We start from the raw sequence: 57,671 nt of genomic DNA on the forward strand, positions 1-57,671 counted from the left end.
CCCTATGGAATATAGAGCTAAAGCCGCTTAAGTGACTTTTTATTATTTCCGCTGTCTACTAGACAGGGGGCAGTTCATTCAGTGTCATCCTTTTTTCCGTCTAACTAATAATATGTTCAAAACATCAGATTATAATTGCTTAAGGAAATATTCTCTTAAAGGTATTTTTCTACCTTCAAAATCCCAATTGTGATATATGGTGAAAATATGTTGTATATCTCCATGCGCTCTCTCTTCCACTAAATTTTTTACTAGCATATTGCTTCTCCAATAATCAAACATTATACTTGCCAAACTGCCTTCATATGAATTATATCCAAAATCTTCGATAGAATGTCCGCCGTACTTCTCACTAAATGCGTTGACTAAATCACTTTCAACTTGATATATTTCTTGAAAGTCTTCTTCGCTTAATAAGTGCTTTCTTGGTATGTAGAAACACATTCCCTCTTCAAACCAAAAATCGTCTTCACGACCATCATCAAAATCTCCAAGAAATAAATCAGAGTGATGTGTAAGTTCGTGTGCTAAAATCACCAATATATGTTCTAGTGAAAGATTGTTATAGAACCTACGAATGTCTGGTAGATCTTTTTCATCTAACTGCCGTATAAATAATTTCTTCCATTCGTCTACATCTGGAGTCATATATATTACATCTTGCTTGGTGAATGCTGGTATCGGTATATTTGAGAAAAAACTAGTAACAAGGTCTTCAGACGTCCATACTACACCTTTTGGCAGCTGAGATAACGAGTATTTATCTTCTAATATTTTGCTATAACTCTTTAGAGTGTTAAATAAATAATGAGCATTATCTTTAATATCTTTAACTTTTTCCTCTTTTTCAAATGCAAAAACTTGTTTCATATGTAAATTTCCCCTTTAATAGATCACTACTTGTTATTTGATAAATATGTTTTATTTATATTTTAACACAATATTCCATTAATATTTTTAATGCTCGCATCTACAATTAGCTAGAAAACAGACAATAACAAAGAAATGTATTATATTATAAATTAGTGAGGATGATATATGACAAGCAGATTTAATCTTTACATTTTTTTAACTACAGCTTAATATAGGTAAGTCTATAATATGTTTATATAGATTTTTTTTAGTAAGGTTCTTGTCTTCAAATTTGTTGTTATTATGAACAAATTGGTACCTAAAGAAGTTGCTTTATATGTTGGTCATCATTTTTATAGAAGAAAAGATACCGTAAACTCTAGTTGTTTACGTGTTTATTACATAATAAGAATAATTTTGTTGCTAATGCTACGAAATTTGGTCTGTAACATATGTTTTATACGTTTGTTATCGTTTCAGAAAAGATAAGATGCTATGAACTCTAGTTGTGTATATGTTTAAATCTTAGTACGAAAAATAACAACCAATGCGAAAACAATTTTTAAATTACTCTAAAAAAGTATAAAGGAGTACTCTAGTCATATCGAGCTGTACGATAAACAACAATTTAAGTATTAAAAGCATGAGGACCTTATTCTAACTGGCATTGAAACATTATTTGATACATATATCTTTTTGGAGGTTGCACATTTATGAATAGTCTTAACAATGAACCATCTAAAGGGAAGAGGTTACGAGAAATTTTCAAAATCTCCTCTTTATTAGGATTCACCTCGTTTGGAGGACCTGTAGCCCATTTAGGGTTTTTCCAAAATGAATATGTCAAAAAAAGAAAATGGCTAGATGATCATAGCTATGCTAATTTGGTTGCTCTTTGTCAGTTTCTTCCTGGTCCAGCGAGTAGTCAGGTGGGGATTGCGATAGGGATGATTCGTGGTGGGTTGCTAGGTGGAGTGATTTCATGGTTAGGGTTTACACTCCCATCTGTCATTGCCCTCGTCCTGTTCGCTTATTTATATCAAAGCTTTGACTTAGGTGGTGCAGGCTGGATACACGGGCTAAAGATTGTGGCGGTGGCAGTTGTTGCCCAGGCTATCATGAACATGGGGAAAAAGCTAGCTCCAGACCGACCTAGAATATCTATAGCTATATTGAGCGCTATATTTATACTTATTATGCCAACAGCCATAAGTCAACTAGCATTAATTTTAATTGCTGGTTTGGTGGGATTAATCCTCTATAAAAACAAACAAAACACTCCGATGAAAGAATTAAAGGTTGGGATTAATCGCAAAATTGGTGTTTTTGCTTGGGTCTTATTCTTTGGTTTATTAATAGGACTTCCTATCCTTAGACAACTATCAGCAAGTCAATCGCTTGCCATATTCGATACGTTTTATCGCGTAGGATCACTCGTTTTTGGTGGTGGTCATGTTGTATTACCAATGTTAGAAAGAGAAGTTGTTCCTAGTGGTTGGATTACTAAGGAAACATTTTTAGCTGGATATGGAGCTGCGCAGGCAGTACCTGGTCCATTATTTACTTTTTCTGGGTATTTAGGTGCAATTATTAACGGATGGAAAGGTGCTACAATAGCTACAATTGCAATATTTTTGCCATCATTTTTACTTATTATAGGAACATTACCATTCTGGGATATGATTCGTAAGTACCCTTATATACAGTCTGTATTAATGGGAGTAAATGCAGGGGTGTTAGGAATTTTATTAGCAGCTCTTTACGATCCAATTTTTACTAGTGCTATAGCTACACCCGTGGATTTTGCACTTGCAATAGCAGCTTTTACATTACTCGTTTATTGGAAAGTTCCAGCATGGCTTGTCGTTATATTAGCAGCCTTAGGTGGAGCCATCGTAGGAATTTTATAATGTGATTGAGCTAGATGACAATGTCACCGCTACCCATAGAATGTGGTGAATGGTGACATTGGTCAGATAGCTTTTTTAACTAGGAATATGTCCAATATATTGAGCTTTTGGACGGATGATTCTATTGTTTGCAGCTTGTTCTAATACATGTGCCGTCCAACCTGCCATTCTACTTGCTGTAAATGTTGGTGTATAAAGGATTACAGGCATCTTCACTGCCCGGAGCACAGCTGCTGCATAAAATTCTACATTCGTATATAACTTCCTACCAGGCTTATGTTTTTCAAGCAAAGCAATCGCTTCTTCTTCTACATGGATCGCCAAGTCAAACCATTCATCGTCCTCCACAAGTTGCTGAACAATGTTTCTTAAGGCCAATGCACGAGGGTCATGAGTTTTGTACACTCTATGGCCAAATCCCATAATTTTCTTTCCTTGTTCAAGTTGCTCAGTTATCCACTTGTTGGCATATTGCTTTGAGTTAATCTCATTAAGCATGTCAACTACATCTGTAGGTGCACCGCCATGTAGTGGTCCTTTCATTGCTCCTATCGCACCAACTATTGCTGAGATAAGGTCAGATTGTGTTGATGTGATTGTACGTGCAGAAAAGGTTGATGCATTCATACCATGCTCCGCTGTAAGGACAAAGTATGCTGATAATGCTTTTACATGTGCCTGCTTTGGTATGACGCCTGTAAACATGTATAAATAATTCGATACATGGTCTAAGGTTAGATCTGGTTCAATGAAATCAGTATTTGTCAAACGATGATAGCGGTAAGTAATAATTGTTGGAGTCATAGCAATAACTCTAATTGCATCATTTATAGCTGGAGGCCAATCAGTTAATTGTCCACCTAAACACGAAATAGCAGTACGTAGTACACTCATCATATCCATTTCAACTGGTAAGTTATCGATAATGTTCTTAACATCCTTTGGTATGTTACGATATGCAGTTAATTGATTTTGTAGTTGTATTAACTGATCAATTGTTGGTAGTTCTCCATACAGAAGCAAATAAACAATTTCTTCATAAGAATTATTTTCTGCCAATTCCTGTGCATGATAGCCACGGTAGATCAGTTTCCCATTTTGTCCGTCAATAAAACTAATTTCAGAATTTGCTACGATAACACCTTCTAACCCTTTGTTCATTGTCAACATACATTCCTCCTAGGTAATCTTAATATATTAATAGTTTATAACGTTGCATTAATTACGAATATTAAATAATATAAAGTATATTAATAAGGAATTTTAATTAAAGGAGGAGTATATGGATATTCGTTGGCTCCAAACATTTATTGTAGCTGCAAAGTATCAAAATTTTCGTATTACATCAGAAAAATTATTTATGGCACAACCAACTGTAACTTTCCATATTCAAAACTTAGAAAGATATCTAGGTGCTACTCTTTTTAGTAAAAAAGGAAGAAATATTGAACTTACTTCAACAGGCATGAAGTTTTTACCATATGCGATAAATGTCGTACAAAGTTTAGAAATTGGTATAGATGAACTTGAAAGCTGGCGACAGGGCTATAACCGCAAGTTAACGATTGCTACGTCGCCATTAATAGCAGCTTCTATTCTCCCTAATTTACTTAGAGTGTTTATTAAAAAACATCGAGAAATAGAAATTGCTGTAAAGGTCATGGAATCAGAGGACATTGCTACTGCTGTGAAAAATAGGGAGGTTGACATAGGTTTATCTCGTAAATATGTTGTGGACTCATCATTACAAATAACAAAAATTATTGATGATCCTGTTGTATTAGTTATTCCTCATGATGGATGGGATTTTGACGCAGGTATACCATTTGATATAGAAGAGATTATAAATAATTATTTAATATTCACACATAATCATCCGGATTATTGGGAGGGACTTCTTCATCAACTTAGGGACAGGTATGCTAAAATGCGTAGAATGGAAGTCACTCAAGTAAATGTAACGAAGAGATTTATTGAGGAGGGGCTAGGCATATCTTTTCTGCCTCGGTCAACAATTATTCGTGAAACGTTAGAAGGTCGATTGTTAGAGGTCGAAGTACAAAATTTTGCCATGCCAAAAGCAGCAACATATTTAATCGTTAATCACTCTGAAAGCGATGAAGTCTTGTTATTTAAAGATAGTTTAATACATTTTTACCACGGTAATACAAAAAATAAAAATAATGAAAGTTAGAATGAATTTTCAGAAAAGAATCAGGTATAATTAACTTGTTCGAAAAATTATTTCTTTATAATTTACTTACTAGTAAGTAAAATTTTCGCCAAAGTTGTAGTTACGTTATATTGCAAGCTATGAGCAATTGTTGAAGATTAGAGAAAAAAACAATAGTCGAAAAGAAACAGCATAAAAAAAGGGGGAGAGAGATTGATATGGGAAAGGTTGAAGCATTAAAAATTAAGGATGTAAGAACGAAAAATTTGTTAATGTTTTTGACGTTTTCAATTACTCTCATAGGTGGGTTATTGAATGCTTTAGTTAATGACGGTGGGAATGTAAAAGTTATTTTATATATTAGTACGATCATGGTAAATACGATTACTTTTCTCAGCTATAAAAAGTTTAAAAATGAAATAATTTATGCGTACATAGCAGTTGTTTTATGTTTTATTCCACCTATCATTATATTACCAATTAGTAAGTCAACAATTACTATACTACTCATTGCATTTTACACAGCTGTATTTTCAGCCATACAATTACAAAAGAGGCTATTTGTACTTGGGTATACACTAGGTTTTATTATTTTGATCAGCATAATATATTTTGAGCCTAGCGACATGACATTTTATTCAGATTCATCAGCTGCGCTATTCCTGACGTATATACTAATAGGGGTGTTACTGTTAGTACTCACAACTTTAAGTGAAAGGCAGTATCGAAATTTGCATGCACACATTGAATCAACCGAAGCTCAAGCGCTAAAATCAACAAAACAAAAGACTGCCTTACAGGGTAGCATAAAGGAAGTGATTGATAATATAGAAAGAATTTATGAACAATTAAATCAAAATCTTATTTCCCAAAATGACATGAGTACTGCTATTAGTGAAGTATCTGTTAGTAGTCAAAAACAGACAAATCATATTCTCGATATTGCTAATCATTTAAGGCAAACTAGATCACTCATCACAGAAGTTCATCAAACATCAGAAGTTGTGAAGAATGATTCTGAAAATGCTCAATCAGTTGCACAAGAAGGAACTTATAAGATGAATGAATTAGCACATGAAATGAATAACTTGCATAATAGTGTATCTGAGATGAATGACACTTTTCTAATATTAACCGAAAAAATTAATGACTCAAATAGTTTGACTGATACAATTAAATCAATCACTTCGCAAACTAATTTACTCGCATTAAATGCATCTATAGAGGCTGCAAGAGCTGGAGATGCTGGGAAAGGTTTTTCGATTGTTGCTGAAGAAATCCGCAAGCTTGCTGAAGTTACTGAGCAAACAACCGTACAGATTGAAAATAATTTAAAACAAATAAATGACAGCAACAGCTTAGTTCAGGAAAAACTCATGGAAAGTAGTGATAAATTAACGACGAGTTTGGAGACAACGAATAGTAGTACTTCTTACTTTAACGAAATTAATCACTCATTGGTTGAACTATATAACAGAATGGAAAAACTTACAGGAGTTTCAGAAAATGTTCAATTAAAAACAGTAAATGACGAGAATTCAATAGAGGAGTTTTCTGCACTTCTTGAACAAACGTCAGCTAGTTTACAACAAATGTCTGCAACGATTGATCATTTAAATGGTGATAATAAAAAAATTATGAATTATTTAACCGAAACGGATAACAAAGTGCAAATGATACGTAATCAATTTGATATAAAGTAATATAAATGAACGTGTTTACTTTAGTACTCTTTTGTAATATTATACAAGGAAGATTAAAGTTGTAAGTTAAAGGCAATGAAGAGAAAAAGTAGGGCATTTTTTTCTTAACAGAGAGCTTCGGTAGCTGAAAAGAAGTAAGAAAAGATTGTTTGAACAATGGTCTCTGAGCTTTACACTGAACAATGGAAGCATTAAATTTCCATTTAGTAGGCTGTGACGGGATTTGGCACCTGTTATCAATGTCAAGGTATAAGAGTATTGTTTGTTGCTCCGTACTGTTTGAGGCTAATAATAAAAGGTTATTATTAGTGAATTAGGGTGGTACCACGAGATTTTTCCCTCGTCCTTAGACAAATTTGTCTTTAGGGCGAGGTTTTTTGTTTTTCACTGAATTCATTGCCCTCTTATCGTAAGGGGATGTCGATTTAGAACGAAGGGGTAACAAACTAGATGTCAAAATAACGTGATAGTAGGAGGTTTGTTTATGAGTATTTTTATTGGTGGGGCATGGCCCTATGCTAATGGTTCATTACATGTAGGACATATTGCTGGCTTGTTACCTGGAGATGTATTAGCAAGATATTTCCGTTTGAGAGGGAAAGAAGTATTATATGTATCTGGAAGTGATTGTAACGGAACACCTATCTCAATTAGAGCAAAACATGAAAAGGTTACTCCGACTATGATTACTAATAGGTATCATAAGGAGTTTGTTGATTGCTTTTCCAAGCTAGGGTTTTCATATAATATGTACACTAGAACTGATCAACAGCAGCATCATAAGGTCGTTCAACAAGTTTTTTTAAAGCTTTTAGCAGAAGGTTTATTGTACACAAAGTCTGAAAAACAAGTATATTGTGAAAAAGATGAACAATTTTTACCGGATAGATATGTTGAAGGGGAATGTCCAAATTGTGGGAGTGATGCTAGAGGAGATCAATGTGAGATTTGTTCAGCAATTTTTGAACCGATAGAATTAAGAGCAAAGAAATGTAAGCTTTGTGGTAGCACACCCACAATTAGGTCAACTGAACATTTCTATTTCGCATTATCGACAATTCAACAGCAAATTGAAGAATTTTTTACGTCTATAAAACACAAAGGAAATTGGCGAGAAAATGCAGTTCAATTAACCGAGAGATATATATTAGAAGGACTGAGAGATCGTGCAGCAACTAGAGATTTACCAATTGGTGTACCTGTACCCTTAAAAGAATTTGATGAAAAGAAAATATACGTTTGGATAGAAGCAGTAACTGGCTATTTGTCTGCGAGTATGCAATGGGGGAAACAAAATAATGTTGATTGGCGAAGGTTCTGGAATGAAGGAACATCCGCATTTTATATACATGGTAAGGACAACATACCATTTCATTCAATTATCTGGCCGGCAATATTATTAGGTATTGGAGAGAAAAGTTTACCAGATTATATTTTTTCAAGTGAGTATATGACGCTTGAAAAAAGAAAAATTTCAACGAGCAAAAACTGGGCAGTATGGATACCGGATTTACTTGAGCGGTATGATCCAGATTCACTCAGATATTATTTACTCATAAATGCACCAGAAAATAGAGATACTGACTTTTCATGGCGAGAATTTATATATAGTCATAATAGTGAATTGCTAGGAGCATTTGGAAATTTTGTGAATAGAAGCTTTAAGTTTATCGATAAGTACTTTGGTGGAAATGTGCCTGAAGGTAATATTGACTCAACGATTAAGAATGAGCTGCAAAATTTATATCAACATGTCGGACAATGTATTGAGCAAGGTTATTTTAAACGAGCAATTGAAGATATATTCCTGTTTATCCGGCAAAGCAATAAGTATTTTGACGAACAAAAACCTTGGATTCAAATTAAAGAAGAAAAGAAAAATTGTGAACATACATTATATACATGTACACAGATCATCACAAACTTATCAGTATTATTACAACCATTTTTGCCGTTTTCATGTAAGAAAATTTCAGAAATGTTGCAATTAGACCATAACTCATGGGCTTATACGGAAATTCAACAAGGTAAACTTGATCAAGTAACAGCATTGTTTGATCGTATTGATGTTAACCAAATTGATGAAGAAGTGGCTAGTTTACAGGAACGATAAGTGTACGAGATGTTTAACAATAACTGTCAGGCATGTGAGCAATTGATTTTGCCAACTCTAAGGGTGTAAGTTTATTTCACTCTCAAGGAGTTGATATTATTGAAACAGCTGAAGCTATTATCGGTAGCGATGCTATCGGTTCCTTTATTATTTGCTTGTAATACTGCACCTAATGAAGAAGCAATAGATGTTAGGGATAATAACACTTTACGAAATGTCACTTATAATGAAAACCGCGCAGTTAGGCGTAATATAGCATACGAAGGAAATCTTGCTAATCGTAATGTGACCTACGATAGAATGCGTGTTAATAATGCAAACAATCGTACAAATACTGCAAATGAAACACGTATGGAAGTGGCACAAGACGCAGCAGATCGCATCACTGCAATGAAAGAGGTAAGAAGAGCCAATGTTATTGTTACTAACAATAATGCTTATGTAGCAGCAACATTAAATGACAATACAACAGGGACTACAACGAAAAAGCTGGAAAGCCGTATAGCTGATAAGGTTAGAGCTCAAGATAAAAATATTGATAATGTTTATGTGTCGACAAATCCTGATTTCATTAATCGTATGACTGATTATGGTAACAGGATAAATAGAGGTGAACCAGTAGAAGGATTTTTTACAGATTTTAACGAAACAGTTAGAAGAGTATTTCCAACCGCTCGATAAAAAATAAGACTTAATAGGTGCTGGAAGATCATTTTCCAGCACCTAAAATTGTTAATACGCCTTTGCCCAATAGACCATTTTGTTTGCCTCGTTATTACAACATACACATGTTGCTGAAATCTTGTCTTGTTCAAATGGGATACATCTAGAAGTTGCACCAGTCTGTTCTTTAATTTTTTCTTCACAGGATTGCTTACCACACCACATGGCCTTAACAAATCCATTGTTAGTACTAAAAAAGTTTTCAAATTGCACCATGTTTTCCACAGTTGTTGTTTTAGATTGACGATTTAAAAGTGCCTTATGATATAAATGATCTTGTATTTGTATTAATTTTTCTGAAATAGCAGTAGCTAAGTTCTCCATTGGTACCTTTTCTTTTTCTCCCGTATCTCTTCTTGCAAGAACAACTTGTTTATTCTCAATATCCTTGGGGCCGATTTCAAGACGTAGAGGTATCCCTTTCATTTCATGTTCATTAAATTTCCAGCCTGGCTTTTTATCGCTAGCATCGATGTCAATTCGAATGTCAGAGGAAAGTGATTCTTTCAGTTCATAAGCCTTATCTAGTACACCTTCTTTATGCTGTGCAATAGGTACAATCATTACTTGTGTTGGCGCAATATTAGGTGGTAACACTAGCCCTCTATCATCACCATGGACCATGATAAGGGCACCAATTAAACGCGTAGTTATTCCCCATGAAGTTTGATGAACGTATTGTAATTCTCCACTTTGATCTGTATATTGAATGCCAAATGCTTTTGCAAAGCTGTCACCAAGATGATGTGATGTTCCAGTTTGTAACGCCTTGCCATCATGCATAAGACTTTCTATTGTATACGTGAATTTAGCTCCAGCAAATTTTTCTTTTTCCGTTTTTTGACCTTTAATGACTGGTATGGCTAGGACTTGCTCACATACTTCAGTATATACATCCAGCATTTTTCGGGTTTCTTCATGTGCCTCCTCATCTGTTGCATGAGCAGTGTGACCTTCTTGCCAAAGGAACTCAAGTGATCTGAGAAAAGGCCTCGTAGTTTTTTCCCAACGTACGACGTTACTCCACTGATTATATAATTTTGGTAGGTCACGATATGAGTGTATGATATTTGCATAATGCTCACAGAACAATACTTCTGATGTTGGTCGGACACATAGCTTTTCAGCTAATTCTTCAGAGCCTCCATGTGTAACCCACGCTACTTCAGGTGCAAACCCTTCAATATGATCTTTTTCCTTTTGCAGTAGCTTTTCTGGTATAAATAATGGCATGTACACATTTTCATGACCTGTTTCCTTTATTTTTGAATCTAAAATATGACGAATATTTTCCCATATAGCATAGCCATATGGACGAATTATCATTGAACCACGGACAGATGAGTAATCGATTAAATCAGCTTTCTTAACAATATCTGTATACCATTGCGCAAAATCCTGATCCATTGATGTTATTTCTTCAACAAATTTTTTTTCTTTACCCATTATTCTCCACCTTCCTAAAATGCCTTATCAGCTGGTTTCATTAATTTTGTTATACTGTAATTAAATTAGAATAGCAAGCTGCCGTGAAAGCTAGTTGTAACGAATTATAAAATACAATCGATGAGATGATAACACCAAAATAAAAAACCTCTAATCCCAAAAAGGGACCGAGGTTTTCGGCGGTACCACCCTAGTTTGTTTACTACGTGTAGTAAACACCCTTGTATTTGATAACGGTTACAATCCGCTTGTACCTTCATGATTATAATCACTCGATACAGTACTCAAAGGTAGGTTCAAACGTGTACTTTAGAAATCTCCCAGCAAATAATTTCCTCTCTAAAAAAGCACATAATGTTTTACTAGTCCTTATCAACGTTTACAATATAAAAGCTGTTTTCACATTAATTGTTGTTATTGTATTAAGTGATAAACACTTTGACATCTTTTCTATTGAAACACGATGTCAAACGTATTAAACCTCTTCTTACTATGCTAACTTGGTGACAATAGCAACAATATTTTCAAAAAGAGCCTTAATAAATTAACATATACTATATTTTCTTTTTCTCCTTATGTCAAGAGTAACTTTTGATCTTGGCTGCATAAGATAATTGTAAAAAATTAAGGTGATGGTGTAATGTGACAAATAATATAGACCAAACCTTCATAGAAGAAAAATGGTATCATCCTGTAAATAAAACGGAAGCTGCTGTTTTTGCGAATGAACTATTAAACGAGCAAGTGAAGGTTGTAACGAAGTATGGAAAAATTTTTGAGGGTATAATTGAAAATACTAATGCGAGAAATCTATATTTGCTTACTCCACTGTTTAGGTCTAATGATCTGAATAACTATGAACAAAAGCCGAACTATGATAGCAGTAATTTCGGATTCCTCTCTGCCTTATTTAGCAAACCAGAACCTTTTGCCCAAATAATCATTCCACTTATATATGTAACAGCCTATGGAGCAAAAGTAAATAAAGATAAGACACCTTAAATATAGGCTTTTATCGTAAGACTGTTTTCGTAAGCATTTCGTTCTAATATGTAAGGACGTATATATATCTAGCGTTCGAGGTATCTTTTCTACTTTTATAATTATTGAGGTTTCATAAGACTCTTCATAATGTCCATTGTTAGTAAAAATAGCAACAAAGTTTACGAAATGACCCTTTCGTAAACTTTGTTGCTTTTATTCACGTGAACTGGGGTTTATTTGTTATAGTCTAAGGAAGTATGCGAACGTTAGTATATTCGTATTTTGCTCTTATTACGAACTACAACATGCTAAAATATATGACCATATGTATGATAATAGAAAAATCCATATCATAGTTTATAACGCTAACCTCAATTGGTTAGCTATTTTATTATTTCTTTTTAAAGTTAGAAATATTGCACTTATCATTTAGGTGATTCCATGTATTGGGGCAAATTGAATGTATGTTAATATAAAGAATTATAGTAACAATTTCCTGAATTGATTATATATGATAGGATGGAGGTTTTTTATGAGGTTATTATTTTCATCAATGCAATGGATGATTTTTATAATTACAACAAGTGTTGTGGCTCCTATAGTTATTGGAAATTCCTTTGGGTTACCCCAAGCAGAAATCGCTACATTACTACAAAGAACATTATTCGTTTTAGGTCTTTCAGGTCTATTACAAGCAGTATTAGGTCATCGTTTACCGATTATGGAAGGTCCCGCAGGGTTATGGTGGGGTGTGTTTATCGTTTATGCGAGTATCGTTGAAGCTGGAAATCTTGGGACATATGAGGGTTTACAACAGCTTGAAATGGGGATGATACTAAGCGGAGTTTTATTTATCTTATTAGCTCTTTTTAAATTGATCGATCATTTGAAGAAACTGTTTACTCCAATTGTCACAGGAACTTATTTATTATTGTTAGTTGCACAACTAAGTGGTTCGTTTATGAACGGTATTTTTGGTGTAGGGTATAAACAAGATTCAGTAGATTTTTCGGTCGCTGTTCCTACGGTTTGTGTTTTAGTTATAACGATATTATTGGCAAAAAGTCGTGTGCCGTTTATTCGAAGATATTCTGTTTTACTTAGTTTACTCATTGGATCACTTCTGTTTGCTGTGCTTCGGCTAGGAAAAAGTATTCCGCCGACCACAAGTGGTATTTCAGTACCACAGATTTTTGCTTGGGGAATGCCACAATTGAATAGCGGGATGATTATTACTTCCATTATGATAGGCTTACTATTATTAACAAATATGCTTGCCTCGATTTATGTTGTAGAAAAAGAGCTACAAGAACATACAAAAAATTATGAAGCTGTAAACTACAATAAAGCAAGCTTTGTTATGGGGATAAACCAGTGGTTAGGTGGTATTTTTTCTGCAATTGGTAGTGTACCGATTTCTGGATCAGCTGGATTTATTGCAATGACCAAAATTATTAATCGCTTACCATTTATTTTAGGAAATGTATTTATCATTTTACTTAGTTTCTTCCCGATGTTTACTACATATGCTGCTATGATTCCCGAACCAGTTGGCTATGCAATTTTATTTTACCCATTTACTATCATGATTGGTTTAGCATTAAAAGATTACCAATCTACACAATTAGGAGATAGAGAATATTTTATTATTGGGCTTTCATTATTGGTTGGCATTGGTTTATTGTTTATCCCTGGACAAGCAATAAATGAACTTCCATCCATGTTAAGACCAATAATAAATAACGGATTAGTAGTAGGCACAGTTATATGTATTACTTTAGATCAAGTGATAAAAAAACAAACTTCCGTGTCATATTAATTTATATCACATTGGATAAAAGGGAAAATATTGAAGTGAGTATGTAGGAATCTTTTGCTTGTGGAAATAATAAAAGTATAGTAAGGTTGTATGTGAAATTAAATATCGCTTACCACTAGGGGTGCAAATCACGTTTGCTGAGAGGGGCTTTGCTGCCTTAACCCTTATACCTGATCTAGTTAATGCTAGCGTAGGGAAGTGGATTGATGACAAACATATTGGATAACATTTTCCAATTCGTCTAATTCCACTCTATATGTAGAGTGGTTTTTGTTTTCTAATGCCTTTATAACAAAGCTATTTATTCATGAACTTTTACTATTTATTATAATGATGTTTTGTTATGATCGAAAACAAAGACAAGGATAGGCAATATGCTGTCAAGAAATTTTCCACTTCATCTTTTTATCATTAGGGTGCCTTACTCTTAGTGAAGCGAATGTTATAAAAGAAGGGTGGAATTTATCATGAAGTTTTCCAAAAAAATTAGAGAAGAAGCAGACCAAATTTGGCAGAGGAGCTTTGATCATCCATTTGTGAAAGAGCTTGCAGATGGGACATTATCATTTGACCGCTTTCGCTATTATGTTCTACAAGATTCTTATTACTTAAGTCATTTTGCAAGAGTGCAAACATTAGCAGCAGCACAAGCAACTGATCTAAAAATAGTGAGCCAAATGGCATCTCATGCGATGGGTACGAATGAAGCTGAATTATCTCTTCATAAGGACTTTATGGTTCAGCTAGGTATCACCGAAGAGGAAAAAGCTAATTTTAAACCAGCTCCAACAGCATACGCATACACTTCTCATATGTATCGTGCAGCACATACTGGGCATATAGGAGACACAATCGCTGCTTTGTTACCATGCTACTGGTTATATTATGAGATTGGAGAGCAGCTCGTTCATGCAAATCCAACTGAACCTATATACCAACAATGGATTCAAACATATGGTGGTGATTGGTTCCGCAAATTAGTTGAAGAAGTCATCGATTTGCTTGATGATATTGCTGATCAAGTAACAGAAGCTGATAGAGAAAGAATGCAGGAGCACTTTATCATTAGTAGTCAATATGAACTATTGTTTTGGGAGATGGCATATACACAAGAAACCTGGCCTATTTCAGCAATGTCAACATCCAAATAAAGCATGCTAGTCAGGTTGAAAAATTTTGTGAGGTCTCTTATCTAATATAAATGATGACAATCGCATAATTCTCGTTTTTGGCTTGTAATTTTGGAAAACAACTTAGAGCGTTTTTGATTGATATAAAAGATAGGAGGAAATAACTATGAACAAAGGTTTAAAATTAACTGATATTTTAGTTACAATAGTCATTGCAATCGTATTTGGAATCGTATACAAATTATGGGGAACATTCTATGAAACGATAGGCGCATTTGGATTACAAGTAGATCAGCTTGCATATGGAATGTGGTTTATAGCAGCAACTGTTGCCTTTTTGGTTATTCGTAAAGCTGGTGTGGCAATTATTGCTGAAATGGCAGCTGCATCTGGTGAATTTATCATGGGATCTGAATACGGATTAGAAGTAATGCTATATGGGTTGTTACAAGGATTAGCTGCAGAACTAATATTTGCAGCAGCACGCTATAAACGCTATGATATCTTAATTGCTTCACTTGCAGGTGCTGCATCAGCAGTAGCATCAATAGGGATGGATTTTTACAAAGGGTATATTGGTGATCTAGCAGCTTGGAATTTAACATTATTCATTGGATTCCGAGTAATCAGTGGGATTATAATAGCTGGTGTTTTTGCATATTATCTCGTTAAGGCTTTGGAAGCAACTGGTGTTACAAATTTAGTTCGTCCTGCATCAAAAGAAGACTATGATGCGTTGGATAAGTAGTTGAGGTGTTATACATGCAAGAAATCACAAGTGTGAAAAACTTACGCTTAAAGTTTACTGGGAGTGCATCTTTATTATTTAAAGATGTCTCCTCTTCTTTTTATGAAGGGGAAAAAGTATTAATCCTAGGCCCTTCGGGTTGCGGAAAATCTACGCTTTTGCAAGTGTTATCAGGAATCATTCCAAATTCGATTGAAGTACCTATTAAAGCTGATGAAATTATTACACCGGAATCTTGGGGATATGTTTTTCAAGATCCGGACACGCAATTTTGTATGCCTTTCGTTGATGAAGAAATTGCATTTGTGTTGGAAAATTTGAGGGTTAAGCGCAAGGATATGCCCGAAAAAATTCGCGAATATGTAAATATGGTAAAGCTTGAAGTAGATGACCTCCATACATCAATACAAACGTTATCAGGAGGAATGAAGCAACGCTTAGCGATTGCTTCAGTGATGGCCCTTCAACCTGAAGTATTATTTTTAGATGAGCCGACGGCTATGCTTGACCCAAAAGGGACGAAACAAATATGGGATACGATAAAAGATGTGAGCCGTGACAAAACGGTTATCGTCGTTGAACATAATATTGACCATGTATTAGATTTTATCGAACGAATTATTTTGTTTAATGAACATGGAGAAATCGTGGCAGATGGTCCTAAAGAGTATGTGCTGTCTACATATAAACAAGAGCTAATTGACCAAGGTATATGGTATCCTGATGCCTGGCATGACTATATTGACAGAACTACAAAGCAAATTCCTACTGTACCTGTTTTGGAAGAATCATTTGTTAGCGTTTCACAATTCAAAGGGTATCGTGGAAAAAATGTGAAAATTGATATAAACAACGCAAATATCTCTGAGGGTGAATGGATTACGATCGTTGGTGAGAATGGTGCTGGCAAAAGTACGTTACTTCACTCACTTATGCAACTGATAAAAACGACAGGTAATTATACAATCGAAGGAAGACAAGTAAAGGAAATAGGTAAATTAACGGATTACTTAACATTTGTTTTTCAAAATCCCGAATTTCAATTTGTCACAAATTCAGTATATGATGAAATTGCCTTTTCATTGCACTTAGATAAGCTGGATGACCATGCTATAGATGAAAAAGTGACCACCTTGTTACATGAATTTCGTTTGAATGAGCAAAGAGATCAACACCCATATCAATTATCAATGGGGCAAAAGAGGAGGCTTAGTGTAGCTGCTGCAATTGTTAAAGAACAGCAAATTGTGTTGTTAGATGAGCCTACCTTTGGGCAGGATGCAAAGAATACATTTGCAATCTTAGAGCTAATCGAGCATTGGCGAAAGCAAGGAACGATTGTTTTAATGGTTACACATAGCATGGAAATCGCGAAATACTTTGCGACTAGGGTTTGGCTGGTTGATGATGGTGAACTTATTTTTGATGGTACTTCTCAACAATTTTTCCAAAGACAAACGAAAGAATTATCAATCAGCAGATAGGGGGGGAAGTCATGCAATTTGATTTTACCTATAAAGAAACTTGGCTTCATAAAATTAATCCTAGTTTAAAATTGATCACCATGATGATATTATTTTTGTCAGTTTTATTAATCCATAACATTAACTTTATGATCAATTATACAATTATTACACTAATATTGTTTATACTATTTTCTGGCCATCCATTGAAAAGGGTATTGCTTATTTTCATACCTTTTATATTTATTTTTGTTACAACAGCAACGTCAATGATTTTCTTCGGTAAGGGGGATACGACGTGGTTTAAATGGGGACTTGTTCATATTACAGAAGAGAGCTTCTTTCGTGGGCTTCATATAGGATTTCGAGCATTAACCTTTGCTTGCCTTGGCATCACATTTGCTTTGACGACTCGACCGGTTTTCCTTTTTTATTCGTTGATGCAGCAATTGAAGCTCTCACCAAAATACGCTTATAGTTTTATGGCTGGCCTGCGCCTTATCCCAATCATGATCGATGAGTTTCAAACAATACGCTATGCAATGAAAGTTAGGGGAGTGGAATCAAAGCGTGGGATGAAAGGTTTTTATGAAAAACTTCGTTCTTATGCTATACCGATGTTGTCACAAAGTATTCGTCGTGCACACCGCATTGCAGTAGCAATGGAAGCAAAGAGATTTTCACAAGTGGAAAATAGAACATATTACTATCACATATCGTTTTCCAAATTTGATATATCATTTGTCATTTACTTTGTTACGATGATTTCTGTTGCTTATATCATAAGTAACCAGTATCCATATTTTCCAATTACAGATGTGAGGTACAATTAAATGATATTAAAGGAGGATTTACAGTATGGAAATTGCAAGTATTGTTTCAGCCTTAAATAAAGTAAGAGAACGACAGCCACTTGTGCATAATATTACTAATGTTGTCGTTACTAATTTTACGGCTAATGGGTTGTTAGCAGTTGGAGCATCGCCAGTGATGGCATATGCAAAGCAGGAAGTTGCGGATATGGCAAAAATAGCAGGTGCACTCGTCTTAAACATCGGAACCTTAAACGAAACTGAGATTGAAGCAATGATTATAGCAGGAAAATCAGCAAATGAACATGGTGTGCCAGTCGTATTTGACCCAGTTGGTGCTGGAGCAACAGCGTATCGAACAGAAACAGCTAAGCGTATTATAAACGAAGTACAGGTAGCAATCGTACGTGGTAATGCCGCTGAGGTTGCAAACGTCATTGATGAAAAATGGAATATAAAAGGTGTAGATGCTGGAGAAGGTGCTGGTGATGTAGTAGATTTAGCAAAAAAAGCAGCACTAAAATTGAATACAACAGTTGTCATTACAGGACAAAGTGATGTCATTACAAACGGAAAGACGACTTATACAGTGAACAACGGTCATCAAATGTTAACAAAAGTTACAGGAACAGGCTGTTTACTCACTTCAGTGATTGGTGCTTTTGCAGCAGTAGAACAGGATGTTGTTAAAGCAGCGGTATCGGCAGTGGCATATTATTGTGTTGCTGCAGAAGTAGCTTATGAGAAACAAGGTATGAATGGTGTTGGCAGCTTCCAAATTGAATTATTGAATCAACTACATAAAGTTAATAAAGAAGAATTAGTAAACAAGGTAAACTTTCATAAAAAATAATAATTCACGGTTAACTATTAGGTGGGGTGTTATTCTCTCATTATTTTTTCTAGCATTTACTATATTTAACATGTTATTTAATCGACAGTATCGATGATTATTTAAAGTACTTTAAACATCTTTTATGGTAGATGTTTTTGAATACTAGCCATTTACTTTGCTAACATGGTGCTTTTTTTCACTTATATATGAGTAACGTCTTTAGGGGAAAAAAGGTGCAAAATGTGTTTAGCTCATATTAAAAAAGGCGTTTATATTAACAACAAAACATATAGTTATCCATTTACCACGTACTTCTATGATTGTGAAAAATTAAAACCGTCCTTTTATAAGGAGGTTTTTTTTGTATGCTTTTTTCGTAAACTTCGTGTGTATTTCATAGTAGAAAAAGCAACAATCAATGTGAAAACACCCTTTATGCAACAACTTCCCACTTCAAATAAGTAACAAAAAAAGCAAGCACAGTAAAAATAATTTTTCACTTGCACATAGTGAAAATTCAAGTGTGCATAAAATATGAGAGTAATGAGACGTTTTATCACCCCAGACAGAAGACCTCCACTTCAAACCAAAACAATGCGAAGCGAGTGAAGGTTAAGTGGGTGATGAATGGCGTTTGGCGTAAGCCAAAAACTCACTTCTAATATGGTATAATTAACCTAATTAATAGATAAGTGAGGTGAAGAAAATGCTAGTCAACAAAGCCTTTAAATTTCGTATCTACCCCACTAAAGAACAAGAAATATTAATTGCTAAAAACCATTGGTTGTAGTCGTTTTGTGTTCAATCATTTTTTAGCTGCATGGAATGAAACATACAAACAGACTGGAAAAGGTTTAGCATACGGCGCTTGTTCTACGGAGTAACAAAGTTGAAAAAGGATTTGCAATGGCTTAAAGAAGTTGATAGCATTTCACTACAATCCTCACTACGCAACCTTTCGGATGCTTTTAACCGTTTTTTCAAAAAGCAAAATGACATCCCTAGATACAAATCTAAAAAGAATAAAGTCCAATCGTACACAACCAAATATACAAATGGAAACATTGCCATTGTCGATAACAAAATTAAATTACCTAAACTTGGACTTGTTAAGTTTGCAAAAAATCGAGATGTTGACGGTCGTATTATCAATGTAACGATTAGACGTAATCCGAGTGGGAAATACCTTGTCTCTCTTCTTGCAGAAGTTGAAGTTCAGTCTTTAGAAAAAACAAACTCAGCCATTGGCGTTGATATGGGACTTAAACAGTTTGCTATTCTTTCAGACGGAACAGAATATTCAAACCCTAAATTCTTTCAAACTCTAGAAGGGAAGTTAGCAAATGCTCAGCGTATTTTCTCAAGACGCACAAAAGGTGGGTCTAATTGGAATAAACAACGGATTAAAGTAGCTCGTCTGCAAGAAAAAATTTCAAATGCTAGAAACGACTACTTGCAAAAAATATCTACTGATATTGTCAAAAGCCACGACATTATTGGCATTGAAGATTTGCAAGTCAGCAATATGCTTAAAAATGATAATCTAGCAAAAGCAATTAGTGAAGTGTCTTGGGCGAAATTTCGTACAATGCTTGAATACAAAGCGAAATGGTATGGTAAACAAGTCATCGTAGTATCTAAAACATTCGCTTCAAGTCAACTTTGCTCTAGTTGTAGTTTCAAAAACAAAGACGTTAAGAATCTAAACTTACGTGTATGAGATTGCCCATCATGCGGAACCCATCATGATAGAGATATTAACGCAGGAAAAAATCTAAGAAACGAAGCAATTCGTCTCTTAACCGTAGGAACTACGGGAATAGCCTAATCAATTAGAAGCCGTTAGGTTTCCGTACTTAGGAATCCCCCACTTCAATCATGACCGTAAGGTCTGATAAGTGGTGGGTAGTTCAAAGTTTTAATATTTTGACAATATCAAAAAAATTAAAATATGAGTATGCTCATATTTTATGAATAGTTTATAAATGTGTTGTTAAAGAACTATAAATAGGTTTTTATCGTTATTCGCTTTTTGTGAAATTTAAATATAGGTCTTCTTAAATTGATGAGATTGTTGGAGGTGGAAGTGATGGAGAAAGTTTTAGTTGCTGGAGCAACTGGTTTTTTAGGACGTCATGTAGTAAAGGTTTTAAAAAAAGAAGGTTATCATGTAAGTGTCGTAGTTAGGAATAAAGATAAACTGAAACGACGAGGTAATTATATGGAACCTGCAATTGATAAAGAAGTGGATCGTGTTATAACCGCTGAGGTTACGAATCCAATTACGCTTGAAGGGATCTGTGAAGGAATAGATTATGTTTTTTCTTCAGTTGGCATTACAAGGCAAAGGGATGGTTTAACATTTCACGAAGTTGATTATCAAGGCAATACCAATTTATTGAGGGAAGCAGAAAAAAGCAATGTAAAAAAATTTATGTATATTCACGTATTCCGTGGTGATGTTTTTGAAGGACCTATGACAGAAGCGAAAGAAAAATTTGCTAAAGAGTTAATCAGTTCTAAATTGGCGCATTTAGTTATTAGGCCAACAGGGTATTTTTCTGATATGACTGAATTTGTCAATTTAGCTTTAAAAGGTAGAGCTTTTTTAATTGGTAAGGGAATGAATAAATTAAATCCTATTCACGGGGAAGACTTGGCAAAATTTTGTGTGGAATCTTTTGAACTCTATTCTAATGAGGTTTTGGATGTAGGGGGGCCTGAAATATTAACCCATCAACAAATTGCTAAAATAGCTTTTAAAGTTATAGGAGAAAAAGAAAAGATAACATACTTACCAGCAGTGTTATTTCCACCCATGTTAAAAGTTTATAAAATGATAAATAAGCAACAATACGGTATATTTTTATTTTTTTATCAAGGGGTGATTCAAAATATGATCGCTCCTAAATATGGTTCCTTGTCGTTGGAAGATTTTTTTGTACAATATTTGAATGAGAGATAGAAAGGTGTACAATGTGTCATAATACCCATTCTCTCAGATGAAAATTAACACTTACTTTGGTTTTGTTTAAATGACTGCTATTTTGATCATTTTTACTAAAATTTAACGTTTTAACCCTGCTCTCATTTTTTTGTTATAGTTTGAAAAATAACCATCATTATATAACCCACCTCTACAGGTGGGCCTTATAATCAATTTATATGGTATTATTTTAGCTAATGTTAAAATGTAAGTTTAAATCGATTTAGACATAGCTGCTTCATACCAGTTACATTACTACAGATGATATATTTTTTATCATATTCATTACTATCGTTGAAGACTTTTCTCCTGCAATTTTTTCAAAGGAATCATATGATAATGAAGCTTGTTCATCAGCACTATCGGATATACACCTAATGATAAGAAATGGGATATTGTTTAAAAAGGCTACATGACCAATTGATGAACCCTCCATTTCAACACAAGCAGGTGAGTATGTATCAATGATGGTTTCTTTTATTTTACTGTCTTCAACAAAACATTCGCCGCTAACAATTCTACCTATATGATATGCTGTCGATTTTAGTGAATCACAGGTTGTAATCGCGCAGTCTATTAGTTGTTTATTTGCATAAAATGCTTCTTGGTAAGGGAAAAGATTTTTCATTTGAGAACTTCTCACATCATGATGAGTTACATCTGACGAAACAACAATGTCACAAACTTTTATATCATCTCGTAAACTACCAGCCACGCCAGTATTAATAATCGCGTCAATCTCAAACTTATCTATTAAAATCTGTGTACAAGAAGCTGCATTTACTTTGCCCACTCCACAGCGAGTAAGTATAACAGGCTGATGAAAAAGAGTTCCTTCATAAAAAGAAAAACCTGCAATTTTGTGTTCTACGAGGATTTCCATTTCTTTTTTGAGCAGGTCAATCTCAACCTGCATTGCTCCGATAATAGCTATTTTTTTCAATGACTATTCACCTCAGTTTATACTTGACGTAATTACAATATATTAAAGTTTGACGTAGCATGCAAAAAATATTTAACTTAATAGATTATAAATTATAGATTGGAGCTAATAAACGTGGTGTCAAGTAACATATATCATTTATTCAAATACAATTGGCACGTAAGAGATGAATGGTTCAATTGGTGTAAGCAATTAACTGCTGAAGATTTATTATTAGATCGTGTTGGAGGCGTTGGGAGCATTCTTTATACGTTATTTCACATTATTGATGTTGAGTACAGTTGAATTCGTGCAATTCAAGGTGAAGAGGATAAGGTGATAGAATTTAAAAAATATTATACGCTTGAGAACATTATTTCACTTTCATATGCCTGTCGCTCTGACATTGAGGGCTTTATTGAGAAAAACTCACAATGGTTAGATGATGAACATGTTACTGTGTCGTGGGATGACGAGGAATTTACGAAGCTAGAAATTTTAAACCATGTCATTGTTCATGAAATTCATCATCTCGGTCAACTATCTGTTTGGGCCAGAGAGCTAAATTTAGTACCTGTTGGCGCACATTACATTTGAAGGGGGTTGAGATAAGCCAGGTTCTACTCGGCTACTTTATCGAATCTCACCCCATTTAATAAAAACGAAAGGAGCTTCTGTTCCTAGACGTACTGAATGACTACAGTTGTTTGAGGTATTAACCGAACCTTACGATATAATAGTTAATAACGCTATTCGTAAACTTTTGTTGCTTTGTTCACTCAAATTTGACAACCGATGTGTATTATATGATTTATATGGTTTTTAGAAGAGAGATGATGCCATATGAGTTTATTTCTTTAGCGAAAAACAACAATTAATGCAGAAACTGCCTTTGGTAAATACCATTATACGGTCTAAGATACACCTAGTCCTAGCTCTTTTAATAGATCAAAATAAGTTGGACATGTTTTTGAAACACATCCCGGATTTTCAATCATAATTCCTTCAACACGAGAGCCAATCAGTGATAGAGCCATGGCGACTCTATGGTCATCGTAAGATTGTAATAATGTTGGGGTTGGTTCTCCTGGATAGACAGTCAAACCATCTTCAAATTCTGTCACTTTAATATTTAGTTTTGAAAGAGATGTACAAATGGCATTTATTCGATCTGATTCATGATGTCTAATATGAGCTACTTCTTTAATGGTAATTGGTCCGTCAGCAAACGGTGCAATTACTGCAACGGTTAATGCTTGATCTGACATCTCTTTCATGCTAATTTCGAAGCCTCCCTTTAACCTCGGTGGTCCTTGTACTTCGATAAAATTAGCTCCTTTTGTCACCTTACAGCCCATACGAGCCAAAATATCAGTTAATTGAATATCAGGCTGCTTCGTTTGATAATTGATATTTGGTATACGTATTCTTCCATTAGTTATCGCAGCTAAAGCTAAGAAATAACTTGCTGTAGATATGTCGGGCTCTATATGAATGTGTTGAGCTACATATCTCTTTGGCTCAATTTTTATATGGCTAAGGTTTTTATCATATTGAATTTCTGCACCGAATTTTTCCATTAAATCAAGTGTAATATTTACATAGGACTTTTGAACAATGTGATCTAATATTGCTATGTTAACAGTTTCTTTTGCATAAGGTGCAGCTAACAATAAACCACTAATAAATTGACTTGATAATGCACCCGAAATTGGAATATTTCCTCCTTTAAAGCCTGATCCTTTTACCATTAGAGGATAGTATCCTTCTTGTCCCAAGTATTTTATGCTAGCCTTCGTTTGTAATAGCGCATCTATTAATGGCTTTATAGGCCGCTCACTCATTCTTTTGCTAGCATGTATTTCCCAAGATCCCTTATTGGCTATCGCTAACACACCTGGTAAAAATCTTGCAATGGTGCCAGCAGCACCGATGTATAGAGGTTCACCTCTTTCTGACCACATGCCGTTTAATCCTTCGATTGACACTATATCATCATTAATCGAAATGCCTACCCCTAAATTACGCAATGTTTCTAGGCACCAATACGAATCATCACTTTTTAGTACACCTGAAATGACAGATTTCCCAGTAGCTAAAGCACTTAAAATCAATGCTCTATTAGTAAAGCTTTTACTACCTGGGATCGTTACTATACCATTTACGTTACCGATTTTTGGAGAAATCTTTATTACATTTTTGTCTTTTAATGAGGACCAAGGAGACCTAGCCTTCATGTCTAATAATGAGTTCTTCATATTTTGCACTCACCTCATATAATAATTTTTTATCTTACACGTATGTCGCTTCCCGTTTTGTATATTATAATTAACTTCTAGCTATAAATATAATTAATGTTATTTATAGCAAGTATAGAGGTGATTTATATTATTGAGAATTTAGATTTGTATCGTGTTTTTTATATTACTGCAACAGAAAAAAGTTTTTCACTTGCAGCAAAAAAAATGTTTTTAACACAACCTAGCGTTAGTCATTCAATAAAACAATTAGAGGAGAAGTTAGATACATTACTGTTTGTAAGAACATCAAAAGGAGTTAGGTTAACCAAAGAAGGGGAAATGTTATTTCATTTTGTAGAGCAAGCCTTTCATTTTATTGAAAAAGGTGAGAAAAAAGTTAATGAATTAAAAAATTTAATGAGTGGAGAAATAAGTATAGGAAGCAGTGATTCTTTATGTAAACATTATTTACTTCCTCATATTAAAACGTTTACTGACAAGTATCCACAAGTTCAAATTCAATTAAAACACGGGACGACACCTAATATTATTGAGTTGTTAAAAAAAGGGAAAATTGACCTAGGGATTGTCCACTTGCCAATCGAAGATAATCAAGTGGACGTTACCGAGTTCATTAATATTCATAGCTGTTTCGTCGTAAGTTCAAAGTATAAGAAGTTATTAAAAAATGAAGTATCATTAAAAGAGCTTTTGACTTATCCACTCATTACATTTTCTAAAAACAGTAGCTCTAGGAAGTTTATAGAAGCTTTGTTTAAAAAACATGACTTAACTATTGAACCTGAAATAGAACTAGGGAGTGTAGACTTGCTCATTGAATGTTCCAAAATTGGTCTAGGGGTTGGGTTCGTGACAAAGGAGTTTGTTACTGAAGAGTTAGAACAAAACTTACTTTATGAAGTGAACTTGCAGGAAGATATACCGGTTAGGAAACTTGGCATCGTTACATTAAAAAATACGCCTATTTCAGTCGGCTCTAAAAAATTTATAAAATCGATGAAGAAGAAGGGACTAATTAAAAAGCATCATGAAATGTATATACAATAAAATTGACATTTGCATGTAGTAGAGGATTTTTTATAACTACCATATCACCTCATCGATTCACAATTAAACAAGCTATCGCTCGGGTAACATTAAGAATGATGTATTGATGGAGCTAACTACAAAAGAATGTGCATACATTCTTAAGTCCTGAGACTGAGATCTATACTAGGGGTTGTTATTTTTTTTATCCATATGCTTCAGATGAACAGAAGGCTTAGCTTGCTGTTATTGTATGTAATACATTACAAACAAAAGATCAATTACCTTGGCTACTACTAGAGGACGACCTATTAATAAGTCGTCCTCTGTCTTTTATATATACATCTGTTGTTAAATAGTTGTTAATTCTTTATTGAGTGCTTGATCAACTGAAATGTACTCGTATCCTAAGTCTTTTGCGACTGCTTCATATGTTACCGAACCGTTCGCAACATTCACACCAAGTTTTAAAGACGTATTATCTGCGATTGCTTTTCCGACGCCTTTATTAGCAATTTGTAACGCATACGGAACTGTTACATTCGTTAAAGCGATCGTAGATGTACGCGGTACAGCACCAGGCATGTTTGCAACTGCATAGTGGACAACGCCGTGTTTCGTATATGTTGGATTATCATGTGTTGTAATATGGTCAACTGTTTCAAAAATCCCACCTTGATCAATTGCAACATCAACAATAACAGAACCTGGTTTCATCGTAGCAACCATGTCTTCTGTAACTAGTTTGGGAGCTTTCGCACCAGGAATCAAAACAGCCCCGATAACTAGATCGGATTCTCTTACTGCTTCTGCGATATTTAACGGATTCGACATTAAAGTTTGTATGCTATTTCCGAAAAGGTCATCCAATTGGCGAAGACGTTCTGGGCTTAAATCAATTATCGTTACATCAGCACCAAGTCCAGCAGCAATTTTTGCCGCATTTGTGCCGACTACGCCACCACCGATGACAGTAACTTTTCCGCGTGAAACACCTGGAACTCCACCGAGGAGAATACCTTTTCCGCCTTTCGGTTTTTCTAAGAATTGCGCACCTATTTGTGAGCTCATGCGCCCAGCAACCTCACTCATCGGTGTTAATAACGGTAATGTGCGATTTACTTCAACTGTTTCATAAGCAATCGCTGTTACTTTTTTATCAACAAGAGCTCGTGCAAGTTCTGGTTCTGCAGCAAGGTGAAGGTATGTGAATAAGATTAAGCCTTCGCGAAAGTAATTGTATTCAGAAGGAAGTGGTTCTTTGACTTTCATAATCATATCTGCGCTGTCCCATACCTTAAGAGCAGAATCAATTATTTGTGCGCCAGATGCTTTGTAATCTTCATTTGTGAATCCGCTTCCAACGCCTGCATTCATTTCAACTAATACACTATGCCCTGCATTCGTTAATGCTATAACTCCAGCTGGAGTGATTGCAACACGGTTCTCATTGTTTTTAATCTCCTTAGGTACCCCTATAATCATCCTTTTATCCCCCTTGATAAATGTCACTAAATAACATGATCATATATTTAAGGTTAGTATAAATGTAAAAAAATATTTTTTCTTTGTGTAAAAACAAAAATGTAAAATTGACCATTTGTGGATTTCCACAAATGGTTTGAGGTCTGTCCCTCACTACTTTAAAAACTTTAGGTAGTGAGGGGCAGACCCTTACATTAAGCGGCTTAATTTCATTTCGATATAGAGGGTAAGTTTTTGGATGGGATCCTTTAGATTTATATCGCCAATCGCTGAAATACGTTTTAATCGGTAAGATAATGTGTTGACGTGAATATGGAGATGTTTTGCTGTTTCATTAATATTCCCGTCAAAATCTAAATAAGCTTCTAATGTCTGAAGTAAGTGGTTATTTTGTTGGCGATCATATTCTACAAGCTTGTTTATTGAATGATTCTCAATACCATCCTTACGTTTCTTTTCTAATAAAATATCAAAGTATTGATAGATGCCAATATCCTGGTAACTTAAAATCTTATTCATTTCATTAGGATAACGTTCCTTTAGATCAAGTACATTTAGCGCTTCTCTATAGCTGGTTTCAACTTTTTCATACTTATCATAAATGTGTCCTGCGCTTCCAATAATATTTGTGACGTTGAAGCGTTCTTTCATTAGTTTTATAAAAAGTTCGATAAAGTTAGTCAGTCCATGTTTTTGCTCGTTGTTCTCTTCCTTAGGTGATGTGAATAATATTAATTTATTATAATCAATAGTGTAAAAAATAATTTTTACACGTTGTGACGTAGTTAAAATATATGTAATGTTTTTTTCTACATTATGATCAATACTGCTTTCAAATTGAAATACGATGATTGAAAATAATTTAGGTGGATTTAGTTGTAATTGAAAGAACTCTTGGTCGATTTCATCCTTTGATAACATATGACCAGTTAATAACTTCCAATAAAATTCTTGATAGCCCTCTTTGTTTTGTTGTTTACGAATTTGGAGCTGTAACAGATGATTCTTTGCTAATTGTGCCATTTGTTGTAAATAAACCAAGTCATCTTCAGCTAGGGGATTCTCTACTTCTAATGCCCAAATAAAGCCTAATACTTCTTTGTTTTTGCGAATCGAAATTGCGACACGTGATCCTAAACCTACTTCACTGATACTTTTAACACGCAGCGGTTCGTCCCCTGCTAATAAAGCAGGAATTACACCGTTTTTCCATAGACTGTTAATAATTTTTTCAGGAACTCTTCTTCCAATGATTGTCTTAATTCTTGCTGGGTCTGTTCGTTCATCATGTGTGCTATAAGCTATTAAACGGTGGTTAGCATCCTCAATGGTTATAGGGCATTGAAGTACGTCACTTATATGATCAACGAACGATTCCATATCACCTAGTACACCTTTATATGAATGGTTTTTAGAAGAATAACCTGTCATACAATCGCTCCTATTCATAATATTTCTCATATGATTTCATAAGGAAAAGCAGTATGCCTTAAATATAACTAAAGCTAATGAAATATTATGTTATTTGCATATATTTTAATTGATTAGAAGGATTAATTCTATGTGTAGTCAAAATAAAATATAACAAAGTGAAAATTTTGCCGAGGGGATGTTATGATGCACGTTGCAACCTTTACTTATTCAGCAACCGATAGTGAGCAGATTTATGCTAAAAAATGGATTCCTGAACTATCCGAGTACCGAAGAGGAATTGTCCAAATTGCGCATGGTATGGCAGAACATATTGGGAGGTATGATAAATTTGCTCAGGCGCTCGTCAATGAGGGATATATTGTTTATGGCAATGATCATCGAGGTCATGGACAAACTGCAAATAATGAAGAGGACATTGGATATTTTGCAGATAGAAACGGCTTTGATTTAGTTGTAGAGGACATGTTTTATCTCACAAACCTGATCAAGGAACAACATGAACAACTTCCAATATTTTTATTTGGTCACAGCATGGGATCGTTTTTATCTAGAAGATTTATACAATTACATGGTGAAGAGATCACCGGTGTAATACTTTCTGGGACTGGCGGCGACCCTGGAATCTTGGGGAAAATTGGGGCGAGATTAGCAAAAAGCGAAATGACTAGGAAAGGACTGCGTCACCGTAGCAAACGGTTAGATAAACTTTCTTTTGGTAGCTATAATAAATCATTTAAACCGACACGAACTGATTTTGATTGGCTATCCCGGGATCAACAAGAAGTTGATAAATATGTTGACGATGCTTTATGTGGTGGAGTATTTACTTCTAGTTTCTTTTATGATTTATTAACAGGGCTTGAGGTTATTCATAGAAAAGATAATATTTTAAAAATACGAAAAGATTTACCGATATACTTATTTTCGGGTGCAAAGGATCCCGTGGGTAATTTTTCGAAAGGTGTATCGAAAGTATATGAAGCGTATAAGGCAGCAGGTATTGAAGACGTTACTTATAAGTTATATAAAGATGGACGGCATGAAATGTTGAATGAAACAAACCGGGATGAGGTGTATGAAGATATTATTACATGGCTTATAAAGCATACGTGAATTAGAGGATGCAACGATGTTAAAACAAATAATCGTTAACATAAATAAAGTAGTTCATATTGGAAATTATTAATTATAATCCAACTGAACTACTTGATGTTAAGGTATTTGTTCTTATTTAGATAACCTAGCTTCTACTAAATCTTCAAGCGTAGTTTTCATGACGGCTACAATTGGTACTGCAATGAACATCCCTATTACACCAAATGTACCACCACCGATTATAATAGCTAAAATGATCCATACTGGGCTTAAGCCAACTTTATCACCCAAAATTTTTGGTCCTAAATAGTAACCATCAAATTGCTGAAGTGCAAAGATGAAAATGGCTACCCATAGTGCTTGGATTGGATCACTAAATAATGTAATGATAACAGCTGGTACCATTCCAATGAATGGACCAAAATATGGAATCATATTAGTAATACCTACAATTAAGCTGATTAATAGTGCATACGGTACATTTAATATTAAAAGTCCTATAAAACATAATATTCCTATAATAAGGGAGTCTAACAATTTTCCAACTAGAAACTTTGAGAAAACTTCATCTAAATGACTGAAAAATTGTAGAACAGATTTCGCATAGCGTTCAGAGAGTAATGCTTTAACCAATTTTTTTGCTCCGGCACCAAAAGCCTCTTTGTCTTTTAGCATATAGATCGAAATAATAATTCCTATTAAAATATTGAAAGCTGTGGATGTAAGGGATATTAACCAGTCAGCAAGCTTATTTAAAAACAAACTAGTATATTCCCCAATTTTCAAAAATAGATCATTAGTATATGTATTTACATTAGACGTAATACCGTATTTTTCTAACAGTTCATTCTCAACGATATATTTTGTTATCCATTTGTTTGTATCTTCTATATATTTAGGTAGGTTGCTAATTAGGTTACCTATATTATCAATAATAATTGGCGTTATAAAAGTGAAGATTAAGCCTATAAATGAAAAGAATAACAAATAAACAGTAGTAATACTTATAATGCGGTTTACTTTGAACTTTCCTTCAAAATAATCAACTAGCGCCTTTAATAAATAAGCAATTCCAAAGGCGACAAAAAATGGAGAGAGTAACGATAAAAATGAAGAGACCGTCAGCTTCACCAATTCATAATTATCTACAAATTTCCATAATACTAATGCTGCGAATAAAAACAGCAAATATTGATACCACTTACGATCCTTCAATGCACAAATCTCCCTACAATTATTTTATGTACTTCTATATTAGACTGTTTTATCGCAATAGTCCATTTATCTGCAAAACGACATTGTACAAAGTTGTTTTTGCATAAATTGTTACTTTTTACTAAAGGATAAACACGATTACGTATAGCATTCTTGATATCATTTCTACCATCAAATAAAGAGGCTCGAACCAAGCCCACCTTTCTTTCCATTTTCGTTAAATAGAAAAGACCCTTTTACTAATTTAAGCAGTGGCAATAATTGAGACTATTTTCGTGCTAAGAAATATACTTATTATGCCACTAGAATTGAATCTGTGTTTTTTATAAAAATGACAATCGAATAAAACAGCAAAAAAATTGCAATAAAGTTATTAAAGAAACCTAATATTTTCGACTTGAAAAAAGTTAAAGGATTAAAACAGCAACATGACGAATATTATTAAACTTAGTAGAATGGGGGGATACGAAATAAAACAGGATGTAGTTAGTTTCTATAATCAAATGGCATGGAATGAGAAAGCTTACGAAGCTTGGTTTGCAAGATATGGCACACCGAAAGAGTACGCTTTACGGTTAAAGAAAAATCCAGAAAATAAAGTATCTCACTACTTAAGGTTTATGGGTGACGTAAAAGGTAAAAAGCTAGCAAATTTATTAGGATCTAAAGGTAATAATGCTGTGTGTTTTGCATTATTAGGTGCTGAAGTAACCGTTGTTGATATTTCAGAAGAAAATAAAAAATATGCAGTAGAGTTGGCATACGAAGCTAATGTGAACATCAAGTACATCGTTTCAGATGTATTAGCAATTCCAGATGAAAAAAAGCTAGCAGAGAACGATTTCATTTTGCTAGAATTAGGAGTGCTGCACTATTTCATTGATTTAGAACCTTTATTTAAGCTTGTCTTCCAATCACTCAAATATGGGGGGAAGTTGATACTTAGAGACTATCACCCAATCGTATCGAAGTTGCTCCAAGGAGAAAATGAACTGAAAGCTGCGGGAGATTATTTTCAAGAAGAAGTAATAGACGAAGATGTTGCATATCGGGTCTTATTACCTGAAAATCATCGTAACACGTTAAACAAAGTGAAGATTCGCAGGTGGAATATAGGAGAAGTCGTGACAGCTGTCTCACAAGCTGGCTTCATAATAAACTGTTTAGAAGAAGAAAAGGGAATCAAATGGGCGATGCCATATGATTCAGATGATGGAATTGAAAATAGGATTCCGGGATTATTCACTTTGGTTGCTTCTAATCAAAATATTAAAGAATTTTGAAACTATTCTTGCATAAGATCGTATTATTAATTAGGCAGCCTAAAGAAAGGAGGAAAAAATGATGGAGGTTATGGGATATCCCTTACAAACTATTTATTTGTATTGTTTAATCGGTGGAGGCATATTAACGGTTATTTATATTTTATTTGGTGATATTCTTGATGGAATATTGGATGTTGATCCCGGAGGATATTTAAATCCATCTTTGTTGTTATCATTTTTCACTATTTTTAGTGCAGCAGGATACTTATTAGAAAGGTTAACTTCCCTTACAAGTATTGTTTCAGCAATTATATCTTTTGTTACGGCTCTTGTTTGTTCAATCATCTTGCATTTATTTGTTTTTGTACCATTAAAGTCAGCTGAAAGTTCCATTACTATATCTGAAGACGATTTAAAGGGGAGAATTGGTAAGGTTATTATTTCAATTCCAAAAGGTGGCTATGGAGAGGTAATATTAGAAGGTAAGAGTGGCAATATCGCAAAATCTGCACAGAGCTTTGATGAAAAGCCGATTGCTTCTGAACAGCAAGTCATTATCATTGATGTCAAATCCGGCGTATTACAAGTAGCACCTTATGAGGAAAATTATGAGTTTTAAAAATAAATTTATTGTAAGATAGAAAATAATAGAGGAGGAGATAATATGAGTGGTCTTAGCACAATATTTATCGTAATAGGAGTTGTAGTTTTATTAATTCTTGCTTTAATTGCTGTATTTGTTAGCAGATACAGAACAGTTGGTCCAGATGAAGCACTTATCGTTACTGGAAGCTACTTAGGGAGTAAAAATGTTAATGTCGATGAAGGTGGCAATAAAATAAAAATAGTACGTGGTGGAGGTACATTTGTATTACCAGTATTCCAACAATCCGAACCGCTAAGCTTGTTATCTAGTAAACTAGATGTGCAAACACCTGAAGTATATACGGAACAAGGTGTTCCTGTTATGGCAGATGGTACAGCGATTATTAAGATTGGAAGCACAATTGGAGAAATTGCAACAGCAGCAGAGCAGTTTCTTGGGAAAACAAAGGATGCACTTCAAAATGAAGCACGAGAAGTATTAGAAGGACATCTTCGTTCTATACTAGGATCTATGACTGTAGAAGAAATTTACAAGAATCGGGAAAAATTCTCTCAAGAGGTTCAACGGGTAGCATCTCAAGACTTAGCAAAAATGGGTTTAGTTATCGTATCATTTACGATTAAAGATGTACGCGATAAAAATGGCTACTTAGAATCATTAGGTAAACCTCGTATTGCACAAGTAAAACGTGATGCTGACATCGCGACAGCAGAAGCAGACAAAGAAACACGCATCAAGCGTGCAGAAGCAGATAAAGATGCTCAGAGAGCTGAATTAGAACGTGCAACAGAAATTGCTGAAGCAGAAAAAGAGAATCAAATGAATATTGCTGATTACCGTAGAGAGCAGGATATAGCGAAAGCACGGGCTGACCAAGCGTATCATTTAGAGGAAGCACGTGCTAGACAGGAAGTTACAGAACAACAAATGCAAATTAGAATTATAGAGCGCCAAAAGCAAATTGAGCTTGAAGAAAAAGAAATAACACGTCGAGAGAAGCAATATGATTCTGAGGTGAAAAAGAAAGCAGATGCTGATCGCTATGCTGTAGAGCAGTCGGCAGAAGCGGAAAAAGCTCAACAAATTGCACAAGCAGATGCACAAAAATACCGTATTGAAGCGATGGCAAGAGCAGAAGCGGAAAAAGTACGAATTGACGGTGTTGCAAAAGCAGATGCAGAACGTGCACAAGGGGAAGCAGAAGCAGAAGTTACACGTCTTAAAGGTCTTGCAGAAGCAGAAGCGAAACAAAAAATTGCTGAAGCATTTGAAATGTACGGTCAAGCAGCAACACTTGATATGATTATTAGCATGCTTCCACAATATGCGAAGGAAGTTGCAAGTCCATTATCAAATATCGATAAAATCACTGTCGTTGACACAGGTAGTGGAGAAAATGGTGGTGCCAACAAAGTAACAGGCTATGCTACAGATTTGATGTCAACACTACAGGAATCCCTAAAGGCCTCTTCTGGTATTGATGTCAAAAACTTAATTGAGAATTTCTCAGGAAAAGGAAATATAAAAAATAGTTTAGACGAATTAAAGGAAGAAATGGTAAAAGAGCCTATTTTGGTAGAAGGAAAGTCGAAAGATCTAGTAACAAATGAACAACAATAATATTGATTTGTAAGACAAAAAAAGGAAATTGACATATCATCAACGATATGTCAATTTCCTTTTTGTCGTGTATATTAGTCTTAATGAATTACATATATAAAGAAACCAAGTTAATATCTGAACATTTAGAAAAAGTAAAAGATACACAGTTTTATTTATAATAAAGGTAATGTTGAAAGGTAACGATAAATGACCTTTCTCAAATAGATGATCGACTATTTTGTCATCATCACTCTTTATTTTTGATAGGAAAGGTCTGAAACCAAGCTTTTGAAGTTGTTTTATACTGTTGTCATTGTTTTGTAGACAACTAACTTTAGTTGTTAACTTGTTTATTGTTATGGGTGAAATATAACAATCAAAGATGATAACAATTTCTATTTGTGAAAAAAGAAATACATTTGCGTTAATTTCACAGATCTAACACAATTTTATTGTAAAATGACTGTTAGATATTTTTTACATAATAAAATTGGTAATAATGGACTTATCAATGATAGAAGGGGAGATAAATTAAATAATGAAGAAGTTACTTGTATTAGTTGCAGTATTGATCATAGGGTTAGTTGGTTGTTCTAAAACAGAGGAGCCACATGTACAATTGGAATTGATTGAGGTAGTAATTCAAACGAAGCCAGCTGTAATTAATCCACAGGATGAAGTTGAAATATCCGCAACAGTAACACAGGGAGAAGGTTTTGTTAATGATGCTGATAGTGTGACCTTTGAAATTAAAAAAATGGATGAAGAGGAATCAGAGGAAGTAGAGGGAAAGCTCAAAGGAGACGGAGTTTATTTTATTAACAAAACTTTTTCAGAAGCAGGTGTTTATGCTGTTACTGCACATGTTACAGCACGAGGATTACATACTATGCCTACGGAAGATATAACAGTCGGTTCGGCTGATGTTCAGCAAGAGAGCGAAAGCGTAATGAATGATGACTCAAGTGAGAGCATGGATATGAGCGATGAAGATAGTCACGAGAACATGGAAAGTGAATCTAGCGACCATGAAGAAGGAAATCATGGTGAAGGACTCAAAATTCATTTTATGTCAATGGATAATGTGAAATTAAATACTGAAGTAGCATTAACGGCACATCTCCAATTAGATAATAATCCATTATCAAAAGCTGAGGTTCAGTTTGAAGTTTGGCAGGACGGTCAAGAAAAGCATGATTATATTGACGCTATTGAAGGTGACGCTGGAGAATATAAGGCGCTAAAAACCTTTGATACCATCGGTGAGTATAAAGTGACTGTCCATATGAAAAAGGATGAGCTTCATGATCATATTGATAAAACAATTCATGTAGTAAAATAACCTATAAAAGGAAGGTTATAAGGATAAAGCTAAAACTAGACAGCTATTGGGGCGACTCTAAGTCGATAATTCGACTTAGAGCCGCTCTTTTTTATTGGAGTAAATTGGCAATATTTTTTATGTTTTTTTGTCATCATTGGAATGGAATTATGGTAATTAGCACCAAAAATTAAGTTGCGTTTTTTATGTGGTTCGATTTATACTAGATATATAATTCTTTATAAAGAACTTAAAATTCATTAAGGAGAACAGTTTTGAGGATTATAATGTCCTTTTTTGGAGGTGAATTTTTTGTTACCGATAAGCATACAACAACCTGCTAGTGGGGTTGTATCAATTGTGAGATATAGAAATCAGTCTATCCAAACGAAAAGTGCAGCTATTAAAATTATCTCTTTTCAAGATGATGGGTTAATTTTTGTTTGTGATTTGAAATTTCCTGTGAGTAAAGAAATAATTTTAAAAATTAACTTAGATATATTTAAAGAAGAAATAAATGTATTTGGAAGTATCGATGAAAGGTGTGAAATAGGAATAAAAGGATATGAGCATGTGATTGTTTACCATTTAGTAAGTGATGAGGTTATTGGAGACCTTTCAGAGGTAACAAAAAAATATTTGAAATTATCATTGTATAAAAAGAACCTAGAGATTATACAACAACAAGATAAGATGTATTGAGTAGAGAAAGGGAGATGGTGCTCACTAAAGAAAAAATGCCGAAGGAGGAAAATAAATGGATGGTTGTAAGGTAAAAGAGATAAGAATAATGCAAGGGATTTCATTGTCAGAACTTTCTAAACTATCGGGTGTTTCTAAATCATATTTAAGTATCATTGAAAGAGGCATACAGAAGAACCCTAGTATAGAAATAATTTGTAAAATTGCAGCAGCACTTAATGTGAATGTTGAAAAACTTATCAGTCCAAATGATGAAAAGTATATACATAAAGAAATAGATAATGAGGTTTTAGCATTAGCATTAGAGTTTTCTCAAGTTGATATTGATAAGGAAAAAGTAAAAAAATTTAAAGAATTCATCGAATTGCTCAAGTAAACAATATAGGGGGCTTGTATATAAGTCTTTGCTTCTTTCGATTTGAGACTAAGAATAGCTATCAATTTATTGTTCTTTATTAAGAATATGAGTGATTTGTCTGTTGTATGACAAGTATTAAACATGTTGTATTTTATCAGTAAGAACAAATAAGATGATTTAACCGTTGGTGGAGAAGGAGATTCATGAAAAAATTTTATATTTGTTTTGTTTTTCTTGGTATCTTAATTATTGCTTATCCAAAAGTGAATAATTTTTATAACTCTTACAATCAACAAAAGTTATTACAGTCCTTCAAACAAGTATCACCAGTGACGATAGATGATAACTTACAAAGTAATTACCAGGCGGTAAATCAAGTATTAAACAAAGGTGAGACAATTGACTCTGGAAAGATAACTAAAAGTCAACCAGATAAAGTATTAGAAAGTGAAAATCTCGACGTTATAGGTACGCTTTCAATTAATAAAATTGAGTTAATTCTACCGATTGTTGAGGGGTCTTCAGATAAAGACTTGAAATATGCTGCTGGTCATTTAATTGAAACGGCTCCTATAGGTAAAAAAGGTAACGCTGCTATCGCAGCACACCGAAGTTATACTTACGGAAAATTTTTTAATAGATTAGATGAACTTGAAAGTGGGGATGAGATAGTCATTCAAACCCTTACTGATAATCATGTGTATTCTGTTTTTAATAAGATAGTAGTTTTACCAACTGATATGTCTGTTCTTTCTAATCTAGGAGATGATTCATATATTACGTTAATTACCTGCGATCCTATTAAGAATCCTACTCATCGTTTAATTGTTCAGGCACAAAAGAAAAATGATGACTGACAGAGGATTTTTGCCTACAGCCTTGTTGTTATTACGAAGAAAAATGCGGGACATAAGAGAAAATTTATTATTAGGTAATTCCTATGGAAAAAAATTTTTTGAGATGTTCAGGGAAGAGGATATATAGCAACAAAGTATATAACAAAGAAAACTATTGTGGAGGGGAAAAAATGAGTAATACAAAGCAGCAAGTAAAGCTCGATGAGGAGTGGGTTGATTTAATTCTTACAGCATTAGAAATTGGTTTACCTGTAGAGGAAATACGTAATTTCTTAAAAGATGTCAAACAAGCATAATTGAAAAAATCTACTGTGCTTTAAGTTGTTATGATTTTATGAAACAATCATCTCTTGCTCTATGGTATACTAAAACATATATGCGAAAATGTTTAGTAAATGAATATATACGGAGAAATAATTCGAATAGTTTTTATGTCCAATGAATTTAGATAACCAATAAAACATTTTAACTCTAACATAGAAAGAAATAAGTAGGTGAAAAAATGATAGGGGAACGCGTGAAAAAATACCGATTACAAAAAGAATTATCACTAACAGAGTTGGCTGATCGTGCCGGGGTTGCAAAATCATATTTAAGCTCTTTAGAGCGCAATCTCCAGTCAAATCCTTCTGTTCAGTTTTTAGAAAAAATTTCAATGGTTTTAGATGTTTCAGTCAATTCATTATTGTTTGATGAAGATGAAATACCCGATGAAGATCTTGATTCTGAATGGATAAACCTTGTAAGAGAGGCAATGGATTCTGGTGTTTCGAAAAATGATTTTAAAGAATTTTTAGAATTTAACAAATGGAAACTTAAAAAACAATAATATTCTTTTAACAATATTAATAACAACTTACATGCTCATCGAGCTCTTATGTGGATTATTCTTCATAGGGGCTTTTTGTTTTTTCTTTGAACTATTTGATAGGGGCATTCGTATTATACATGATTAACACATTTTTAATACTTGTTCACAAAACTATATTTTTTAGAGGTGGTTTGTATTGAGTGTGCTTAAATATTGTTTAATTACTTTAATCATATGTTTTCAAATACTTGGGTTTGTATTTCTCTTAATTAAATTCAAAGTAAGTTTGTATTTTTTTGGTAGTGCTTTTGTTATTTTAATCATGTTACTTGTCATGTTAATTTTTGAACGTTTAAAAGAAAAAAAGGAGGAAGATCAAGATGATCTTAGTAACTACTGATTTTGTCCCAGGGAAAGAGATCAAACAATTAATAGGGTTTGTTAGAGGAAATACTGTGCAAACGAAGCATATTGGTAAAGATATCATGGCAGGGCTTAAGACACTTGTTGGAGGAGAAATTAAAGAATATACAGAAGTCATGGATGAGGCTCGGCAGCGGGCGATTAGCAGAATGGTAGAAGATGCAAAAAGTAAAGGGGCGAATGCCATTATATGTTTACGCTTAGAAACATCTAATGTGATGACAGGTGCTTCTGAAATCATTGCATTCGGAACAGCTGTAGTAGTTGAATAGTAAGTTTATTTCGTGAAATTTGTTGCTTTCTTATTAAATTAGTACAGTTTCGCGATGGAAATCCCCATCGTTTAAATGTGAAAAGTTGATATGATATTCCTTTTTGCTTTTCTAAAAACGATTATAACTAAAGTTCAGGAAATCTCTTCTTCTCTAAAGACTATAAAAATTTTATACCTTGTAAAAAGCTGTGAGTCATGATATTCACTCAACTGTCATATATATTAATTGAGAAATCTAGTACATGTGTTATACTATGAAAAGAAATAACTAAAGGCTTTCTTAGGAAAGTATGAGACAGCCTAACTAAATATATTAACACTAGGGGAGTCTGATTAAAGACTGAGATGGAAGCTTGTTTCCAGACCCTTTGAACCTGATCTGGCTGACACCAGCGTAGGGAAGTGGACAACATGTGATAATGACTTTGTCTTCATGCTTAATTTATGAAATAGGTGTGAGACATATTATTCATGAATTGGATTAATAACGTCAACTATTCATGCATTCGATACATGTAAACCCACTCTTACGCAAGAGTGGGTTTTTTAGTTGCTTATGCTTATGACTGTTGCTGGCGGCATGTACATTTCAATATTGTTATTTTCCTATTTGCCAATCACGTCTAGGACACAAATTATAGTATATGGGTAATTCTCAATATCGATGAGCCGTTTGGATTGCTAAGTAAATTTAAGTTGGTACATTCCTCATCTTGATATGTGAGACCGTTTATTAGTGAGTAATGTCTAGAGCTGAATAAACTAAGCTCAAATACTTGACTAAATTTATTTACAAGGAGGTCTTATGGCAAACAAAGAGCTACATATTGTTTCAACTGGGACACAATCAATCAACACGTTTGTTTCGATTATTAGTGAGATTCATCCTTTTGCAACTGCTATACATTTACGTGAAAAACAAATGTCAGCGAGAGACTTATACCAAACGATTAATCAACTAATTCAACGAAGTGTACCACTTAATAAAATAGTCATAAATGACCGAATTGATGTTGCTTCAATTGCTGAAGTTGGTGGTGTTCAGCTAGCATATCATAGCTTATCAGTAGGCGATGTGAAAAGGGCATTTCCAAAACTTCGCATTGGGAAGTCTGTTCATTCATTAGAAGAGGCTGTTGAAGCAGAACTGCAAGGGGCTGACTATGTGATATATGGTCATATTTATCCTACCTCCTCCAAAAAAGGAGTGATAGCTAAAGGGGTTGATAGCGTCGAAGAATTAAAAAAACAGCTATCTATACCTTTAATTGTCATTGGAGGAATTAAACCATCTCATATTCCTGAACTGATAGATAGAGGAGTAGATGGAGTGGCAGTATTGTCAGGCGTATTATTAGCCCAAACGCCTATAGAAGCAGTAAAGGAATATTCAAAAATGTTATCGAAAGAGATGATTACATGAAGAAAACGTATGATGCCATCGTTATTGGTGGGGGTATAAATGGTGGTTCAATCGCTTATCATCTAGCAAAGCGAGGGCACCATGTGCTGGTCATTGAGAAAGATCAATTAGGTAGTAAAGCTTCTGGTGCTGCTGCAGGGATGTTAGCAGCTCAAGCGGAATTAACTGAGGATGGGCCACTGTTTCAATTAGCTAAAAAAAGCAGGAGCATGTTTCCTACAACGATCGAGGAATTAGAAAGCAAATCGAACGTCCATATTGGATATGTGAACAAAGGAATGCTCAAGATTGCAATAAGTGAAGAAGAGGAGCAGCAATTAAAACACATTATTCAATTGCAGAAAAATATTGGGGAACAAACTGAATATTTAACATCTGAAGAAGTGAGAGCATATGAACCTTCACTGTCTTCAATTGTAAGAGGAGCTATGAGTATACCTACAGATGGCCAAGTGTCCGCTCATGATTTAACGATTGCATTTTTTAGGGCAGCAAGGGTGCTAGGAGCTACGATCAAAGAGGAAACAAATGTTTATTCATTAATCATAAAAAACAATAGAATCCAAGGTGTTGTGACAAACGAGGGTGAATTCCATTCCGAACGGATTATTGTAGCTAGCGGTGCTTGGACGGACATGGTTGTCAAGCAAACTGGGTTGTCATTGCCTAGCTATCCAGTAAAAGGGGAATGTTTAGCTGTCAAGACTGACAAACCTCTGTTAACACAAACAATCTTTTCTCATCATTGTTACCTAGTTCCAAAAAAGGGTGGAAGAATAATTATTGGAGCAACAATGTACCCAAATACATTCAATACGACAGTATCTACGGGTTCCGTTTGTAGTCTAATAGAGAAAGCTTCGATCATTTTACCAGAAATCATCAACACTCAATTTGAAAAAACATGGTCAGGCATTCGTCCTCAAACTCACGATGGTATGCCTTTGTTAGGGGAGCACCCGCATGTGGAGGGCTTAATTATAGCTACAGGGCATTATCGTAATGGGATTTTGTTAGCCCCTATAACTGGCAAAGTTACTGCTGATTTAGTTGAAGGAATCGATCTTGATCATGAGTTAATACACCATTTTCGAATTGATCGTTAAAATGATTGGGTTTTTAAATATAGGTTCTTTTTCCGTATGTTTTGTTGATGAGATATACAGCTAGCTTACGCAAACAGATTGAATGTTGTACGCAAATCAACACCGAGCTAGAAAATATGAAAATAACAATCTATGATTAGACAATGTTGTTAGTGAAAGGAGTGTGAGAATGAAGTTATTTATTAATGGTGATCGGGTTGATGTACCTGATACTTTAGAAAATATATCAGATGTACTCGCCCACTTCGAGCTTGAGGATAACATTGTTATTGTTGAAATTAACTCTACTATTTTACAAAAGCAGGATCATAAAGATACACAAGTAAATGATAATGACAGAATTGAGATTGTACATTTTGTAGGAGGCGGTTAATATGTTAAAAATTGGACCATATGAATTTTCATCACGCTTATTTTTAGGAACAGGTAAATATTCTAGTTTTGAGGTACAAAAGGAAGCTGTTGATGTATCGAATACAGAAGTATTAACTTTTGCAGTTCGAAGAATGAATATTTATGAAAAAAGTCAACCTAATTTTTTAGAACAGTTAGACGTGAGTAAATATAAGTTATTACCAAATACGGCTGGCGCAGCAACGGCTGAAGAAGCTGTTCGTATTGCAAAGCTAGCAAAAGCTTCTGGTCTTTGTGATATGATAAAAGTAGAAGTAATTGGAGATTCAAAAACGTTGCTACCAGATCCAATAGAAACGTACAAAGCATCCGAACAATTACTTGATGAAGGCTTTATTGTCTTGCCTTATACGTCTGATGATGTTGTACTAGCAAGAAAACTACAGGAGTTAGGCTGTCATGCAATTATGCCAGGTGCATCACCGATTGGCTCTGGACAAGGTATTATTAATCCTTTAAATTTAAGCTTTATTATTGAACAGGCTACGGTTCCAGTAATCGTAGACGCAGGAATCGGTAGTCCAACAGATGCAAGCTTAGCAATGGAGTTAGGTGCTGACGGCGTATTGTTGAATACAGCAGTATCTGGTGCAAATGACCCGGTTAAGATGGCACAAGCAATGAAGCTGGGGATTGATGCAGGACGGTTAGGGTATGAGGCGGGGCGTATACCAAAAAAACGATATGCTACTGCTAGCAGTCCGATGGAAGGAATGAGCATTGGTTGAGTGAACGTTATTCACGACAACAATTATTTTTACCGATTGGTGAAACAGGTCAACAAAAAATCTCTAACAAGCATGTACTCCTTATTGGGGCTGGAGCATTAGGAACAGGCAATGCTGAAGCCCTCGTGCGAGCAGGGGTTGGAAAATTAACAATCGTTGATAGAGATTATGTTGAATGGAGCAATTTACAAAGACAACAACTTTATAGTGAAATAGATGCACAAGAGAGAATACCTAAGGCTGTTGCAGCAAAAAGCCGATTACAAGCGATAAATTCACATGTGGAAATCAATGCACATGTTGCAGATGTGTCTGTACGAGAAATGGAAGAGTTGGTTTTAGGAGTAGATCTCATCCTTGATGCAACCGATAATTTCGATACGAGATTGCTAATAAATGATATTTCGCAAAAATACGAAATTCCTTGGATATATGGTGCTTGTGTTGGAAGCTATGGAATTAGCTATACAATTGTCCCTGGAATCACACCATGTTTACATTGTTTACTAGAAACAGTCCCTTTAGGAGGGATGACATGTGATACTGCTGGAATTATTAGTCCAGCAGTTCAAATGGTGGTCGCTTATCAGACAACTGAAGCTTTAAAGATATTAGTCGAAGACTGGGCTGCTTTAAGAAAAAAGCTAGTATCTTTTGATCTTTGGAAAAATCAACATTCAGCAATTAGTGTTGATAAAGTAAAGAAGACTGAATGTTCATCTTGTGGTGAAGATAGAACCTATCCATTTCTATCTTATGAAAATCAAACGAAATCAGCCATTCTTTGTGGCAGAGACGCGGTACAAATTCGACCACCCAAAAAAATTGATCGGGATTTGGAAAAAGTAGCTGATCTACTGAAATCTCAAGGTGGTACGGTTGAGCGTAATCCATATTTAGTTGCATTTTCGACAGGTCAACATCGGCTCGTTATTTTTAAAGATGGTCGTGTCCTCGTTCACGGCACAAAGGAAATATCAGAGGCAAGGTCGTTATATCACAAATATTTAGGGTGAAAACATGTAATGAAATGAAGACACTCATTGCCAAAACAGTCAAACAATATACTGTTTTGCTTTGAGTGTTGTTTTTAGCGATAAACAAAGCATTGTTACTTCATCCAAATGAGGATGTATAAACCTTCAAAAGCTGTTCTAATTAGTAGCAATAACAACATTTTAAAATGAGCTAAATAAAATAGTGTATGTTCAAAAAGTCCTTCCCATTATCAAGCACTTACTTATTTGAACATCCTAGTAAAGTTGGAGATGGTACAAATGAATGTATATAAAGCATTAACAATTGCTGGATCTGATAGCGGAGGTGGAGCAGGGATTCAAGCTGATTTAAAAACATTTCAAGAGCTTGATGTGTTTGGTATGTCTGCTATTACAGCAGTGACCGCACAAAATACTCTCGGTGTTCAAGGGGTCTTCCCATTAACAGTAGAAGCTGCGATTCAACAAATAGACTCTATCGCTACCGATTTAGCTCCAGACGCCATAAAAACTGGCATGCTATTTTCGAGTGAATTAATCAAAGCGGTAGCTAATAAAATTTCTGAATATAGGTGGCAACATATAATTGTTGACCCTGTAATGGTTGCAAAGGGTGGTGCTGCCTTGCTTCAAGAAGAAGCGGTTACGACTCTTAAGAAGTACTTAATCCCATTAGCATATGTTATTACTCCGAATATACCAGAAGCAGAAATAATTGCAGGCATCAAGATAAATAATTTGGATGATCGACAAAACGCTGCAAAAATGATTCATGAACTAGGTGCACAGAATGTAATCATTAAAGGTGGTCATGACGAAGACGATATTGTTGTAGACCTATTATTTGATGGTGACGAGTTTTATGAGTTTCATAACAAAAGAATAGAAACGAGACATACACATGGAACTGGTTGTACTTTTGCAGCGGCAATTACCGCAGAAATTGCTAAAGGAAAAGCTATTTACGAGTCTATTGAGACCGCAGAAGCTTTTATCCAAGCAGCGATACAGCATGAGTTAGGCATTGGTTCAGGACATGGACCTACGAATCATTGGGCATTTGGCAAGAAAGGGGCTCTTTAAAATGTCTAATAAAAAGGTTCAAGAAATGTTACCACTTTATCTCGTGATGGGCAGTCAAGATTGTTTAGGTGATCCTTGTGTCGTTCTACTCGAAGCGATCCGTGGTGGTATCACTGCTTTTCAATATCGTGAAAAAGGTATTGAAGCAAAAAGTGGCATAGCAAAATATGATCTAGGAATTGAGCTTCAAAAGATATGTAAAGATCACAACATCCCTTTTTTCGTTAACGATGATATTGAACTAGCAATTAAGCTTCAAGCAGATGGTGTACATATTGGCCAAGAGGATGAGCCAGTCGAAAATGTGCGTAATAAAATAGGCTCCACAATGGTATTAGGCGTATCTGCTCATACTGTTGAGCAAGCAAAAGATGCAACTGCAAAAGGAGCCGATTATTTAGGTGTAGGCTCAATCTATCCAACTAGTACAAAAAAAGATGCGACAAATGTAAATGGACCTTCGATTATTCAAGAAATGAGAGACAACGACATTTCGGTACCGATTGTTGCAATTGGTGGGATAAAAGCTGGAAAGATTCAGCCAATAATACAAGCTGGAGCAGAGGGTGTTGCAGTCATTACTGCGATTACACATGCAGATGATAAAATGAGTGCTACACGCAAATTAATTGAAGAAGTTAGCTCAGCAAAGATTTAAATCGTTAACACAACTTATTAATTCACATATTTTTTAAAAAATAAGAATTGACAGAACAAGCCAATTAATGATAATCTAGCAAAGTATTAACTTTAACTATTAACAAGGAGGGTTACGAAATGATGAAGAAAATTGTATTCATTACTGATATCAAAGATGTAGACGTGAACAATAACAATAACTTCATAATGAAAAACGTGACCTATCCAATGACGGCTTTTTATATTTAAACTAAGAGAATTTTTTAAAAAATCTCAGAAGTTGAAAAACAATTGTTCTCACAAGGTATAGGTCATGGAATTAATCCGTGGTTTGTGCCTTTTTATATTGCTATACAATATAATTGGATAATTAGGGCATATCTGGAATCATTCGGATATGCCCTTTTTATATATAACGATTGTTCAACATAACAGAGCAAAGGTATTTCTGTTCATTGAACACTAAAACAACATACTTAACCAAATTTTTGAGGAGGACATGAAATGGAATCGAAACAATCATTGAGAACGATGAATACTGGGGATCTCGAAGGTGGCTAGCGTACAGACAACTAAGAAAAGGAGGATGATCACATGTTTTCAGTTTTATTAAAATTAAAATGGTTTTTTAAGGAAGAATGGAAACGCTACGCAGTGGCAATTACATTATTGTTTATCGTGAACATATTAGAGGTGATTCCGCCATGGCTAATCGGTGGGGCAATTGACGATATTTTTGTAGGTAGTTTGACTGTTCAAAAACTGACTCAATATTTACTGGTGTTATTGGCAATTATGGTTGTCACATATGCAATGACATATAAATGGATGTACAACTTATTCGGTGGAGCGTTCGTTGTGGAGCGAACGTTACGTTCAAGATTTATGAATCATTTATTAAAGATGACCCCAACATTTTATGAAAAGAAACGCACAGGAGATTTAATGGCACAGGCTACGAATGATTTAAAAGCCATATCAATCACAGCCGGTTTTGGAATACTTACACTCATAGATTCTTCTGCATATATGTTGACGATATTATTTACAATGGGTTTTATGATCAGCTGGAAGTTAACTCTTGCGGCAGTGTTACCAATGCCAATCATGGCGATTGCGATGAAGATTTATGGAAAGAAAATCCATGAACGGTTTACGGAAGCTCAGGATTCATTTGGTGATATGAATGACCGTGTGTTGGAATCCATATCAGGTGTTCGAGTTGTGCGTGCATATGTACAGGAACAAGCAGACCGACAACAATTTGAGTCCCAGACCAACGATGTTTATAAGAAAAATGTAAAAGTTGCAGTCATTGATGCACTGTTTGACCCAACGATAAAAGTATTAGTTGGTATGAGTTATTTAATAGGTCTAGGTTACGGAGCGTATCTAGTCTTTCATAAGGCTATTACATTAGGTGAGCTCGTTTCATTTAACGTTTATTTAGGAATGCTTATATGGCCAATGTTTGCAGTGGGAGAATTAATGAATGTAATGCAACGTGGTAATGCGTCACTAGATCGTGTTAACGAAACACTTTCATATGAAGCAGATGTAATGGACGATAAGCAACCTCGTTCGCTTGAATATCCAGGAGCAATTTCATTTGACAATGTGACATTTAAATATCCTTCTTCAGAGGTTAATAATTTGGAGGGAATATCATTCAATCTATCTCGTGGAGAAACGTTAGGGATTGTTGGTAAAACAGGAAGTGGAAAGACAACGTTAGTAAAACAACTTTTACGTGAATACCCGCTTGGTACTGGAAATATTGCTATTTCTGATGTGTCACTTGAGCATATTGCGATAGAGCAAATTCAAGGATGGCTCGGTTACGTTCCTCAAGATCACGTGCTGTTCTCTAGAACTGTAAAAGAAAATATCATATTTGGTAAGAAAGACGCAACAGACAAAGAGATTGACAAAGCCATTGATTTAGCTGCTTTCCGTAAAGATTTAGCTCTTATTCCTGAAGGACTAGAAACATTAGTAGGAGAAAAAGGAGTGTCATTGTCGGGCGGGCAAAAGCAGCGGATTTCTATCTCTCGAGCGCTCGTAGTTAATCCAGAAATACTGATTCTAGACGATTCTCTTTCAGCAGTTGATGCTAAAACAGAAACAAAAATTATTGAGAATATCCAGCAAGAACGAGCTGGCAAAACTACAATTATAACAACACACAGATTGTCTGCTGTCCAGCATGCTGACAGAATACTCGTTCTCGAAGATGGAAAAATCACTGAAGATGGTACCCATTTTGAATTACTACAACAAAACGGATGGTACAAAGAGCAATATGACCGTCAGCAACTAGAAGAACATATTGAAGAGGAGGTGGTTGTATGACAATAGGAAAACGCTTATTTAATTATGCTCTTTTATACAAAAAAACAATCATCTTTGCACTACTCATGCTAATGGTTGCTGTTGCAGCTGATTTAGCTGGTCCATTTATTGCAAAGCGCATGATTGATCAGCACATTTTAGGAATTGATAGTTATCCGTGGTATGAAACAGATGAAGGGGAAAACGCTGTATTATATCAAGATACATGGTACAAACGGGAGGATCATTTTTCTGTCGATGAAGTAAAAGGAAAAGAGGTTCGGGTCTTACAAGTAGGTAGAGTTTATGTGTTTGTTGACCAACCAGTTACGACTCCTGAGGGTGAAAGAACATTTGATGACGGCACATTGATCATTACCCGTAGTAATGAAGAGATGAGCTATCCAGCTGTCGAACTAACAAATGATGAGCTATTATCTTTTTACATGCCAGAAGTAGACGATTTATTTAAATTAATTTTAGTGTACTTTGCTTTGCTTGTCGTCGCTTCAATATTCACATATGGGCAAAAATTTTATCTAGAAACTTCGGCAAATCGTATTATTAAGAAAATGAGAAACGATGTATTTACACATATTCAAAAACTGCCAATTAAATATTTCGACAGCTTACCAGCTGGAAAAATAGTTTCAAGGATTACTAATGATACTGAAACGATAAAAGAACTATTTGTAACCGTGTTAGCAACATTCGTTACTAGTATTATTTATATTACTGGTATTTATATTGCGTTATTTTTATTAGACGTAAAACTTGCACTCATTTGTTTAGTGCTTGTTCCAATACTAGTCATTTGGATTAAATTTTATCGAAAGTATGCGTCAAAATACAACCATATCATACGATCACGCCTAAGTGATATAAATGCAATGATCAATGAATCAATACAAGGAATGACTATTATTCAAGCATTCCGAAGAAAATCTGAAACAAAAGAAGAATTCGAAGAAATTAATAAAGATTATTTTGACCATCAAAATAAGTTACTACGCTTAAATTCTTTAACATCTCATAATTTAGTTGGCGTACTACGTAATATTGCCTTCGTTGCTTTGATTTGGTATTTTGGTGGCCAATCATTAACAGCAAATTCGGCTATATCCCTAGGTGTGCTATATGCGTTTGTTGATTATTTGAATCGTCTATTCCAACCGATCACTGGATTAGTAAACCAATTAGCAAATCTTGAGCAAGCATTAGTATCTTCAGAACGAGTTTTTGAGCTTCTTGACAAAGATGGCACAGAAGTTTGTGAGGATAAAATGCCACGCTATAAAGGTAATGTTACATTTGATAAAGTTTCTTTCGGCTATAAAGAAGGGGAAACAGTTCTCCATGATATTTCCTTTGAGGCGAAGGAAGGGGATACGATTGCACTTGTAGGTCATACGGGTTCAGGAAAAAGTTCAGTTATGAATCTTCTGTCCCGCTTTTATGATACGAAAGAAGGCAAAATACTCATTGACGGTCAAGATATAAATACTATCCCAGTACAAATGATAAGGCAGCATATGGCAATCGTTTTACAAGATCCATTTTTGTTTACGGGTACAATAGCTTCTAACGTTAGCTTAAATGACCCAATGATAACTCGTGAACAAGTAGAAAAAGCTTTACGAGATGTTGGGGCAGATCGATTGCTTAAAAACTTACAAAATGGCTTTGACGAGAAGGTAATTGAAAAAGGGAGTACGTTATCTACAGGGCAGAGACAGTTAATATCTTTTGCACGTGCACTTGCTTTTGATCCAGCAGTTCTCATTCTTGATGAGGCCACCGCAAATGTTGATACAGAAACTGAAAAAATTATTCAAGACGGGTTAGAAGTGTTGAAAAAAGGACGTACAACATTTATTATCGCTCATCGCCTATCGACGATAAAAAATGCGAATCAAATTTTAGTACTCGATCGAGGACGAATTGTTGAACAAGGTAATCACGATGATCTCATGCAAATGAGAGGAAAATACTATCAGATGTACCAGTTACAACAAGGTAAACAGTCATCTTTAGCAGGATAAACGGTACTTCAACGTAACGGATGACCTATCTAAAACATGTTTTTTACATCGTATGAGGAGTTTTGGATTTAAAAACATGTTTTATGGGTCAAAAACGTGAATTTATTGGTCAAACTGAGACATTTATGGGTTAAATCATGTTTTATGGGTCAAACTGAGACATTTATGGGTCAAAAACATGAATTTATGGGTCAAATAGAGACATTTATGGGTCAAAAACATGAATTTATGGGTCAAATAGAGAGGTTTATCGGTCAAAACATGTTTTATGGGTCAAACTGAGACATTTATGGGTCAAAAACATGTTTTATGGGTCAAACTGAGACATTTATGGGTCAAAAACATGTTTTATGGGTCAAACTGAGACATTTATGGGTCAAAAACATGTTTTATGGGTCAAACTGAGACATTTATGGGTCAAAAACATGTTTTATGGGTCAAACTGAGACATTTATGGGTCAAAAACATGAATTTATGGGTCAAATAGAGAGGTTTATAGGTCAAAACATGTTTATGGATCAAAATCGACAAGTGGTGGTGAACGACCATGACGGAAATTGATAAACGGGGTAGATTAAATGAAGAAATGTTTAGTTACCGAGTAACAAAGAACAACACAGTTTTTATTACATGGATGGGTAAACAAGTAAAAACATTAAAAGGTAAAGAAGCAGAAAAAATAACTACTAAACTTCAACAAGCCAATAGTAAGCATGAAGTTCAATTAATTCTTGCTAAGGTAACAGGAAATTTCAAAAGAGGTAATGAACGTTCTATAAATTAGGAAAAGGTGATATAAGTGAATACTCAAGAAACACAAAACTTGTTCAGGCTATGGGATGTGGAATGGACAGAGGAAGCTGCTAATTCTATATATAGATATTCTCCTGTATATAAATGTCAGTATCGAGGGCAGGATGTTATTATTAAACGAACTCGAAGAACGATGGATACTGCACAAAAGCTTGTTGAATGGACTACGAGCTTACATTCTAATGGAATAAAAGTGGTTACCCCAGTCAAGGTAGAAAATCCATTCATTCAATATAAAGACCATACTTGGACAATGTATCCATTTATTAAAGGTCGTAAATATGATGGTTCTCTTCAAGACATCTATGAAGCAGGAAGATTATTAGGTCAAATTCACAATAAAGTAGATACGTTTGAATGTGCTCGGTTTGATTGGCTAAATTTTGATGATGAATTTACGAATGATGTAACAAATGACTTGCAAGAGATCGCATCTAACTTATTAAAAAATCGTCCAGAGAAAAAAGAGTTTAATATATTAAAAGGTCGTATTGAAGATTTCTTAACGAGTGATTTTTCTCGTTTAAAGAAAAAAACGCTACCAATGGTTAATGCAAGCTGGGATTATAAAGCAAGTAATTTAGTTTACGAAAAAGATAATCATCCAGTTTTAATTGATCCAGACAATGGAGGAATTGTTCCAAGAATTGTAGACTTAGCATTAGCATTAATTTTATTCCATACTGAGATAGAAACCGCACCTAGCAGGTTGTTTACTGAAGAGGAATGGACTGAATTTACAAAAGGATATTTTGAATATATTACATTAACTGAAGAAGAAAAAATATTATGGCAAGACGTATTGTTATTCGTTTATTTTGATGAAGCGTTGTGGGCAATCGTTGATATGGAAGACGATGAAACAGAGCGACAAAAGCAGTTTATATATTCTTTAACAGCATTTAATCCAGTAAAATACTCACTATAATTTGAGGGTTACTCAAAAAGCGGAGTGACTACAACCGTTGTAGTTATGAACGCATCTTTGAGTTTAGCCCTTTTTATGTGCAGATGTATGTATTGCATAAGTGAAATATATTATTTTTTTCCTATTTTAATATATATGGAATATTATGTAGATTACGAGGTGGTGAAGAAATGACTCTAGTTCTTAAAATTCTCGGTATAGCAGTTATCGTATTTCTTGTTATTATTTGGGGTATAAGGCGCTGGATATACACACCAAGCACTGATTATGTCTTAAAGTTCCTGGAAGAAAATAAAGAAAAATCATCACTTTATTTAATCCAGAATGGTGAGGTATTAGGGGATATTCGATCTGATCAAAACATGCCCTTAGCTAGTACAGTAAAAACGATTATCGCAATTGAGTATGCGGAGCAAGCAGCTGAAGGTTTAGTCGCATCAAATGAAACTGTTCAAATTAGTGTGTTAGAAAAATTTTATGTTCCCAATACAGATGGAGGTGCTCACAACGCTTGGCTAGAGCGTATGAAAGAACTAGACCTAATACAAAATGACACTGTTAGACTTGAAGAAATTGTAAAAGGTATGATTCAGTTTAGTTCAAATGCAAATACAGAATTTTTGATGATGAGGCTTGGATTAGATCAAATTAATGAGCGAATAAAAAAATTGGGACTGGATAATCATGAAGAAATCTATCCATCCGTATCTAGTATATATATTCCATACGAAGTAAAGACTAATAACAACGGAAAAATAACAAGCAAACAAGAGCACCAACTAGTGAAAGAAACACTTAAAGATTTATCTTCAGTAGAGTGGAAAGAGTTAGCTAATCAAATACATAAAAAACTTAAAAGTGATGATGCGAGCATTTATAAACAAAAAGCAGATCCTTCAACTTGGCATGATAGCGACTTTGATCGAATGTTTTCAGAGCGGTTTAGTACATCAACGACTTATAATTACGCACGTATTATGGAGAAGATTAATAGTCGTGAATATTTTTCATCTGAAGTACAAGAGCATTTACATCCTGTAATGGAAGGATTAATGGAAAATCCAGCTAATCAACAATGGTTGAAACATGCAGGGCAAAAAGGTGGTTCAACTTTATACATATTGACAAAAGCCCTATATGCGACTGATAAAAATGGGAATCAAACAGCGCTAGCAATCTTTTTTAATCAATTAAATACCTATGAATCAATTAAACTTTCAAGTAGTTTAATTGAATTCGAATTATCAGTTTTACGTGACAGTCAATTTAGAGATAGAATTAAATCACTAACAAATAACCATGAATAGGTTCAAATAATTTTCACATTATTGACATAAAACGTTTGAATTTCCATGTCAATTGTTATGATAGTTCATGCTAACCTTATTATAAATAGAAGTAAAATATTTTATGAGCACGTAACTAATATGATTAATGTACATAATGGGGGATCATGATGGAAGAATTATCTGTGACACTATTCATCGCAAGCTTTATGGTGTTAGGGCTACTAATTGGGACTAATATATGGGATTCTTAAGCTGCTACATTGCGTAGCAGCTTAATTTTATTATTCACCATTCTTTGAGTCTGCGTCTTGAGGTAGATTTTTCTTCGCATGTGGAGATTAAATGCTACTTCATTTACAAAAATTCAAGTTTATTCAGTATGTGTATTTACCATTATTGCAGCCACTTGTTTCAGTCGGTCGTAGAACATGTCAGCAGCATGTCCAGTTAACTCAGTTTCTTCAAACGCTTCTTTCATACAATTCAGCCAAGCTTGAGCTCTGACAGGAGTAATTTCAAATGGGAGATGGCGATGCTGCATAGCAGGTGGTCCGAATTCATTACTGTATAGAGTGGGTCCACCTAAAAACTGTGTTAAAAACATTTGTTGTTTTCTTTTTATTTCATTTATATCGCCACTAAACAGCGGTTGTAAATCTTTGTTTGCATAAACCTTTGGATAGAATGCATCTACAAGACTGTGAACAGCCCTTTCTCCACCAATTAATTCATATAGTGAATGCATACCTTTGTTCATAAAATCCACCAACTTTATACAATACACATGATTGTGTAAGTTATTTTTTATTCACATTATTACTATACCAATTGTTAATACGTGTTTTAGTGATATGAATCACTACAGAGTATATGAATTTTATATAATGAACTCTGAGTTTTTTTACATAGATTGTTGTTTTTGGTACGAATTTCATCTAAAAAATCTGGGTTAGAATCATGCCACAAAGGCTTCGTATCAAGTAGCAACTATCCATTTCACTCTTACGGGAAGAGTCATATCAAGCCAAAATGGACATTTTTTATTTGCGAAAATAGGCATGATGGGAAAATTAGAATCGGTAAAATGACTTTAAATATCATGGTGAAATTAAATGTAGTTTCTCCAGTAAATTCCTTGCGTATTTTGTCACAATTACAGACTTAAGCGTTCATAAAATCATGTTATCATTATTTACACAGTGTTAATGTTCTTTATTGATATAAATTAGCAAAGTTTGTGAAAAACCGAACAATCGGTTGTGAAGAAATGAACATATTCACGATATTTTTAGTAAGTATACTTAACTTTTGGGGTGAATTAACATGAAGTTTAACAAGGGACTTGTCTTGTTGTTTTTAACAACTCTTCCAGTGTTGTTTCTAAGTGGTTGTGAAACAAATTTGGTTGTGCTTGATCCACAAGGACCTGCAGCACGAAGTATCGCTAACTTAATTAATCAGTCAATTTTATGGATGCTTTTAATTGTTGTTGTTGTGTTCGGTTTATTTGCTTATATCGTTTGGAAATATCGAGAAAAACCAGACAATATGGATTATGAACCGCCAGAAGAACACGGTAGTACATTGCTAGAGATTATTTGGACCGCCATTCCAGTCCTTATTCTTGTTGCTCTAACAATTCCTACGGTAACTACGCTGTATGACCTTGAAAAAATTCCAGAAGGCTACGAAGATCAAGAGCCAGTTGTCATTCATGTGACATCTGCCGACTGGAAATGGATTTTTAGCTATCCAGAAGATGGAATTGAAACAGTTAATTATGTAAATATTCCAGCTGATAGACCAGTTCACTTTAAATTAACATCAGCTTCAACGATGCAATCATTTTGGGTGCCTGCTTTAGCTGGACAAATATACACAATGAATAAAATGGAAACAGATTTATTTGTTGTAGCTGATAATCCTGGTTCATATGAAGGTAGAAATACTAATTTCAATGGTCGGGGTTATGCGAAAATGGAATTTGAAGTATTAGCACAGACGCCACAAGACTACGAGGAGTGGAAAAAGGAAGTGCAGGAAACGGCTCCTAAATTAACTGAGGAGGAGTATGAAGAGCTTCTTTTGCCAACACATTTAGGTAGATTAACATATTCTAATACTCACTTAGAGTGGGTTAACCATGCTGATATGGACTCTAAAACGTATACAAATCCTGAATTATATAAGAATCATAGCTATCAAGGAAAGATATTCTCAGAAGAAGACAACTATAAAAATGATTCTACTGACACTCAAAAAGATGATGATATGAACATGGAAGAGGAAAACGGGGGTGATCACGGTGGGCATTAAATGGGATGAGTTTTTTATAACAGGTGATCCATTAATTCTAGGGTCACAAATTGCAATTTTACTCACCATGGTTGGAATAATAGGTGTCGTAACCTATTTGAAAAAATGGCGCTGGTTATGGACTGAATGGTTAACGACAGTCGATCATAAAAAAATAGGTATTATGTATATCCTATCAGCAGTATTAATGTTTTTCCGTGGTGGGATAGACGGTCTTTTGATGAAAGTCCAAACATCTAGACCTGAAATGGAATTTTTAGATGCTCAACATTATAATGAAATATTTACAACTCATGGTGTGATCATGATTTTGTTTATGGCTATGCCGTTTTTAATCGGTTTAATGAACGTGATCATCCCTCTACAAATCGGTGCGAGAGATGTAGCATTTCCACAATTAAATGCTTTAAGCTTTTGGTTATTCTTTAGTGGAGCTATGCTATTTAATATATCATTCGTCATAGGTGGATCACCTGATGCAGGTTGGACATCGTATTTCCCGCTAGCTGGTAAGGAGTTTAGTCCAGGTATCGGAAACAATTATTATGCCATTGCGCTTCAAATTGCGGGTATCGGTACATTAATGACAGGTATCAACTTTATTGTCACGATCCTGAAAATGAGAACAAAAGGCATGACATTGATGAAAATGCCAATGTTTACTTGGACATCTTTCATTACATCAGTCATTATCGTTGCTGCATTTCCTATTTTCACGGTCGCGCTTGGCTTAATGACATTTGACCGATTGTATGGTACTCACTTCTTTACACTGTCTGCTGGTGGGTCAGATATGTTATGGGCAAATCTATTCTGGCTATGGGGACATCCAGAAGTGTATATTGTAGCATTACCTGCGTTTGGTATTTTCTCAGAGGTAATCGCGACCTTCTCAAGAAAATCACTATTTGGCTATAAATCTATGGTATTTTCAATTGTCGGGATAGCATTTTTAAGTATGCTTGTATGGGTCCATCATTTCTTTACAATGGGTGTCGGAGCAGCAGTTAATTCATTTTTCTCTATCTCAACGATGTTAATTGCTGTACCTACAGGTGTAAAAATATTTAACTGGTTATTTACGATGAGAAAAGGAAGAATTAAATTTACTAATGCGATGTTATGGGCTTTAGCATTTGTGCCAAACTTTGTTATCGGTGGTGTAACTGGCGTTATGCTTGCGATGGCAGCAGCAGATTATCAATATCATAATACCCTGTTCTTAGTTGCTCATTTCCATTACGTATTAATACCTGGTGTCGTGTTTGCCGTATTTGCAGGTCTATATTATTGGTGGCCTAAAATCTTTGGCTTTAAGCTAAATGAGAGACTAGGAAAATATCATTTCTGGTTATTTGTGATTGGTTTTAACTTAACCTTCTTCCCAATGTTTTTATTAGGATTAGATGGTGCAGTAAGACGGTCATATACTTTTTCAGTAGAATCAGGTTTTGCACCACTGTTCTTAGTTTCAGCGATCGGATCAGCCATACTTGCTATTGGATTTGCTGTATTCTGCTATAACATTTATTGGAGCATACGCCATGCTGATCGCAATGTTTCAAATGATCCATGGGATGCTAGAACATTAGAATGGGCAACAGCTTCGCCAGCACCATACTATAATTTTGCAAAACTACCAGAAGTAAAATCATTGGACGTTTTTTGGCACATGAAGAAGAACAAAGAAGGACTAGATCTGAAGGATAATGAGATTGAAGAAATTCATATGCCGAGCAATTCAGGGCTTCCATTTTATATGGCTGTTGTTTTCGGTATAGCAGGATTCTTCCTCGTATTTGAATGGCATATTGCTGCAGCAATAGCGGCAGTGGGTATTTTCGCGGGGCTGATCATTCGTTCGTTTGATTATAACGATGGTTATCATATACCTGTAAAAGAAATAAAAGAGACTGAAAAATCTTGGAGAAATAAAGCAGAAGAGGTGAACAATCATGTCAGCAAAGGTTGATACTTCCTTACCACTTGAATATCAAACAGAGCAAGACCGTATGAATATTTTTGGTTTTTGGATTTTCTTAGGTGCTGAGATTGTTTTGTTTGCTACATTGTTTATGGTTTACGGTGTTCTGGGGGGGCGTACAGCAGGTGGACCAGGACCCGAAGATATTTTTCAAATTAAGGATGTCATGATTGAAACTTTATTGCTATTAACGAGTAGCTTTACTTGCGGATTGGCCATCTT

The 57,671-nt window shown here is 34.7% G+C and carries 50 protein-coding genes, 2 pseudogenes, 2 riboswitches and 2 other annotated features (1 of these 56 running past the window's edge); of the genes and pseudogenes, 43 read left to right on the forward strand and 9 right to left on the reverse strand.

The genetic code is table 11. From position 1 onward, the window contains the following. Window positions 1-129 precede the first annotated feature (129 nt). A complete protein-coding gene (locus tag JM172_RS16430) occupies window positions 130-870 on the reverse strand; it encodes a hypothetical protein (RefSeq protein WP_214483465.1) in 741 nt (246 codons plus the stop codon). A gap of 695 nt (window positions 871-1,565) precedes the next feature. On the opposite strand from JM172_RS16430, the gene JM172_RS16435 reads away from it, so the two are divergent. Continuing rightward, complete coding sequence (locus tag JM172_RS16435; RefSeq protein ID WP_214483466.1) at window positions 1,566-2,762, forward strand: chromate transporter; 1,197 nt, start codon at window positions 1,566-1,568, stop codon at window positions 2,760-2,762. Between the two features lie 75 nt (window positions 2,763-2,837). On the opposite strand, the gene JM172_RS16440 is transcribed toward JM172_RS16435, so the two are convergent. Then, window positions 2,838-3,932, reverse strand: a complete 1,095-nt coding sequence (locus JM172_RS16440; RefSeq protein ID WP_214483467.1) for a citrate synthase/methylcitrate synthase — start codon at window positions 3,930-3,932, stop codon at window positions 2,838-2,840. A gap of 112 nt (window positions 3,933-4,044) precedes the next feature. Here JM172_RS16440 and JM172_RS16445 point away from each other — a divergent pair, with 112 nt between their 5' ends. From JM172_RS16445 to JM172_RS16460, 4 genes are all read left to right on the forward strand, one after another. Next, a complete protein-coding gene (locus JM172_RS16445) occupies window positions 4,045-4,956 on the forward strand; it encodes a LysR family transcriptional regulator (protein WP_214483468.1) in 912 nt (303 codons plus the stop codon). A gap of 1,037 nt (window positions 4,957-5,993) precedes the next feature. After that, window positions 5,994-6,638, forward strand: a complete 645-nt coding sequence (locus JM172_RS25675; protein ID WP_483297261.1) for a methyl-accepting chemotaxis protein — start codon at window positions 5,994-5,996, stop codon at window positions 6,636-6,638. A gap of 66 nt (window positions 6,639-6,704) precedes the next feature. Next, window positions 6,705-6,989, forward strand: a binding site (T-box leader). Between the two features lie 133 nt (window positions 6,990-7,122). After that, on the forward strand, window positions 7,123-8,751 hold the full coding sequence (gene metG, locus JM172_RS16455; protein ID WP_214483470.1) for a methionine--tRNA ligase: 1,629 nt from the start codon (window positions 7,123-7,125) through the stop codon (window positions 8,749-8,751). Between the two features lie 99 nt (window positions 8,752-8,850). Continuing rightward, complete coding sequence (locus JM172_RS16460; protein ID WP_214483471.1) at window positions 8,851-9,432, forward strand: YhcN/YlaJ family sporulation lipoprotein; 582 nt, start codon at window positions 8,851-8,853, stop codon at window positions 9,430-9,432. A gap of 51 nt (window positions 9,433-9,483) precedes the next feature. Here the strand turns inward: JM172_RS16460 and proS are convergent, their stop codons facing one another. Further along, window positions 9,484-10,920 (reverse strand): proline--tRNA ligase, encoded by a 1,437-nt coding sequence (gene proS, locus JM172_RS16465; protein WP_214483472.1) that lies wholly within the window; start codon window positions 10,918-10,920, stop codon window positions 9,484-9,486. Window positions 10,921-11,079: 159 nt separating this feature from the next. Further along, window positions 11,080-11,305 (reverse strand) — a binding site (T-box leader). Between the two features lie 257 nt (window positions 11,306-11,562). Here proS and JM172_RS16470 point away from each other — a divergent pair. The 9 genes and pseudogenes from JM172_RS16470 (at window position 11,563) to JM172_RS16510 (ending at window position 21,676) form a co-directional block, all read left to right on the forward strand. After that, window positions 11,563-11,922, forward strand: coding sequence for a hypothetical protein (locus tag JM172_RS16470; protein WP_214483473.1), 360 nt, complete (start codon window positions 11,563-11,565; stop codon window positions 11,920-11,922). Between the two features lie 514 nt (window positions 11,923-12,436). Beyond that, entirely contained in the window at window positions 12,437-13,723 is a 1,287-nt protein-coding gene (locus JM172_RS16475) for a purine/pyrimidine permease (protein ID WP_214483474.1), read from the forward strand. A 107-nt stretch (window positions 13,724-13,830) separates the two neighbouring features. Beyond that, window positions 13,831-13,937, forward strand: a riboswitch (TPP riboswitch). A 253-nt stretch (window positions 13,938-14,190) separates the two neighbouring features. After that, a complete protein-coding gene (gene tenA, locus JM172_RS16480; protein WP_214483475.1) occupies window positions 14,191-14,874 on the forward strand; it encodes a thiaminase II in 684 nt (227 codons plus the stop codon). A 145-nt stretch (window positions 14,875-15,019) separates the two neighbouring features. Further along, window positions 15,020-15,601: an ECF transporter S component gene (locus JM172_RS16485; RefSeq protein WP_214483476.1), complete on the forward strand. Its 582-nt coding sequence runs from the start codon at window positions 15,020-15,022 to the stop codon at window positions 15,599-15,601. 14 nt (window positions 15,602-15,615) lie between these two features. Next, window positions 15,616-17,085 carry an ABC transporter ATP-binding protein gene (locus JM172_RS16490; protein ID WP_214483477.1) on the forward strand — a complete coding sequence of 490 codons (1,470 nt, stop codon included), beginning with the start codon at window positions 15,616-15,618 and terminating at the stop codon, window positions 17,083-17,085. Window positions 17,086-17,096: 11 nt separating this feature from the next. Beyond that, complete coding sequence (locus JM172_RS16495) at window positions 17,097-17,897, forward strand: energy-coupling factor transporter transmembrane component T family protein (RefSeq protein ID WP_214483478.1); 801 nt, start codon at window positions 17,097-17,099, stop codon at window positions 17,895-17,897. Between the two features lie 25 nt (window positions 17,898-17,922). After that, complete coding sequence (thiM, locus tag JM172_RS16500) at window positions 17,923-18,729, forward strand: hydroxyethylthiazole kinase (RefSeq protein ID WP_214483479.1); 807 nt, start codon at window positions 17,923-17,925, stop codon at window positions 18,727-18,729. A gap of 688 nt (window positions 18,730-19,417) precedes the next feature. Further along, a pseudogene (tnpB, locus tag JM172_RS16505) lies at window positions 19,418-20,539 on the forward strand (IS200/IS605 family element RNA-guided endonuclease TnpB). A gap of 261 nt (window positions 20,540-20,800) precedes the next feature. Beyond that, window positions 20,801-21,676 carry an SDR family oxidoreductase gene (locus JM172_RS16510; protein ID WP_214483480.1) on the forward strand — a complete coding sequence of 292 codons (876 nt, stop codon included), beginning with the start codon at window positions 20,801-20,803 and terminating at the stop codon, window positions 21,674-21,676. 268 nt (window positions 21,677-21,944) lie between these two features. Here the strand turns inward: JM172_RS16510 and JM172_RS16515 are convergent, their stop codons facing one another. After that, window positions 21,945-22,640 (reverse strand): 5'-methylthioadenosine/adenosylhomocysteine nucleosidase, encoded by a 696-nt coding sequence (locus JM172_RS16515; protein WP_214483481.1) that lies wholly within the window; start codon window positions 22,638-22,640, stop codon window positions 21,945-21,947. A gap of 129 nt (window positions 22,641-22,769) precedes the next feature. Here JM172_RS16515 and JM172_RS16520 point away from each other — a divergent pair. Beyond that, window positions 22,770-23,216, forward strand: a pseudogene (locus JM172_RS16520) (DinB family protein). Window positions 23,217-23,533: 317 nt separating this feature from the next. Here the strand turns inward: JM172_RS16520 and aroA are convergent. After that, window positions 23,534-24,877, reverse strand: a complete 1,344-nt coding sequence (aroA, locus tag JM172_RS16525) for a 3-phosphoshikimate 1-carboxyvinyltransferase (protein ID WP_214483482.1) — start codon at window positions 24,875-24,877, stop codon at window positions 23,534-23,536. 120 nt (window positions 24,878-24,997) lie between these two features. Between aroA and JM172_RS16530 the strand changes: the two genes are divergently transcribed. Continuing rightward, window positions 24,998-25,927: a LysR family transcriptional regulator gene (locus JM172_RS16530; RefSeq protein WP_352223685.1), complete on the forward strand. Its 930-nt coding sequence runs from the start codon at window positions 24,998-25,000 to the stop codon at window positions 25,925-25,927. Window positions 25,928-26,257: 330 nt separating this feature from the next. On the opposite strand, the gene ald is transcribed toward JM172_RS16530, so the two are convergent. Together ald and JM172_RS16540 are read right to left on the reverse strand one after the other, a co-directional pair. Continuing rightward, a complete protein-coding gene (ald, locus tag JM172_RS16535) occupies window positions 26,258-27,391 on the reverse strand; it encodes an alanine dehydrogenase (RefSeq protein ID WP_214483483.1) in 1,134 nt (377 codons plus the stop codon). A 189-nt stretch (window positions 27,392-27,580) separates the two neighbouring features. Continuing rightward, window positions 27,581-28,822 (reverse strand): PucR family transcriptional regulator, encoded by a 1,242-nt coding sequence (locus JM172_RS16540; protein ID WP_250886720.1) that lies wholly within the window; start codon window positions 28,820-28,822, stop codon window positions 27,581-27,583. Window positions 28,823-29,008: 186 nt separating this feature from the next. Between JM172_RS16540 and JM172_RS16545 the strand changes: the two genes are divergently transcribed. Beyond that, window positions 29,009-29,938 carry an alpha/beta hydrolase gene (locus JM172_RS16545; protein ID WP_214483484.1) on the forward strand — a complete coding sequence of 310 codons (930 nt, stop codon included), beginning with the start codon at window positions 29,009-29,011 and terminating at the stop codon, window positions 29,936-29,938. A gap of 114 nt (window positions 29,939-30,052) precedes the next feature. Here JM172_RS16545 and JM172_RS16550 read toward each other — a convergent pair whose 3' ends face one another. Continuing rightward, the gene (locus JM172_RS16550) at window positions 30,053-31,135 is read right to left on the reverse strand and encodes an AI-2E family transporter (protein ID WP_214483485.1); all 1,083 of its coding nucleotides are present in this window, start codon (window positions 31,133-31,135) and stop codon (window positions 30,053-30,055) included. 470 nt (window positions 31,136-31,605) lie between these two features. Between JM172_RS16550 and JM172_RS16555 the strand changes: the two genes are divergently transcribed. The 23 genes from JM172_RS16555 (at window position 31,606) to JM172_RS16665 (ending at window position 53,167) form a co-directional block, all read left to right on the forward strand. After that, window positions 31,606-32,418 (forward strand): class I SAM-dependent methyltransferase, encoded by an 813-nt coding sequence (locus JM172_RS16555; protein ID WP_214483540.1) that lies wholly within the window; start codon window positions 31,606-31,608, stop codon window positions 32,416-32,418. Between the two features lie 61 nt (window positions 32,419-32,479). Beyond that, window positions 32,480-33,019 (forward strand): NfeD family membrane protein, encoded by a 540-nt coding sequence (locus JM172_RS16560; protein ID WP_214483486.1) that lies wholly within the window; start codon window positions 32,480-32,482, stop codon window positions 33,017-33,019. Between the two features lie 45 nt (window positions 33,020-33,064). Beyond that, window positions 33,065-34,627, forward strand: coding sequence for a flotillin lipid rafts scaffold protein FloT (locus tag JM172_RS16565; protein ID WP_214483487.1), 1,563 nt, complete (start codon window positions 33,065-33,067; stop codon window positions 34,625-34,627). A 520-nt stretch (window positions 34,628-35,147) separates the two neighbouring features. Next, on the forward strand, window positions 35,148-35,951 hold the full coding sequence (locus JM172_RS16570) for a FixH family protein (RefSeq protein ID WP_214483488.1): 804 nt from the start codon (window positions 35,148-35,150) through the stop codon (window positions 35,949-35,951). A 291-nt stretch (window positions 35,952-36,242) separates the two neighbouring features. Beyond that, entirely contained in the window at window positions 36,243-36,632 is a 390-nt protein-coding gene (locus JM172_RS16575) for a hypothetical protein (protein WP_214483489.1), read from the forward strand. Between the two features lie 55 nt (window positions 36,633-36,687). Further along, on the forward strand, window positions 36,688-37,008 hold the full coding sequence (locus tag JM172_RS16580) for a helix-turn-helix domain-containing protein (RefSeq protein ID WP_214483490.1): 321 nt from the start codon (window positions 36,688-36,690) through the stop codon (window positions 37,006-37,008). A 245-nt stretch (window positions 37,009-37,253) separates the two neighbouring features. Further along, window positions 37,254-37,847: a class D sortase gene (locus JM172_RS16585; protein ID WP_214483491.1), complete on the forward strand. Its 594-nt coding sequence runs from the start codon at window positions 37,254-37,256 to the stop codon at window positions 37,845-37,847. 170 nt (window positions 37,848-38,017) lie between these two features. Continuing rightward, a complete protein-coding gene (locus tag JM172_RS16590) occupies window positions 38,018-38,143 on the forward strand; it encodes an anti-repressor SinI family protein (RefSeq protein WP_214483492.1) in 126 nt (41 codons plus the stop codon). A 206-nt stretch (window positions 38,144-38,349) separates the two neighbouring features. Beyond that, window positions 38,350-38,676: a helix-turn-helix domain-containing protein gene (locus JM172_RS16595; protein ID WP_214483493.1), complete on the forward strand. Its 327-nt coding sequence runs from the start codon at window positions 38,350-38,352 to the stop codon at window positions 38,674-38,676. Window positions 38,677-39,038: 362 nt separating this feature from the next. Continuing rightward, entirely contained in the window at window positions 39,039-39,353 is a 315-nt protein-coding gene (locus JM172_RS16600; protein WP_214483494.1) for a YbjQ family protein, read from the forward strand. 313 nt (window positions 39,354-39,666) lie between these two features. Next, window positions 39,667-39,773, forward strand: a riboswitch (TPP riboswitch). 387 nt (window positions 39,774-40,160) lie between these two features. Next, the gene (tenI, locus tag JM172_RS16605; RefSeq protein ID WP_214483495.1) at window positions 40,161-40,778 is read left to right on the forward strand and encodes a thiazole tautomerase TenI; all 618 of its coding nucleotides are present in this window, start codon (window positions 40,161-40,163) and stop codon (window positions 40,776-40,778) included. Next, a complete protein-coding gene (gene thiO, locus JM172_RS16610) occupies window positions 40,775-41,884 on the forward strand; it encodes a glycine oxidase ThiO (RefSeq protein WP_214483496.1) in 1,110 nt (369 codons plus the stop codon). Before tenI ends, thiO begins: the two co-directional genes overlap by 4 nt. A gap of 169 nt (window positions 41,885-42,053) precedes the next feature. Then, on the forward strand, window positions 42,054-42,257 hold the full coding sequence (gene thiS, locus JM172_RS16615; protein ID WP_214483497.1) for a sulfur carrier protein ThiS: 204 nt from the start codon (window positions 42,054-42,056) through the stop codon (window positions 42,255-42,257). 1 nt (window position 42,258) lies between these two features. After that, on the forward strand, window positions 42,259-43,026 hold the full coding sequence (locus tag JM172_RS16620) for a thiazole synthase (RefSeq protein ID WP_214483498.1): 768 nt from the start codon (window positions 42,259-42,261) through the stop codon (window positions 43,024-43,026). After that, complete coding sequence (locus tag JM172_RS16625; RefSeq protein WP_214483499.1) at window positions 43,023-44,042, forward strand: thiazole biosynthesis adenylyltransferase ThiF; 1,020 nt, start codon at window positions 43,023-43,025, stop codon at window positions 44,040-44,042. The genes JM172_RS16620 and JM172_RS16625 overlap by 4 nt, the downstream gene beginning before the upstream one ends. A gap of 261 nt (window positions 44,043-44,303) precedes the next feature. Continuing rightward, a complete protein-coding gene (gene thiD, locus JM172_RS16630; protein ID WP_214483500.1) occupies window positions 44,304-45,107 on the forward strand; it encodes a bifunctional hydroxymethylpyrimidine kinase/phosphomethylpyrimidine kinase in 804 nt (267 codons plus the stop codon). A 1-nt stretch (window position 45,108) separates the two neighbouring features. Then, window positions 45,109-45,765, forward strand: coding sequence for a thiamine phosphate synthase (thiE, locus tag JM172_RS16635; protein WP_214483501.1), 657 nt, complete (start codon window positions 45,109-45,111; stop codon window positions 45,763-45,765). Window positions 45,766-46,340: 575 nt separating this feature from the next. Next, window positions 46,341-48,098, forward strand: a complete 1,758-nt coding sequence (locus JM172_RS16640) for an ABC transporter ATP-binding protein (RefSeq protein ID WP_214483502.1) — start codon at window positions 46,341-46,343, stop codon at window positions 48,096-48,098. Further along, window positions 48,095-50,119 carry an ABC transporter ATP-binding protein gene (locus JM172_RS16645; protein WP_214483503.1) on the forward strand — a complete coding sequence of 675 codons (2,025 nt, stop codon included), beginning with the start codon at window positions 48,095-48,097 and terminating at the stop codon, window positions 50,117-50,119. The genes JM172_RS16640 and JM172_RS16645 overlap by 4 nt, the downstream gene beginning before the upstream one ends. Window positions 50,120-50,263: 144 nt before the next feature. Next, entirely contained in the window at window positions 50,264-50,401 is a 138-nt protein-coding gene (locus JM172_RS16650) for a hypothetical protein (protein ID WP_214483504.1), read from the forward strand. Window positions 50,402-50,666: 265 nt separating this feature from the next. Beyond that, complete coding sequence (locus JM172_RS16655) at window positions 50,667-50,903, forward strand: hypothetical protein (protein WP_214483505.1); 237 nt, start codon at window positions 50,667-50,669, stop codon at window positions 50,901-50,903. Between the two features lie 15 nt (window positions 50,904-50,918). Next, window positions 50,919-51,860 carry a phosphotransferase gene (locus JM172_RS16660; protein ID WP_214483506.1) on the forward strand — a complete coding sequence of 314 codons (942 nt, stop codon included), beginning with the start codon at window positions 50,919-50,921 and terminating at the stop codon, window positions 51,858-51,860. 170 nt (window positions 51,861-52,030) lie between these two features. Beyond that, window positions 52,031-53,167: a serine hydrolase gene (locus JM172_RS16665; protein ID WP_214483507.1), complete on the forward strand. Its 1,137-nt coding sequence runs from the start codon at window positions 52,031-52,033 to the stop codon at window positions 53,165-53,167. A 352-nt stretch (window positions 53,168-53,519) separates the two neighbouring features. Here the strand turns inward: JM172_RS16665 and JM172_RS16670 are convergent, their stop codons facing one another. Beyond that, window positions 53,520-53,906 (reverse strand): globin domain-containing protein, encoded by a 387-nt coding sequence (locus tag JM172_RS16670; RefSeq protein WP_214483508.1) that lies wholly within the window; start codon window positions 53,904-53,906, stop codon window positions 53,520-53,522. 566 nt (window positions 53,907-54,472) lie between these two features. Between JM172_RS16670 and qoxA the strand changes: the two genes are divergently transcribed. The 3 genes in view from qoxA to qoxC are tightly spaced (each overlapping or abutting the next) and all read left to right on the forward strand, a layout consistent with a single transcriptional unit that may run on beyond the window. Continuing rightward, window positions 54,473-55,465 carry a cytochrome aa3 quinol oxidase subunit II gene (qoxA, locus tag JM172_RS16675; protein ID WP_214483509.1) on the forward strand — a complete coding sequence of 331 codons (993 nt, stop codon included), beginning with the start codon at window positions 54,473-54,475 and terminating at the stop codon, window positions 55,463-55,465. After that, a complete protein-coding gene (qoxB, locus tag JM172_RS16680) occupies window positions 55,455-57,437 on the forward strand; it encodes a cytochrome aa3 quinol oxidase subunit I (protein WP_214483510.1) in 1,983 nt (660 codons plus the stop codon). The genes qoxA and qoxB overlap by 11 nt, the downstream gene beginning before the upstream one ends. After that, window positions 57,421-57,671: the 5' portion of a cytochrome aa3 quinol oxidase subunit III gene (gene qoxC / locus JM172_RS16685; RefSeq protein ID WP_214483511.1), read on the forward strand. It continues 352 nt past the right edge of the window; 251 of the gene's 603 nt are visible here — the first part of the coding sequence; it begins with the start codon at window positions 57,421-57,423; its stop codon lies beyond the right edge, outside the window. Before qoxB ends, qoxC begins: the two co-directional genes overlap by 17 nt.

The organism is Bacillus sp. SM2101 (assembly GCF_018588585.1).
GTDB lineage: Bacteria > Bacillota > Bacilli > Bacillales > SM2101 > Nanhaiella > Nanhaiella sioensis.

Bases quoted from the DNA above. Each gene is read 5' to 3' on its own strand.
- JM172_RS16485 (WP_214483476.1), top strand. From the start codon at position 15,020: ATGAACAAAGGTTTAAAATTAACTGATATTTTAGTTACAATAGTCATT.
- JM172_RS16430 (WP_214483465.1), bottom strand. From the start codon at position 870: ATGAAACAAGTTTTTGCATTTGAAAAAGAGGAAAAAGTTAAAGATATT.
- JM172_RS16580 (WP_214483490.1), top strand. From the start codon at position 36,688: ATGGATGGTTGTAAGGTAAAAGAGATAAGAATAATGCAAGGGATTTCA.
- aroA (WP_214483482.1), bottom strand. From the start codon at position 24,877: ATGAAGAACTCATTATTAGACATGAAGGCTAGGTCTCCTTGGTCCTCA.
- JM172_RS16445 (WP_214483468.1), top strand. From the start codon at position 4,045: ATGGATATTCGTTGGCTCCAAACATTTATTGTAGCTGCAAAGTATCAA.
- JM172_RS16510 (WP_214483480.1), top strand. From the start codon at position 20,801: ATGGAGAAAGTTTTAGTTGCTGGAGCAACTGGTTTTTTAGGACGTCAT.
- JM172_RS16495 (WP_214483478.1), top strand. From the start codon at position 17,097: ATGCAATTTGATTTTACCTATAAAGAAACTTGGCTTCATAAAATTAAT.
- JM172_RS16565 (WP_214483487.1), top strand. From the start codon at position 33,065: ATGAGTGGTCTTAGCACAATATTTATCGTAATAGGAGTTGTAGTTTTA.
- JM172_RS16490 (WP_214483477.1), top strand. From the start codon at position 15,616: ATGCAAGAAATCACAAGTGTGAAAAACTTACGCTTAAAGTTTACTGGG.
- JM172_RS16665 (WP_214483507.1), top strand. From the start codon at position 52,031: ATGACTCTAGTTCTTAAAATTCTCGGTATAGCAGTTATCGTATTTCTT.
- tenA (WP_214483475.1), top strand. From the start codon at position 14,191: ATGAAGTTTTCCAAAAAAATTAGAGAAGAAGCAGACCAAATTTGGCAG.
- JM172_RS16545 (WP_214483484.1), top strand. From the start codon at position 29,009: ATGCACGTTGCAACCTTTACTTATTCAGCAACCGATAGTGAGCAGATT.
- proS (WP_214483472.1), bottom strand. From the start codon at position 10,920: ATGGGTAAAGAAAAAAAATTTGTTGAAGAAATAACATCAATGGATCAG.
- JM172_RS16640 (WP_214483502.1), top strand. From the start codon at position 46,341: ATGTTTTCAGTTTTATTAAAATTAAAATGGTTTTTTAAGGAAGAATGG.
- thiS (WP_214483497.1), top strand. From the start codon at position 42,054: ATGAAGTTATTTATTAATGGTGATCGGGTTGATGTACCTGATACTTTA.
- ald (WP_214483483.1), bottom strand. From the start codon at position 27,391: ATGATTATAGGGGTACCTAAGGAGATTAAAAACAATGAGAACCGTGTT.
- JM172_RS16590 (WP_214483492.1), top strand. From the start codon at position 38,018: ATGAGTAATACAAAGCAGCAAGTAAAGCTCGATGAGGAGTGGGTTGAT.
- JM172_RS16670 (WP_214483508.1), bottom strand. From the start codon at position 53,906: ATGAACAAAGGTATGCATTCACTATATGAATTAATTGGTGGAGAAAGG.
- qoxA (WP_214483509.1), top strand. From the start codon at position 54,473: ATGAAGTTTAACAAGGGACTTGTCTTGTTGTTTTTAACAACTCTTCCA.
- JM172_RS16655 (WP_214483505.1), top strand. From the start codon at position 50,667: ATGACGGAAATTGATAAACGGGGTAGATTAAATGAAGAAATGTTTAGT.
- JM172_RS16645 (WP_214483503.1), top strand. From the start codon at position 48,095: ATGACAATAGGAAAACGCTTATTTAATTATGCTCTTTTATACAAAAAA.
- JM172_RS16560 (WP_214483486.1), top strand. From the start codon at position 32,480: ATGGAGGTTATGGGATATCCCTTACAAACTATTTATTTGTATTGTTTA.
- JM172_RS16540 (WP_250886720.1), bottom strand. From the start codon at position 28,822: ATGACAGGTTATTCTTCTAAAAACCATTCATATAAAGGTGTACTAGGT.
- JM172_RS16435 (WP_214483466.1), top strand. From the start codon at position 1,566: ATGAATAGTCTTAACAATGAACCATCTAAAGGGAAGAGGTTACGAGAA.
- thiO (WP_214483496.1), top strand. From the start codon at position 40,775: ATGAAGAAAACGTATGATGCCATCGTTATTGGTGGGGGTATAAATGGT.
- JM172_RS25675 (WP_483297261.1), top strand. From the start codon at position 5,994: ATGAATGAATTAGCACATGAAATGAATAACTTGCATAATAGTGTATCT.
- JM172_RS16440 (WP_214483467.1), bottom strand. From the start codon at position 3,932: ATGTTGACAATGAACAAAGGGTTAGAAGGTGTTATCGTAGCAAATTCT.
- tenI (WP_214483495.1), top strand. From the start codon at position 40,161: ATGGCAAACAAAGAGCTACATATTGTTTCAACTGGGACACAATCAATC.
- JM172_RS16600 (WP_214483494.1), top strand. From the start codon at position 39,039: ATGATCTTAGTAACTACTGATTTTGTCCCAGGGAAAGAGATCAAACAA.
- thiD (WP_214483500.1), top strand. From the start codon at position 44,304: ATGAATGTATATAAAGCATTAACAATTGCTGGATCTGATAGCGGAGGT.
- JM172_RS16620 (WP_214483498.1), top strand. From the start codon at position 42,259: ATGTTAAAAATTGGACCATATGAATTTTCATCACGCTTATTTTTAGGA.
- JM172_RS16650 (WP_214483504.1), top strand. From the start codon at position 50,264: ATGGGTCAAACTGAGACATTTATGGGTCAAAAACATGAATTTATGGGT.
- metG (WP_214483470.1), top strand. From the start codon at position 7,123: ATGAGTATTTTTATTGGTGGGGCATGGCCCTATGCTAATGGTTCATTA.
- JM172_RS16475 (WP_214483474.1), top strand. From the start codon at position 12,437: ATGAGGTTATTATTTTCATCAATGCAATGGATGATTTTTATAATTACA.
- JM172_RS16570 (WP_214483488.1), top strand. From the start codon at position 35,148: ATGAAGAAGTTACTTGTATTAGTTGCAGTATTGATCATAGGGTTAGTT.
- thiE (WP_214483501.1), top strand. From the start codon at position 45,109: ATGTCTAATAAAAAGGTTCAAGAAATGTTACCACTTTATCTCGTGATG.
- thiM (WP_214483479.1), top strand. From the start codon at position 17,923: ATGGAAATTGCAAGTATTGTTTCAGCCTTAAATAAAGTAAGAGAACGA.
- JM172_RS16595 (WP_214483493.1), top strand. From the start codon at position 38,350: ATGATAGGGGAACGCGTGAAAAAATACCGATTACAAAAAGAATTATCA.